Origin of the sequence: Desulfovibrio cuneatus DSM 11391 (assembly GCF_000430005.1) — a bacterium.
GTDB classification, from domain to species: Bacteria; Desulfobacterota; Desulfovibrionia; order Desulfovibrionales; family Desulfovibrionaceae; genus Frigididesulfovibrio; species Frigididesulfovibrio cuneatus.
In genome coordinates this window covers 1-57,671 of record NZ_AUCY01000011.1, presented here as the reverse complement: position 1 = coordinate 57,671, position 57,671 = coordinate 1, and the positions used below count along the sequence as shown (strand labels likewise).

Below are 57,671 nucleotides of genomic sequence, written 5' to 3'. Positions count from 1 at the left end.
AGCGCTGTTCGTAAATAAGCACCATTTCCCTGTAGCCAGGGGGCATCATTACCACTGCCCCTTTGTAGGGAATGTTTTGCACAAGCCCTGACTTATCCAAAAGCAACAAAGCATCACGTATGGGCCCCCGGCCCATGCCTAATTTTTGTTCAAGTTCAACGAGAATAAGCCGGGTTCCAGGAAGGGCTGCGCCACTTAAAATCATTTTGCATATCATTTCATAAGCAATAAGTGACTTAGGGGCATGGTATTCTGGGTTATTTTGAGTATGCATGAGTATGTTATAAGCAGCAAAGTCATGGGGGGTCAATGGGATTTTGCAACATACTCTATTCCATTTCATAGATTTCATGAAATATATTGTGAAATATTTCATGAAATCTTGACCGTGAAAAAACCATGTGCTAGCTTTTCACCAACAAGCCTTCGTTACCAGCAAGACGTTAACTACGCTGGTAAAGGAGTTACGCCGAGCTGGGTACATAAACCTGTAAAGTTTTTGGGGGGGGTACATGGCGTCTCAGAATGTTTATCAGCATAGTCAGCGTAAAAAACCCAAGATTCCTGCGCACTTTTGGCATGGGCTGTTGCTGCCATTATTGGTCTACCCGTTAGTATAGTACACTTTCCATTATAGCCATTTCGTCAAATTTTGGGGATTGACGTAAAGTCCTTGCCAAATAATTCCAACTTGATACAAGCTTCAATTCGCCCAATACTTCAATATATTAGCTCAATCAATGAATTACGTTTAATTTTCATATATTTCGGCACCTTAACCTATGGAGTGAAGGATGAGCGCAAAAAAAATTTTACATTTTCTTGATGGCGCTGAAAACTATATGGCGCAGATTTTACTTGTTTTTTTTGTATGTATCTTATTTTCACAAATATTCTTGCGGGTCGCGTTTAACTACGTCGTCACCTGGAGCGAGGAAATTTCTCGCTTCTCCTTTGTGTGGTTTGTGTTTTTTGGGGCATCCTATGCTGCCCGCCTGGGTGCCCACAACCGGGTCACTGTGCAGTTCAAACTACTGCCAAAAGCCTTTGAAAAGGTTCTTTTGTTGCTTTCTGATATGGTATGGATTGCCTTTAACATCATCATGATCAAAGAAAGCATCATTGTTATTCAAGACCTGGCAAAATACAAATACCATTCTCCTGCCCTTGGGCTCTCCATGGAATATGTCTACTACATTTTCCCCATTAGTTTTACCCTTATGACTATTCGTATTATACAGGTTAACTACATGAAATATGTATTAAAAATGGAACTGGAAGATGTAGATAAGGTAGCACCGGAAGAGTATGCCGAACTTATTGCTAAAGAGCAGGGGGAATAAATGAGCTACACACTTGTCCTTTTCTCTACATTTATTGTGCTGCTTCTTATGGGGTCCCCCATTGCTGTGGCCCTGGGTGTTTCTGCCATGGCTACCTTTTTGGTAGCTGACCAGGACTTAAGCAGCATTGTGCAAATTGCCTTTAACTCTGTAAACTCCTTCCCCATTATGGCTTTGCCTGCCTTTGTATTGGCAGGTGCCCTGATGGAAGGTGCCGGCATTTCCCGGCGGCTGGTGCACATTGCAGAAGCCATGACAGGAAAAATTTCTGGTGGGCTTGCCATTTCCACTACCCTTGCCTGCGTCTTTTTTGGGGCAATTTCCGGCTCTGGCCCCGCCACCACAGCAGCCATTGGCATGCTTATGATTCCTGCCATGATCCGCAACAACTACGACCCACGCTATGCAGGGGCCACCACTGCCACCGCGGGGGGCATTGGCATTATTATCCCTCCCAGCATTCCCATGGTTATTTACGGCGTTACCGCCCAGGTTTCCATTACCAAAATGTTTGTGGCCGGGGTTGTACCAGGGCTGCTTATTGCCAGCACCCTTGTGCTTACCCACTACCTGTATTGCAGAAACAAAGGGTTGCAGGCCAGCCCGGAAGTGCTGGCTACACACAACCTGAAAAAGGCTGTGCGTGATGGGGTGTGGGCCATTCTTGCTCCGCTCATCATTCTTGGGGGCATTTACTCCGGCTTCTTTACCCCCACGGAATCTGCCATTGTAGCCATTTTTTATACTCTGTTCATTGGCTTATTTGTTTACAAGGAACTCACCCTGAAAGGCATAATGCGCTCCCTTGAAACCTGTTCATGGCTTACAGGGCGTGTGCTTATTATCATGTTCACCGCTTATGCCTTTGGCCGCTTGCTGGTGCAGTATAAAATTCCGGAAGTCATTGCCTCCAGCATACTCAGCCTGACAACAGAGCCTGTTATTATTTGGGCCCTTGTCATTGCGTTCCTGCTGTTCATTGGCATGTTCATGGAAACCCTGGCCATTATCATGCTTGTTACCCCTGTGCTGCTGCCTGTTATGATAAGCTTGGGGGTAGACCCCATTCACTTTGGCATTATTCTGGTGTGCTGCTGCGCGGTGGGCTTTTCCACTCCGCCCCTGGGTGAAAACCTGTTCATTGCTTCGGGCATTTCAGACGTAAGCCTTGAAGAACTCTCGCTCAAAGCCATACCATTCTGCCTGGCCATGCTGGCGGCCATAATTGTGCTGGCAATATTCCCTCAACTTGTTTTGACGTTGCCCAACCTTTTTGGCTTTAAATAGCACACCCACCTTACTCATAGTGGAGGAGTTACCATGCGTCATGTGAAAAAAGCCCTGTTAACCACCCAGGAGAACAGCGATTCTGCCCGGCAGGTTGTTATTCAAACCATGAATGACATTGTGCTGCGCAGGGAAGAAGCCGTGAAGGAACTGGCCTTCAAGTTCGACAAGTGGCAACAGGACATTGTACTTTCAGCCAGTAAGCGAAAGCAGCTTATTGATTCCGTACCAGCCAGCGCCAAGCGGGACATAGAATTTGCCTTTGAGCAGGTTTCAACCTTTGCCACCATGCAAAGAAACAGCATTCAGGAATTTTCCATGACCTCCTCGGCAGGGGTAAAGCTTGGGCAGCGTATAATTCCCATGGAAGTGGCCGGGTGCTATGTGCCTGGGGGGCGTTATGCCCATGTATGTTCTGCCATTATGAGCATTGCCACAGCCAAGGCAGCCGGCGTGAAAACGGTTATTGCCGCAACCCCCCCACGGGGCACCAGCATTGACGCCGCTACCTGCTATGCCATGGATTTGGCCGGGGCAGACATTATTCTGGAACTCGGCGGCATTCAGGCCATTGGGGCCATGGCGTATGGCCTGTTCACAGGCAAGCCTGCCAACATTCTGGTGGGGCCAGGCAATGCCTTTGTGGCAGAAGCCAAAGCCTTTGTGGCAGGTTCCGGGCAGTGTACCATTGACGTTTTTGCAGGCCCTACAGAGTCTGGCATTATTGCAGACAAAACAGCCGACCCCATGACAGTGTGCATTGACCTTGTTTCCCAGGCTGAACACGGGGTAAACTCTCCTGTGTGGCTGTTTACCGACAGCGAAGCACTGGCCAACGCCGTGTTACAGCTTATGCCCAAGGTTATTGCCGACCTGCCCAATGCCGAAGTGGCGGAAGCTGCCTGGCGCGACTATGGGGAAATTATTCTGTGCGACTCCCGCGAGGAATTGTGCACAGTAAGCGACAGCTATGCCCCAGAGCATATTCAGGTGCTGGCCCAAGACCTGCCCTGGTGGCTTGAAAAGCTCAGCTCCTATGGTTCCATGTTCATTGGGGAAGGCAGCACCGTAGCCCAGGGCGACAAGTGTTCCGGCACAAACCATATTCTGCCCACAAAGCGCGCTGGCCATTTCAGCGGTGGCCTGAACGTCCATAAATTTTTGAAAATTTATACCTACCAGGAAGTCACAGAAGAGGCCACGACCCTCATTAGCGGCGCAGCCTCACGCCTTTCACGGCTGGAAGGCATGGAAGGCCATGCCAGGGCGTGCGACTGGCGGCTGACCAAGTTTTTCCCGGAAAAGCAATGGGACTTCCCCGTATACCAGCATCCTGTCTACAAAATTTAACGTGTTCCCATGGCTGCCAGCCATGAACCGCTTGCAGGCAGGCTTTGCCTGGCATGAAGCAAGCATTTCACCATGAAGACCACTGGCTGGCAGCAGGCAAAAGGAGAGGCTATGCCACACCTGATGTTTACCAAAAGTTTTACCCAGCAAGAACCCTTACCAGAAGAAGCCATTGAAAACGCCGTAGTGCTTATGCGCACAGGCAGGCTGTTTCGCTACAATACCGACGCAGAAGCAGGGGACGCGGCCCTGCTTGAACAGGAATTTGCCGCTTACATGGGCAAAAAGTTTTGCCTTGCATGCAGTTCGTGCGGCAGTTCTTTGTATATGGCCCTGAAAGTGGCAGGCGTGCAAAAAGGCGACACCGTGCTCTGCAACGCCTTTACTCTTGCCCCGGTGCCGGGAGCCCTGGAAAATTCCGGCGCCCAGCCCGTTTTTGTGGAAATTGAAGAAAACAATTACACCATAGACCTTGCCGACCTGGAGCGCAAAGCCGCGCAATATAAATCACGGTATTTGCTGCTTTCCCACATGCGCGGGCACATTGCAGACATGGACGCCGTTATGGACATATGCCAGCGGCACGGCATTGTGCTTATTGAAGACTGCGCCCACACCATGGGGGCACACTGGAACAATAAAAAAAGCGGTTCCTTTGGGGCCATTGCCTGCTTCAGCACCCAAACTTACAAGCACATGAACTCCGGCGAAGGTGGCCTGCTGGTAACAGACAACGAAGAGTACCTGGCAAAGGCCATTATCCTTTCCGGTTCCTACATGCTGTATGAAAAGCACCTTTCCCGGCCAGACAAAGCCGTGTTTGAAAAAATTGCCCTGGATGTCCCCAATTACAGCAGCCGCATGGACAACCTGCGGGCCAGCCTTTTACGGGTGCAATTGCGTAACCTGGAGGCACAATGCCAGCGCTGGAAAGACCTGTACCACGCACTGGCGGCAGAACTTGCCCACACCCCCAATATTGTGCTGCCCAGCAGAAGCCCCAAAGAAGACTTTGTGCCCAGTTCCTTGCAGTTTTCCATTGAAAACAGCACACCACAAAACATACGCCAGTTTCTTAAAACCTGTGAAGAGCGCGGCGTACACATTAAATGGTTTGGCGAGCCAAAGCCCATTGGCTTCACCTCTTCCTATAAAACATGGAAATACCTGGGCCTTACCCAAACCCTGCCCAAAACCGATGCCATTCTCGCCAAACTGTGCGACATAAGGCTCCCCTTAACCTTCACTACACAGGACTGTACCCTTATAGGACAGATTATTCACCAGGCCGCAAAAGAAATTTTGGCATAGCGTATGTGTTTTATCCGCTTTTTCACCATGTAAAGAAGGGGTTTGTACAATGCGTAAATTCACACTGTTCCTCGTTTCAGCACTTGTTATGGTTCTTATGTCCACTGCGGTGTACGCCAAAACACTGCGCGTGGGCATGGGCGACCCGCTAGATTCTGACCAGGGCGCTTTTGCCCTGCGCTTTAAGGAAATTGTTGAAGGCCTCAGCCATAGCAAAGTAACAGTAGAACTGTTCCCCAACGGTGCCCTGGGCACGGAAACAGAAATGCTGCAAAATGCCCGCATGGGCACACTGGACATCGCCATTATCGGTGTTGGCAATGCTGTTCCTTTTGTTAAAGAGCTGGGCACACTTTCCATGCCCTACCTGTTGCAAACGCCCTATGACGTAGTCAAGGTAACCACGGGCGAACTGAACCAGATGTGGAACGACTATGCCATGAAAAATGGCGGGTTCAAAATTATTGGCTGGACTTACTCCAACTTCCGCTACATTACCAACTCCAAACGCCCCATTAAAAGCCTGGCAGACGTGAAAGGCCTGAAAATTCGCGTGCCCCACAACCAGATTATTCTTGAAACATTCAAGGCCTGGGACGCAAACCCCGTGCCCATGGACTGGTCTGAAACCTTCACGGCCTTGCAACAGGGTGTGCTTGACGGGCAGGAAAACCCCTACATTGTAAACTACACCTCCAAGTTCCATGAAGTGCAGAAGTACCTCACCGAAGTACATTACCAGTATTCCCTGCAACCCATGATTATTGGCATGAAAACATTTGATAAAATGGACAAGGAACTGCAAGGAATCGTATTGCAGGCCGCTCTGGAAGCGCAAATGTATGGCTTGCTGTTCCAAACCCTGGAAGCAGACAAGGCCAAGGTTGGCCTGCAAAATGGCGGCATGGAAGTTTCCACCCTGACGGATGAAGCAGAGTGGAAAAAGATTGCCCTGGAAGTTGTATGGCCAAAAATGTATGACGCCGTTGGCGGCAAGGCCGTGGTAGACAAAGTACAGGCTATTCTCAATAAAAAGTAAGCCGTTGCCCATTGCCCCCCCACCGGAACTCACAGCCTAGCCACCGCTTGCCGTGAAAAAGGGGGGGAACCAGCCTCACAAAAACATACCCCTGCCAGCCCCAAACAGGCCAGCAGGGGTATGTTCATTGCGCGTTGTAAAGAACACCAACAATGGCACAAATGAAAGGGGAGGAAGAACCTGAACACAGTTAATTGATTGCCACAGTGGCGGTAAATTCCCCATAGAATGGGAGGTGACTTCTTCCGTTTTTTTGGATATGCCCCCCTCCGCACACACCCGCCTGGTTGCAGGACATGGCAGGAACAAGCCCTTATGTGCTTGCGGCCCAAAGCAAATGGCCTTTTCCATTTTTCCATAAAGAAGCGCTGGCAACTTCTTCTAAAAAAAGCTATAGTTTCACTGGGTGGTGATACGGTCCAACCTTCTTTTTGTTCTCAGGCTGGCATTTCCCACAGAAAAGAAACAAAAAAGAGGTGACTGTAAAGGCAAACGACACGCTTCGCGAGGCAATTTTGCAAGCAAAATTACCCCAATGCCACCCGGCTTTTTAGCCGGACAGCATTCACTCGGTGGCACAAAAAAATACCTTTTGCAGGCATTTTTTCCCAATGTTGCTGTGCCCCATCAACAAAATAATCTACACCTGCTATGTGTGGATTGCTTATCAAGAAACAAGGCGTATCCAAGCGGCCGCACCAATGGGTGCAGAAGCGGCTGCACAACAAAAACCAGCGCCCGGTTCCCCTTCTATACTGACTTCGGGAGGCAGCTTTGAACCAACGTAACCTGTTTATATGGGCCATTATCATAATGGTTCTCATGGTGTCGTTTAACCAGATGTACAAGCAACCTTCCCCGGTGAAGGAACTGCAATATACTGTATTTCTTGACAACGTCACCGCTGGGAAAATTAAGGATGTGTCCATTCAGGGCAACACCATTTCAGGCAAGGTAGACGGCACAACGCCGTTCGCCACCTATGCCCCAAGCGACCCAAATCTTATTGAACGGCTGTTGACCGCAGGCGTGACCATTACTGCCAACCCACCGGAAGAAACTCCTTGGTACATTCTGTTTCTTACCTCTGGCGCACCTATTCTGGTGCTCATTGGCCTGTACATTTTCCTGATGCGCCGCATGCAAGATGGCGGCAACAAAACCCTTTCCTTCGGGCGCTCCCGTGCCCGCATGATTTCGCAAGAATCAACCAAGGTCACGTTTGATGACGTGGCGGGTGTGGATGAAGCCAAGGAAGAACTTTCTGAAGTAGTGGATTTTCTTTCCAACCCCAAAAAGTTCACGCGCCTAGGTGGCCGCATTCCCAAGGGTGTGCTGCTTGTGGGCCCCCCCGGCACCGGCAAAACCCTGCTGGCCAAAGCCGTGGCAGGGGAAGCTGGCGTACCCTTCTATTCCATTTCCGGTTCCGACTTTGTGGAAATGTTTGTAGGTGTGGGTGCTTCCCGCGTGCGTGACCTGTTTGCGCAGGGCAAAAAAAGTGCCCCGTGCCTTATCTTTATTGACGAAATAGACGCGGTAGGCCGCCAGCGCGGCGCAGGCCTTGGGGGCGGTCACGATGAACGTGAACAAACTCTGAACCAGTTGCTGGTAGAAATGGACGGGTTTGAAGCCAACGAAGGCGTTATTCTTATTGCCGCCACCAACCGCCCGGACGTGCTGGACCCTGCCTTGCTGCGCCCAGGCCGCTTTGACCGCCAAGTGGTGGTGCCCCCGCCAGACCTGCGCGGCCGCCAGCATATTCTCAGCGTCCATGCAAAGCGTACCCCCCTTGCACCAGATGTAAACCTGGAGCTGCTTGCCAGGGGCACACCGGGCTTTTCCGGGGCAGACCTGGAAAACCTGGTGAACGAAGCCGCCCTGACAGCCGCCAAGGCCAACAAAGACTTTGTAAACATGGTGGACTTTGAAAATGCCAAAGACAAGCTGCTTATGGGTAAAGAGCGCCGCACCATGGTGCAGTCCCCTGAAGAGCTGAAAAACACGGCCTACCATGAAGCAGGGCACGCTGTTCTTACCATGTTGCTGCCTGAAACCGACCCACTGCACAAGGTTTCCATCATTCCCCGTGGCCGTGCCCTGGGGGTAACCATGTCGTTGCCGGAAGAAGACAAATACAGCAGCAGCCGCACGGAACTGGAAAACCGCCTAGTTATTTTCTATGGCGGGCGTGCAGCGGAGCTCATTATTTTCAACCGTTTCACCACGGGTGCCTCAGACGACATCAAACGTGCCACCAAGGTGGCCCGCTCCATGGTGTGCCAGCTTGGCATGAGCGAAAAAGTCGGCCCCATGGCCATTGGTGACCAACAGCAAGAAGTATTTATTGGTCGCGAATGGATTAGCAACAAAGACCACAGTGAAGAAATGTCACGCCTTGTGGATTCAGAAGTAAAACGCATTATTGACACTGCCGTGGAAAGGGCAGATATACTGCTACGGGAAAACCTCGACTTGCTGCATAAAGTGGCAGCAGCCCTGCTGGAGCGGGAAACCATTTCCGGCGAGGATATTCGTACCATTATGCGCGGTGAAGACCTGCCCCCCATGGAGCCAAAGGCCCCCAACGGCCAGCCTGCCCCGCAGCCCATAGCCCCAGAGGCGGCCCCTGCTGAACAAGGTGAAAATGCCCCTGTGGCAGAACCGGATACGGCACCTGAGCAGCCCAAAGAACAAGAAGAAGCAACCCCGGCTAAAGGGGATGTGCCCAGCACACAGGAACGGGTGGAAGCAAAAACCACCCCACCACAAAAAGAGGAAGGCTTTGGCTGGCCCAAAGACGACAGTAAATAATTCTTACCCCACCTCCTTTCATGCAAACTCTTGCTTTTGTTCCTTCTGCATTCTGGGCCGTGCCTAGCACGGCCCAAGTGCATGGCCCGCTGGTTGCGGGCATTGTTAATATTACGCCAGACTCCTTTTCAGACGGCGGCACGCACAGCGGGCAGGAAAACCTCCTGGCTCTTATGCAGCGTCACCTGGATGAAGGGGCAAACATGCTTGACCTTGGGGCGGAATCCACCCGGCCTGGGGCCAGCCCCGTACCACAAGAAGAAGAAATTCGCCGCCTTGCCCCGGTACTGGACATGGCCAAAACTCTGGTGCAGCACTCCCCTGGCGTTGGCCTGAGTGTAGACACCTACAAAGCAGGCACCGCTGCCTGGGCACTGGAAAACAGTGCTCACATTATTAATGATATCAGCGGCGGCGCATTTGATGCCAACATGCTGCCCTTAGTAGCAGAGCACAAGCCCGGCTATGTGCTGGGGCACTGCCCTGCCCCTCCATCTATTATGCAACAGGCCCCCACCTATACCAATGTGGTGGAAGAAGTGCTTGCCCATTTTACCCGCACCATGAACACCCTGGTGCAACGCGGTATGCCGGAAGAACGCATTGTGCTTGACCCGTGCATAGGCTTTGGCAAAACGTTGGAACACAACCTTGCCATTATCCGGGCGGTGCCCCGCCTGCTCAGCCTGGGCAGGCCGCTCTATTTTGGCCTTTCCCGCAAGCGCATGCTGGGGGAACTGACTGGCCTGCCTGTGGAAGAACGCGGCACAGCCACGGCTGTGGCCACGGCGCTTCTTGCCAGCAAGGGGGTGCTGCTACACCGTGTGCACCACGTGGCCCCGGCAAAACATGCCTTGCTTCTGGCCTGCCAGTTTGCCCCCTTTACCATGCCCAATACTGGGGAGCATGGGGACAATGGCCCAGGCTCCTGCCATGCCACCGGGGGCAATACCGTACCCGGTGCCCCTTGCAAGGCAGCTTCCGTATCGCTTTGCAACCAATGTCCCCCTGCCTCTTACACCGCAGCAGGGTCCTTCACCGTTTCACAGGGGCAGCCCCACATGCCGGAGTCCCCATGCTAGACACCGCCTGGTTTCAAAGCTTCAGCCTGGACTGGCGTGCAGGGATCGACATTTTCCTTGTCACCCTGCTGCTTTACAACACCATTGTCATGGTGAAACAAACACGGGCTGTGGCAGCCATTTATGGCCTTATCAGCATCATTGCCGTGTATTTTGTTTCCCGGCAGCTTGGGCTGAACACCCTGCTGTGGATTCTGGACAACATTCTCAGCTCGTTGTTCATTCTCATCATCATTGTGTTCCAACGCGATATTCGCAACGCCCTCACCACCATAGGCTCGCAACGCTGGTGGCCGCCTTCACGTTTTCGCAAGCAAAGTACTTCCCAAGGGGTGGGCATAATTGCTGAAGCGGCCATTGCCATGGCCCAGCAACGCATTGGGGCACTTATTGTTATTGAGCGCAACGTTCCCCTGGCAGATACTACGGAACGGGGTGTGCAGTTGCAGGCCAAGCTTTCACGCGAGCTGCTTATTGCCATTTTCTGGCCCAAAAGCCCCCTGCACGATGGCGCCGCTCTTATTCGGGGGGAAACCATTGTGGCTGGCGGGTGTATTCTGCCCCTTTCCACCAGCGTTACCAAACGCGACTTTGGTACCCGCCACCGCGCTGCCATTGGCATTACGGAAGAATCAGACGCTGTGGTGGTGGTTGTTTCAGAAGAACGCGGTGTTGTTTCCGTTGCTGTAGATGGCAGGGTAACTGCCCCGCTGGATGAACAAAAATTAAAACAGGTGCTTACAGCAACGCTGGAGGCAACACAATGAATATCCGCTGGAAAGATTTAGGCATTGCCTTTGTACTGGCGATTATTCTTTGGTACGGGGTAAGCGGTAGCGAAAAGCTGGAAACACAGGTGGAAGTGCGCCTGGAATACAAGGGCGCACCCCAGGGGCTTGTCATTCGGGAAGGGCTTATTAACAAGGTGGAAGTGCGTGTGCGTGCTTCTGCCGGGTTGCTGCGCTCACTGAACAAGCGGACATACAGCCATTCCCTGGACCTTTCTTCCATAACCAAAGGCCGCAACGTGCTGCCCATTCCTACCAATGAACTGCCCTTTTGGGGTGGCATTGAAGTGATTGATGTAAGCCCTGCAGTAATTGAACTGTATGCCGATACGCTGGAAAAAAAGACGTTGCCCATATCCGTTATTTTACGCGGCGCACCACCCAAAGATGTTACTGTTTCAGCCCAGCTTACCCCGGACTTTGTGGAAGTCAGCGGCCCCAGCGAACTCATACAACCGCTTAACCCCATAAACCTTACGGCGGCAACACCTTCGGAGTTTTCGGAAAAGCCCCTGGAACAAAAGTTCCCCTTGCCCATTGCAGATGGGGTTATTGCCAGCGCAAGGGAAACGGTGCTCACCCTCACCATGGAAGCCAACCGCACTCCCGTAACCGTCACCCGTCAGGTGGAGCTGCTTGACCCGCTCATTAACGCCACAGTGGTGGAGCCTAAAAGCATCACCCTTTCCTTGCTTGTGCCTGCCTCACAAGAAAAATTGGCACCCAAAAATACTGCCATCAAGGTTGTGGTCGAAATGGGAAAAACCACTCCAGGAAACCACCGCCTTCCTGTGCGTGTTCTTTTGCCTGAAGGATTTAAACTTGTCTCCGCTGAACCTGCTGAAGTGCTTGTGCATATAGTGGCTGTTACAGAAGAAAACACCAGCCAGCCCGACTCCCCTCAAAAGACCCAAGGGGTTACGGAGACAGCACCCTCCCCCAAAAGCAACGGCAAAGAAAAGTAACACCGCGGAACGGAATGAATCAGCCATTCCTTAGAGAATTCACATACAAGGCACTTGACGGCCCCCCTCCATAGCGCTAAATAGCAGCCATTACTCTGATAATTATTGTGGCGCATTGCGCCTTTCCCTTACTGTAAGGAACACTCGTTATGAACAAGCGCCTTTTCGGAACCGACGGTATGCGCGGCACAGTGAACACCTACCCCATGCTGCCAGACATGGCCCTGCGCCTTGGCCTTGCGGCAGGTTCCTATTTCCGCACCGGCAGCCGCCGCCACCGGGTGGTTATTGGTAAAGACACCCGTCTTTCCGGCTATATTTATGAAAGTGCCCTTACGGCCGGGCTATGCGCCGCAGGCATGGACGTATTCCAGGTGGGGCCCCTGCCCACCCCTGCCATTGCGTTTTTAACGCGCAGCATGCGAGCCGACTTTGGCATTGTTATTTCCGCCTCCCACAACCCGTTCCAAGACAATGGCATCAAGTTTTTTGATTCGCGCGGCTTCAAATTGCAAGACAGCGTGGAAGACGCCATTGCCAACATGGTGCTAGACGCCAACTGCGAATGGCAATACCCGGAACCAGCCGCCGTGGGCCGCGCCTATAAAATTAATGATGCCCCGGGCCGCTACATTGTTTCCATAAAAAACAGCTTCCCTCCCAACCTTACCCTTGATGGCCTGCGCGTGGTTATTGACTGTGCCAACGGTGCCAACTACAAAGTGGCCCCCATGGCCCTGGAAGAACTGGGCGCGGAAGTGGTTAAAATTGGTACAGAACCCAATGGCCTGAACATTAACTACCGTTGCGGCTCTTTGCACCCGGATGTGGTGGCAGCCAAAGTGCGCGAAACCCGCGCAGACATTGGCCTTGCCCTGGACGGTGATGCAGACAGGCTCATTGTGGTGGATGAAAAGGGCAATGTGCTGGATGGCGACCAGATTATGGCCATTTGCGCCCTGGACTTGCTGGAAAAAGGCAAGCTGGCAGCCAACACCCTGGTAAGCACCGTTATGAGCAACATGGCCCTTGAAGTATTCATGAAAGACCATGGGGGCAAACTGCTGCGCACGGCTGTGGGCGACAGGTATGTGGTGGAAGCCATGCGCGAACACGGCGCAATCCTTGGTGGGGAACAATCAGGCCACCTGGTATTTATGGAATATGGCACCACAGGCGACGGCCTGCTGGCAGCCTTGCAACTGCTGCGCATTATGCGTGAAAAAGGTAAGCCTATTTCTGAACTGGGCGATATTCTGCACCTGTTCCCGCAAAAGCTCATCAACGTTCCCATTCAGCGCAAAATTCCCTTTGAAGATGAACCCACCATTGCGGCAGCCGTGGCCAAAGCAGAAAAAACGCTGAAAGGCAGGGGCCGCGTGCTGTTGCGCTATTCTGGCACAGAACCCCTGGCCCGCATTATGGTGGAAGGTGAAGACGACACCCAAGTGGAACGCCTTGCCACGAGCCTGGCCCAAACGGTCCGCCAAGCACTTTCCTAGGGAAACGCTGATTTATTCCGCTTGGCTACGTTACTTCCCTTTTTTTGAAACAGTCGAGGACAAAAGAGTCCACTCCTGCTTCAAAAAAAGCTCGTGCCTTGCCAAACGAAATAACTGAGCGTTTCCAAAATGCCACTTAATGAGTGCTTTCCTAGGGAAACGGTCATTTATTCCAACTCCCCTTTTTCCCAAACAACCTATTCTTGCATTAATTACGGGCGTATACGGAATTTTCTCCATATGCGCCCTTGCCTATAGCCATTTTTACAGGCATATTATAGCGGTGTGCACATGGTCACACCAAAGCGGCACAACTCAAGGAGGCATCCCATGAATATCCATAAAGTTATTATCCCTGTTGCAGGCTGGGGAACCCGCTCATTACCTGCCACCAAAAATATCCCCAAAGAAATGCTCCCTGTTTATAACAAACCTGTGGTGCAATATGTGGTAGAAGAAGCCATTGCTTCTGGCCTGAATGACGTGTGCTTTATCACCAACCGCGATAAAAACGTCATTGAAGACCACTTTGACCACAACCTGCAACTGGAAGCCGTGCTGGAACGGGCCGGGAAAACACAGCAGTTGGAAGTGATTCGCCGTGTTGCCACCATGATTAACTGTATTTCCATTCGCCAGAAGCAGCAGCTTGGCCTGGGCCATGCCGTGCTGTGCGCCAAGGAAGTGATGAGCGGGGACGAAGCATTTGCCGTTATGGTAGGCGACGACCTCATGTTTGGTATGAATCCTGGCATCAAGCAGCTTATTGACGTGGCCCAGTCGGAACGCCTTTCTGTCATCGGGGTTATGGAAGTACCCCAGGAACACGTGAGCCGCTACGGCATTATATCCGGCACAGAAATATCCCCCGGTATTTACCAGGTGGAAAAACTGGTGGAAAAACCCAAAATAGATGAAGCCCCCTCACGCCTGGCCATTGTGGGGCGCTATGTGCTCAGTTCCAGCATTTTTAAGCACCTGGAAAGCATTGCCCCAGGGCATGGCGGTGAAATTCAGCTGACAGATGCATTGCAACTCCAGGCAAATACCCAAGGGCTGCTGGCGGTGAAAATTCACGGCATGCGGTTTGATACAGGCGATTGGGCAGAATACCTTACTGCCAACATTTACTTTGCACTGCAAGAAGAAGAACTGCGCGACGACCTCATTCGCCACCTACGCCCGCTGCTGCCTTTTGGGTAGGTATGGTTTTTTCAATGTGCATGCCAGGCACGCTGCCTACCAACCAACAACGTAATGCAGGGTAACTGTCCTTTATTATTACTAAAATGCACCTGCATTCTGCATTTTCCCCAAAACCCGCTGTTGCCTTGGCAAGACGCGGGTTTTTACGTAATGTAACCCCTGGTCAGGGGAGTGCATACAAAAACAACGAGTTCTCATCTCCCCCCTGCACACCTGAATGGGTATTTTTGGGACAATGCGCGCAAAATGTATAGGCAGAGCCAAAAAACATGCCTCCATTGCTGCTAAAATTATCTCTTCATTGCAGCACAGGCGCTTTCTGGCATACGTCAATGTACTTCTTGCTATTCACCACAAATCATCTTATATAATTTGCAGCAGTCCCTGCACGCTATTTTCCAATAAACACAATACAATCAAGCAGATATGTTCACTTTCGAACACCCCGGACATGCGTACCGGGCACACTGCCTGAAATACCCCCACGGAGTCCTTCTTATGAACAGAGTATTATGCCGCGTTTCTGGTGCGCTGGTGGCCTTGGCTGCCTGCTCAGGGCTTATGCTGGGCACACCAGGGCTGGCGCACGCCAAAACGTACACCATTTCCATCAACCAATTTGTGGAACACCCTTCCCTTGATGCTTCCTTGAAAGGGTTCCAGGACCAGATGAAAGACGACAGCATTGACGTGAAGTACCACCTGCACAATGCCCAGGGCAACATGGCCACAACGTTGCAAATTGCAGGAATTATTGTTGGGGAAAAGCCTGATGTTATTCTTGCCATTGCTACCCCCAGCGCCCAGGCCACTGCCCAAAAAACAAAAGATATTCCCATTTTGTTCACCGCCACAACAGACCCGGTAAGCGCAGGCCTGGTAAAAACCATGCAACTGCCTGGGGGCAACGTTTCTGGCACAACAGACATGAGCCCAACAGCAAAACAAATTGAACTGTTTACCAGTGTTCAACCGGAACTGAAGCGCATGGGAGTTATTTATAACGCCGGTGAAGCCAACTCCAAAGTACAAGTGGCCCTGTTGAAAGAAGTGTGCAAAGCGAATAACATTGATGTTGTGGAAGCCGTAACCCCCAACTCTGCCGGGGTATACCAGGCCGCCAAAAGCCTGGTGGGCAAGGTAGACGCCATTTTCCTGCCTACAGACAACACCGTTATTGCCAACATGGAACCAGTCATTAAAGTATGCCTGGAAAACAAAATCCCCCTGTACCCCGCTGAAACAGATTCTGTAAAACGCGGTGGGGCACTAACTGTGGGTATCGACTATTACCGCCTTGGGCGCCAAACCGCCAAAATGGCCCAGCAAATTATGATACATGGGGCAGATGTTTCCAAAATGCCTGTGGAAGAGTTGAAAGACCTCCAGCTCGTTATTAACCTGAAGAAATCACACGGCATGGGCCTGAAAATTTCTGAAGAGTTGATGAAAAAAGCTGACTTCCTTGTAAAATAACAACGGCCATAACGCTGCTTTTTCATATTTCCGTTGGGGCATCGTGAAGAGGTAGAGCCTACCCAAGTAAAATGCTGCAATTTCAATTGTGCAATACTCTCATCTGGCTACCCCAACGGTTTATGAAAACATTTATATTGAGAGGAACTGTGTGATAACCTGGTATGCTGTTTCTGGGGCCATTGAACAGGGGCTTGTGTATGGCATGATGTCCCTGGGCGTATTCATGACGTTTCGCTTGCTGGACTTTCCGGATCTAACGGTGGACGGCAGCCTGCCCCTTGGGGCGGCTGTGGGTTCGGTATGCCTTGCCCAGGGTATGCCGCCTTTTCTTGCGCTTATACCTGCTGCCTTTGCCGGTTTCCTGGCTGGCAGTGTGACGGGTATTTTGAACACCAAATTTAACATCCTGCATCTTCTTGCCTCCATCCTTACCATGACAGCCCTGTACAGCGTGAATATACGCATTATGGGGGGGCCAAACCTGCCGCTTTTGGGCTTGCCCTTTGTGTTCAGTCCACTCATTGAAATGGGGATTACCCCCTTTTTGGCATCTCCCATTGTTTTTGGCGGCTTCGCCATGGTCGCAGGGGCCCTGCTGTTCTGGTTTATGCAAACAGAAACTGGACAGGCCCTTATTGCCACAGGGGACAACCCAAAAATGATCAAAAGCATGGGGGTGAACACCCACTCCATGATTATTCTTGGGGTTGGCCTTTCCAACGCCATGGTGGCTGTTTCCGGGGCACTCATTGCCCAAAACCAGGGCGCTGCCGACGTGAACATGGGGGTGGGCACCATTGTGGCCGGGCTTGCTTCCATTGTGGTGGGGGAAACCCTTTTTGGTTCCCGCGCCGGGGGCAGCAGCGTGGGGCGCTGTGTTGTTGCCGTGGTTCTTGGCTCTGTGGTATACCGCCTTGCCATTGCTTTTGCCCTGGGCATAAAAGTGGGTGAATTTTCCTTCCAGCCAAGCGATTTGAACCTCATTACCTCCATATTGGTGGTATTTGCCCTTATCTTGCCCCAATTGCAAAAGAGGTTACGCAAATGATGCTCCGCCTGAACGGTGTACGGAAATATTTTGGGCGCGGCACCATAAATGAAGTGCTTGCTTTAGACGGAGTGACCCTGGACATTGAAAAAGGCGAATTTGTGTGTGTCATTGGTTCCAACGGGGCGGGCAAATCCACCCTCATGAACAGCATTGCAGGCACCTTTTTTCCTGACGAAGGCAGCGTAGTGCTGCAAGACAATGCCATAACCAACTGGCCAGAACACAAACGGGCCAAATTCATTGGCAGGGTATTCCAAGACCCCCTCAGTGGCACTTCCGCCAACATGACCATTGAAGAAAACATGGCCATTGCCATGTTGCGCGGCAAAAGGCGTGGCCTTAGCCGTGGTGTGAAGCCAGCCCACCGTGAACTGTTCCAAAACAGGCTTAAAAAGCTGGAACTTGGCCTGGAAAACCGCCTGCACGACAGGGTTGGCCTACTTTCCGGTGGCCAGCGCCAGGCCTTAACCATGCTTATGGCCACCCTGGTACGCCCTGATATTCTACTGCTGGATGAACACACAGCCGCACTGGACCCCAAAACAGCCGAACTGATTTTAAGCCTGACCCGAGAGCTTGTGGAAGAACTCTCCCTGACCACACTCATGATCACCCACAACATGCACCACGCCCTGGCCTTTGGTTCACGTGTTATCATGATGCACAGGGGTCGTGTTATTTTTGATGTACGCGGCGAAAAAGTGAAAAGCCTTACGGTAGATACCCTGCTGGAAAGCTTCCATTCCGTAGGTATTGCTGAATTTTCCGACCGCATGTTACTTGTGTAACGAGGCTTTCCATGTACACCTTCTGGCGCATTCCCTTACTGCTTTGCTGGCTTTGCGTAGCCTGCATGGTGTCTGGCTGTGAAAACAGCCCTGCCCCCCGGCAAGCACCGCCCCCCATTACCCATTACACCAACATTCCCGGCATTACCCAAGCGGAAATTGACGCTCTGGAAGCCCTGAAAAAAGAGCACCCAACGCTTTCTTTTGGCATGGCCCTTACCACTGAAGCCTTTTACGGATACAAAGGCAAGCCAGACGGGTTTGTGCGCCTTGTGACAGAACACCTTGAAGAGCTGCTTGGCATGCCCGTGCAAGCCAAGGTGCTGGAATGGGATGCGCTTGTTAATGCACTCCATAGCCACCGCCTTGACCTTACAGGGGAACTCAGCCCAACGCCTGAACGGCATGCAAAATATCTTATGACCACGCCGTTCTTTAACCGCATTTTCAAAATTTTCACCAACAAGAACAACCCGCCCCTTGCCGACATTGCCAAGGAACGCCCCTTGCAAGCAGGCTTTTTGAAGGGCACCACCAGTTATGGAATTGTAAAAAGTTCCTGGCAACTTCCCTTTGTGCCGCAGTTCATGGAATCGGAAGCAGACATTCTGGATGGCCTGGAACAAGGTACCCTGGATGTGTATATTGATGAAGGCTCTGTTGAAGCCGCCTTCCAGCATACTCCCGTTATTCACTCACAAGAATATTACCCCTTACGCTATTCCCCTTTGTCCATAACCACAGCCAACCCCCAGTTGAAGCCTGTTATTGATGTGCTGCAACGCTATTTTCTTGCAGGTGGCCTAGTGCACATTGCCGCGCTGCACAAGCAAGGGCAAGAATTGTACATGACAAACCGCCTGGAAAATTTGCTCACAAACACAGAAAAATTGTACATAAAACAGCACAGCACGCAAGAAACAGCGGTTTTAATTGGGGCGGAAAATGAAAATTACCCCATTTCTTTTTATAACCCCAAGGAACAACAGTTTCAGGGGATTGCCGTTGACGTCCTGGACCATATAGCCCGGCTCAGCGGCTTACAGGTACGCATTGCCAACAACCCGAATGTGCGCTGGCCAGAACTTTTGCAGCAATTGGGAAATGGCAAAATCTCCCTTGTTACTGAACTCGTTCCCACTGAAGAGCGCAACACTCGCTTTATATGGCCAAACTACCCCTACAACACAGACTACTTTGCTCTTATTTCCCGTGCCGATTTCCCAAACCAAAGTATTAACGACATTCGCCACGCCAAAGTCGGACTGTTGCAAGACACAGCCGCTTCGGAACTATTTTCCGACTGGTTCCCCGACCATAGCAATATTGTAGTATTTCATGGTGCAGATCAAGCCTATCCAGCCCTGGAAAAAGGGGAAATTGACCTGCTTATGCAAACGGAATCAGCCCTGCTCAGCTTTACAAACTACCTGGAAAAGCCCGGCTTTAAGGCCAACTTTGTGTTCCAGTACCCTTCCTATTCCAACTTCGGGTTGCATAAAGATGAAATTATTTTGCGCTCCATTCTTGATAAAGTCATGCCCCTGGTGGAAACAGACACCATTGCAGAGCACTGGAAGCGCAAGGTGTTCGATTATAACAGCAAAATGCTTAAAGACACCTTGCCCTACATTATTGCCGCCCTGGTACTTTTGGGGCTTGGTTTGGGGACAGTGGCAACATTGCTTGCCAAAAACAGAAGGCTGAACAGAAACCTGGAAGCCATTGTGGAAGAGCGCACCAGCCAGCTTGTGCAGGCCAACCGGGCCAAAAGCGACTTTCTTTCCATTATGAGCCATGAAATACGAACCCCCATGAACGCCATTATGGGTATGGCTCAAATAGCTGAAAAAACAAATGAAGTCTCAAAGCTCAAGTACTGCTTGAACAGCATTAAATCCTCTTCCATACACCTTTTGGGCCTGCTCAACGACATTCTGGACATGTCCAAAATTGAAGCTGGCAAGCTGGAATTGCACAATGCCCCGGTGTACCTGGAAAATGTATTTGTTGCCCTGTGTACCATGTTTGCGCCAAAGGCAGAAGAAAAGGGCCAAACCCTGTTGGTTGAACCCACAGAGGCAATGTGCCGCAATTACGTAACCGATGAACTGCGCCTTTCCCAGGTGCTCACCAACCTGGTGGGCAATGCCATTAAATTTACCCCGGAAGGAGGCACCATTACCCTTTCGGTGCAGCAGGTAGAAACATCTGGTGCCAATGCAGTCCTGGTATTTGCTGTAAAAGACACGGGCATTGGCTTGACGCAGGAACAAATTGACCGCCTGTTTTCCGCCTTTACCCAGGCAGACTCTTCCATTGCATCACGCTTTGGGGGCACAGGCCTTGGGCTTGCCATTTCCAAAAGTATTGTGAACAAAATGGGCGGGCACATTGGCGTGCAGTCGCAGCCGGAACAAGGGGCTACCTTCTTTTTTGAAGTGCCCCTGCAACCAGCAGCCCAGCCCAGCCTGCTTGAAGCGTGCCCCGGCACGCAAGCCGGGCTCCCATTATGCACGCAGGAAAACAAACACACATGCATGCAGGCGGGTGTCACCACCACATGCCCCGTCCTTACACGCACAAACACAATGCATCTTGTACTGGTAAGCCAGGACCCAACCCTGCAAGCCATGTTTAGCCGCATCGCCGCATTGGTCGGTTTTTCCCATTCCCTTGCCAGTTCTGCGCAGGAAGTAAGTGCCCTACTGAAGGAAAACATCGCACAAGCCAAGGCACCTGCCGTTACTGCCGTCTTATTGCATGCCTGCAAAGGGCCGCAAAGCCTGCTTGCAGTGCAGGAGGCCCATGCTGCGGCAGCGGGCCTGCCTTGCGCCCTGGTAAGCCCAAGTTCCCAATGGACCTACTGGGAAAACGAAGCCACTGCCATGGGCATTTCCCATTTTTTGGCCCTGCCGCTATTACCTTCCCCACTCCTTGCCTGCCTTTCGGCCTTGCTCCCCGCAGAACAAGCAGAACAGCAAGCCACCCTAATGTCTGCTTCCTCCCTGGCAGGCCTGCGCCTATTGCTGGTAGAAGACCTGGATATTAACCGGGAAATCTTTACCACCCTCATAGAACCTTCAGGAATACACATTACCACAGCCGAAAACGGCCAGGAAGCCCTGAATATTTTTAGCCAGAACCAGGACGCTTTTGATGTTATTGTGATGGACGTGCAAATGCCCGTTATGAATGGCTATGAAGCAACCCGCGCCATTCGCGCCCTAGGCACACCTGCGGCCAAAAACATTCCCATTATTGCCATGACAGCTAACGCCTTTACGGAAGATGTGCAGGCCTGCCTTGCAAGTGGCATGAATGACCATGCCATGAAACCCATTGATACCGAGTTGATTCTGGCAAAAATTCAGGCACTGGTGCACAAGTAAGGGTATCGCACCAGGGCCTTATATGGGGTGTGCTGAAATAACAGTTTTCAAGAGGCGATTCTTCACACAATTCCCCTTCCTTCCCCGCACGGTACAGGCGCTTGCCTGTGCCGTGCATTTTTTTTATCCTCCTGCTGGCAAACACTTCATTCTTGCACATACTCTGTCTCCACCCATCAATACTATATATAGTTATATACCTTTATCTTCCAGTGTTCTCTAAGGAAATAGCGTTTTCAGCGACCTTTGAAACGAACAATTCCCAGCAAAAGAATCTTATTTCACAATGTCCAAAATTGTCAAATTCAAGACAAATTTGTGACAGAAAAAGATATGACAACATACTGTTTTAAAAGAAACTTATTGCAAGAACATTTCTTATCTTTTATTGTCATATAGCAAATTTAAGGGCAGGCACCGCCACCCTTTCTGCGCCTAAGAAAGTAGAGCAATTCCCACACCTTTTACATTATAAAAGCTACGGCACTGGGGGTATAATACACAAGCAAGCGCGTACCCAAATTTTCCTAAAAATTCGCTTGCAATATTTTTCATTTGCAACCGCAAACGTGTTGTATTTGCATGGCTGCATTCCATAAACCAGCCACCATTCTTTATTAGACTACAGAAGCCAAGAGGGTCCCCCATGACACTGTTCACATCAGTTAGCCTTCGTGCAAAATTCCTCTTCCTTATGTCTATTGCATTTCTTCTTGTGCTTACAAGTGCCCTATACTTCATCTACTCCCTGCGAATAATTGATGCTTCTGCCCTGCAACAACGTGAAGCCACACAAATTGAAAAAGAGTTGCTCACGCGGGAAGTACAGCACTTACGGTGGATTAACGCTGTATCTGCCTACATTAACCAGAAAAGCACAGACAAATTACAGGCCACAACCAACCCCACCCAGTGCGACTTTGGCAAGTGGTATTATAGCGACGAACTGAATGAAGTTATCAATCTGTTCCCCCGCCTGGGCACAGTGCTGCGTGGGTTGGGTGGCCCGCATGAAACCCTGCACACCAGCGCAACACGTATTGAACAACTGAAACACGAAGGCAATGTGGCGGAAGCCCAAGCCGTTTTTGAGCAAGTAACCCTGCCTGCCTTCAACCAGGTAACCAACCAGCTTGCCACCATTCATACCTTGCTGGACCAAGACATTGCCGCACTCAGGGCAGTGGAAGACGCCACCACCGAACAGGCCATTCTGTTAGCAACGGTTCTGGGGGCGGCGGCCTGCATTTCCATGCTGTGGTTGGGGAGTGTGCTCTACAAATCCGTCCTACGGCCCATTCAAATTATCAGTATTTTTGCGGAAAATTGCCGTAAGGGAATTAAGGGAAAACTTCCTTTTAAGCGTAATGACGAAATTGGCACCCTGGCAAAAAGCCTTGCCGAACTGACAGAAAATTTACACAAGCAGTTGGCCTTTTCCCGCGGGGTGCTTAATGGCATTACCGTACCGTGTTCCGTCTTTTCCACAGACGATAAAACCGTGTTCACCAATAAACACATGGTAAATTTACTGGAACGTGCAGGCAACCCTGAAGATTATTACGGTATGCCTTCCGGTGAATACATTTGGGGAGATAAAACAAAACCCACAGCTTCCACCATTGCCCTGCGGGAAAAACGCCTGGTACAGGTGGAACGGGAATTTCGCACCCACAAGGGAAACAGCCGGTTTATACAAGTTTCTTCTGCCCCGTTTAACGACGGGCAAGGCAACCTGCTGGGCACCCTTTCTGTTTGGAACGATATTACAGATATTATGCACAAACAGTATGAAGTGGAAAACGCCAATCAGCGCATTGTTACCCTTGCCAACTCTGCTCAGGGCGTGGCCCACAATGTTTCTTCTGCCAGCACGGAAATTTCCGTACAGGTGGAACAGGCCAGCCAGGGGGCGCTTGTCCAAAGTGAACGCCTGACAGACACAGCCACCGCCATGACCCAAATGAACGCCACCGTTACTGAAGTAGCCACCAGCGCTTCCAACGCCGCCACCAATGCGGATGAAGCCCGCAACACCGCCCAGCAGGGGTTCAGTGCTGTGCAATCGGTTATTTCCAGTATTGCCGATGTGAACACTGTGGCCCACATGCTCAAAGAACAAATGGAAGGCCTTGGGGAGCAAACCCGCAACATTGGTTCTATTTTAAGCGTTATTACCGACATTGCCGACCAAACCAACCTGCTGGCCCTGAACGCTGCCATTGAAGCCGCCCGTGCAGGCGATTATGGCAAGGGTTTTGCCGTGGTGGCAGACGAGGTGCGCAACCTGGCGGAAAAAACCGTTATGGCCACCAAAGAAGTACGCAATGTTATTACAGGCATCCAAAGCGGCACCCAGGCCACCATGTCCAATGCAGACATGGCTTCTGAAAAAGTAAGCCTTGCCATTGATCAGGCAAAAACAGCAGGCACCACGCTAACGTCCATTGTGCATTTGGTTGAAGACGTGGCAGGTAAAATTCACTCCATTGCCACCGCTGCGGAACAACAGGCAAACACAAGCACCAGCATTACACAAAGCCTTGAAGGCGTGCGCCTTGTTTCTTCTGAAACAGCCCTGGCCATGCAGCAAGCTTCCCATGCTGTAGAAGACCTGGCTGAACAGGCGGTACAATTGAATGGATTGATCGGCGAACTGGCTTAAGAAACAGTCCCTACCGTTACCGCTCCCTATTACTGCCCTGTGCTTTTTCCCTTCATGGCAAAAGCACAGGGCAGTGTGCATGGTTTCCCCGGCCCCACCGTGAGTTTTCAAGCCTTCCACGCCCTGTTATTTACTTGCTGGCTGTTACAGGCTATGGTGGCCCAACGCTTACGCGCTGTCCCATTCCCGCGTACAGGAGGTTCCCCATGCCAAGCACCAGCTTTACCATTAACGACTACACCATAGATACCACCATTGAAACCTTGGGGCGCTGTACTGCGGCTTCCCCTTCACCCACAGTGCACTTTGTGGAAAACGAATTTATTCCTCTGTACATAGACAGTGAACATATTGAAGAATTGCAGGGGCACGAATCTGTCCCCCTGAATTTTGAACCCGCAGGCCCGCGCAAGCACCTCTATTTTGACAGTGCCAAGGCCAAATGCGCCGTGGTCACCTGCGGTGGCCTGTGCCCGGGGCTCAACGATGTTATCCGCGCCCTGGTCATGGAATCGTTCCACATTTACCGCATTCCCTGCATGCTGGGCATTCGCTACGGGCTGGAAGGGTTCATCCCCTCCTACGGCCATGAGGTGGTGGAACTTACCCCGGAAAACGTAACAGACATTCACCAGTTTGGCGGCACCATTCTCGGTTCTTCCCGTGGGCCGCAAGACCCGGCTGCCATTGTAGACGCCCTGGAGCGCCTGAACATCAGCATTCTGTATATGATTGGCGGCGACGGCACCATGCGGGCCATGAAAAGTATTACCGCAGAAATTGCCCACCGTGGCCTGCATATTTCCATCATTGGCATTCCCAAAACCATTGATAACGACATCAACTTTATCAGCCAGTCCTTTGGGTTTGAAACAGCCGTGTTCCAGGCTGCGGAAACCATCATGTGCGCCCACACGGAAGCCCTTGGCTACCGTAACGGCATTGGGCTGGTAAAGCTTATGGGGCGCGAATCCGGCTTTATTGCCGCCCACGCGGCTTTGGCCCAGAAGGAAGTAAACTTTCTGCTGGTGCCGGAAGTACCCTTTGCCCTGGAAGGGCCAGGGGGCTTTCTGGAATTATTGGAACAGCGCCTGCACCACCGCAAACATGCGGTGGTGGTGGTGGCAGAAGGGGCAGGCCAGCACCTTGTGGAACGCACAAAACGGCACGATGCTTCCGGCAACGTCATGCTGGCAGACGTGGCAGAACTGCTCATTAATGCCATTAAAAAATACATGAACCAGCGTAACGTGCACTATTCCATGAAGTATATTGACCCAAGCTATATTATCCGCTCTGTGCCTGCCAGCGCCAACGACAAAGTGTATTGCGGCTTCCTTGGGCAAAACGCCGTGCATGCCGCCATGGCAGGCCGCACCAACATGGTGGTGGCAAAAATTATGGACAGGTACGTGCACCTGCCCCTGGAACTGGTCATTCGCAAGCGCCGCAAGCTCAACGTGCATTCTGAATACTGGCGGGCCGTGCTGGAATCCACCGGGCACCCCAACCTTGCCCTGTTTACGGAACCAGCACACACCCCGAAAGTGGCCATAACCCCGGAACCTAAAACATGATTTTACAAATAAGCGCCTCTGCCGGGTCGGGGAAAACATACACCCTTACCCGGCAGTTTCTTTCCCGCCTTGCCGGGGCAAGCCCCCTGCCTGCCCCTTCCGGCTGCCTGCTGGGCCGCCCGCACACCGTGTATTCCCTGGAAGAACTGCTGGCTGCCACCTTTACCAACAAGGCAGCGGCTGAAATGAAGGAACGGGTGGTGGGCACCCTGAAAAGCCTTGCCCTGGAAGAAATTCGCGCACGGCAGCAGGGCCATTCCCCCCAAGGTACCCCCCTTGTGCCCAATGCGGAACGCTGGGTACGGGCCATTGTGGAAAACTACAATGCCCTGAATATTCGTACCATCGACAGCCTGCTCAGTTCCCTGGTGCGGCTTTCCGCCCTTTCCCTGAACCTGCCGCCGGACTTTCGCCCAAGCTTTGCCCCGGAAGAATACTTTACCCCCCTGTATGAAGGGCTTATGGCAGACATGGCTGCCTTCGCCCAAGCCAACCCGGACTGGCGCAATGCCGAGGACACAGGTAATCACTCCACAGAAGACGTTACAGCCCCCCCCCATGGTGAAGAACAGGTCCAGAAGCAACCCGGCGCGGAAGATACTCCCAGCCAGCCCGAATTTTTTACCACCAGCGGGGCAGAACTGCTGGAAGCGTTGCACGCGGCCTGCCGTAACCAGATTTTTTATGGAAAAAAACGAGGGTTCATGGCCCGCAACACCCTGCACTACACCCTGTTGCAGTTCATTGACCGCCGGTGCAAAGGGCAGGCCTTGCCCACCATGCAGCCGGAAGAATTGCTGCAGTTGTTGCACGCCCGGCACACGGCCCTGCAACAATGTGCTGCTACCATGAATGCAGGTGTTGCCTCCGAAGAATTAGCGGCTAAAGTGGATTTTTTGAAGTTCTTGGCAAAGGTGGCAGCAATACCTGCCCACCTGCCCCCGCCAACCTCGGCATTTGCCAACAAGGAATGCCTGGATGCCTGCCTGAAAAAAGCCTCACTCGGCAAGGCAAGCCCTGCACTGGAAGAAGAATACCACGCCCTGTGCGCAGCCCATGCCGCAGCCGTTACCGCCCAAGGGGTGCTTTCCAAAGCCATGCGCCTTGCCCCCCTCAGCCTGCTGGCCAATGAACTGTTTGCCCGGCTGGACACTGCCGTGCGCCTGCAAGGGGTACTGCCTGCGGTGGCCATTCCTGCCCTTGCCGGGCAGTTGCTGGAAGGCAGCATGGGTGTTTCCGACGCCCTGTGCCGCCTGGGTTCGCGCCTGCTGCACATTTTGCTGGATGAATTTCAAGACACCAGCCAGGAACAGTGGGCCGCCTTGTTGCCCCTGGCAGAAGAAAGCCTCGCCAAAGGCGGCAGCCTTACCTATGTGGGGGACATAAAACAGGCCATTTATAGCTGGCGCGGCGGCGACGCCACCCTGTTCGATGCCGTGCTGGAAGAACCCACCTTGGCTGCCATGGCAGAAAGCGTGGCAGAAAGCCTGCCCTACAACTGGCGTAGCCTGCCCGGCATCATTCACCACAACAACGCCTTTTTCACCCTGCTGGGCACGCCGGAAGCAGCCCAGGCCACCTTGCAGGCCATGCTGCCTGCCGCTACCCCCATCCACTTTGTGGTGGAAGCCGCCAAACGCACTGCCGCTGTTTTTTCCCGCGCAGCCCAGGCCTTACCGCCACCCAGCCCCTACAGCAATGCCGCCACAGCAGACCAAAACCCGGCAAACCAAGGCCAGACAGACCAGGGGCAAGTGGTGCTGTATGAGGTGCGGGCCAGCACAGGCCTTGGCACAGAAGCGTTGGTGGAAGAACGCCTGCACCGCCTGCTGCTGGAAGAACTGCTGCCAAACCGACCCTTTCGCGACATTGCCATTCTGGTGCGCTCCGGCAAGCATGCCACCCTGGTGGCCCAGTGGCTTACCACCTGGAACATTCCGGTGGTGACGGAAAACAGCTTTACCCTGGGGGAAAATCCCCTGGTGCGCCGCCTTGTTTCCCTGCTTACCTTTCTGGACTACCCGTTAAATGACCTAGCCTTCTGGGAATTTATCAGCGGGCCGGAATGCTTTGGCACGGTAAGCGGCCTTGGCTGGCAGGAACTGGCAGACTGGCTGGCCCGCACCAGCATGGGGGAAACGCGCCCCCCCCTGTTCCGGCGCTTTGCCGAAAGCTTTCCCCAGCAGTGGAACACATGGCTTGCACCGTTTTACCTGCAAGCCGGGCTTATGAGCGCCTACGACACCCTGTATGAAGCCATTTCCCGCTTCGACCTGTGGAACACTACCCCGGAAGCAGCGCCGTTTCTGCGCCGCCTGCTGGAATTGGCCCACGTGGCGGAAAAGGAAGGGGCCGCCTCCCTGGCCGGGTTCCTGCAATTTTGGCAAAAGCAGGAAGAAGGGGCAAAGCTCCCCCTGCCCGAAAGCATGAACGCCGTGCGCATTATGACCATGCACAAGGCAAAAGGCCTGGAATTTCCTGTGGTTATTCTGCCCTTCCACCACGGGGGCACGGCCTATGGCAGCCAGCTTGAAGCCGTTACCTTTGAAGGCACCCCCATACTGGTGCAGGCAGACAAGCACCTGCCAGACACCTACTACCCCGCCTGCGTAACAGAAGCTTTGGAAACGCTGAACCTGCTATACGTTGCCTGGACACGCCCGCGAGAAGAACTGCACGCCTTCATTACCCTGCCGGAAGGCAAAGCAGGCAGCACGCCCCTGCCCCGTGCCATGGAAACTTTGTTGCCCCTGTACCTGCATAGCGCCCAGGCCCACCTGTTTCGGCATGAACAAATTGAGGCCGAAGCGGATACACTGGACGCAGAGGATGCCGAGGAAGGCGAAGAATCCGCAATGGCAGGCGAAGCCATACCAGGAGGCAAAGAGCCAGAGAGCGCCATGCCTGCCGAGCCCTTCCCACCAGAAGAAGAATGCGAAGACCCCTGCCTTGCAAGCACTTCCCCGCAATGGCTCACAGGGTTACTGGCAGAAGCACCCCATGCCCCACTGCTGCCCATTATTCCTGAAGATTCTGCCCAAGGGCAGGAAGCATGGCGGCCCATGGGGTGGCTGCCCCGCCTGAAAATTTACCGTTCCGTGCTGCACGGCGCAGCCCTTACGCCGGAACGCCGGGGCACCCTTACCCACCTGTGCCTGGAACATCTGGTGCTGGAAAAAGCAACCAAAACCCAACCAGTGGAAGCTGCCATGCCCCTGCTTTCCCTGGCAAAGCCTGCCCCGGCACCCGCAACCTCTCCTTTTGGCAAAGCCGTCACCTTGGCGGTAGATATGGCCCTGCGCCTGTTCCCCTTGCCCCTGGCCTTGCCGCCGGAAGCACGGGCAGAGCTTGAAGAAACCCTGCACTGGTTTGCCGGGCAACCACAGGCCCAACACTGGCTGGCCCATGGGCGGCGCGAACAGCCCCTTATGGAGGCAGATGGCAGCGTGCTGCGAGTTGACCTGATGGTAGACGAAGGCCGCACCGGACTACTGGTGGTGGACTATAAAACAGGCGCACCAAGCCCCAAGTACCATGAACAGATGCAGCGCTATATGCGCTTGCTGGCCCAAGCACAAAACCGCCCTGTGCGTGGGCTGCTCGTTTACCTTGACGCCCGGCGGCTTGAAGAGGTGCCTTTGTGAGTGGCCTGCCCTTTACCCTTGTTTCCTGGCACCAAAATTTCCTGCCTGCCCTGCTGCACCTAGCCTGCCAACCGGGGGAACGCCCCCTTGCAGAAACGGTGTTTGTGTTCCCCCACCGCCGGGCTGCGCAATACATGACGCGCCTTTTGGCAACAGCCCCCTATGTAACGCGCCCGCTGGTCATGCCCACCATGCTTACGGTAAGCGAAGTGGTGGGGCAGGTGTGCCGCATGGCTGTGGCAACCCCGTTGTGGCAGGCTGGCCTGCTAGACAGAGTAGGGCTGCTGCTGGCTTCTGCCAGGGAAGAAGCCGCCAATGCCGGGGACGACGCCCCACCTTTGCTGGCGGGCATGGACGCAGACCGTTTTTTCCCCTGGGGGGTGCGGCTTGCCAACCTGTTTGAAGAATGCTTCACCCACCTGCGCAGGCCGGAAAATTTTCGCAACATGGAAGGGCAAACAACCCCCTTTGCAGCGGCCCTGCTGGCACGCCTTGCCCACCTGTTCACCCGCTATGAACAAGCCCTTGCCCAGCGCGGCTGGACAACCCCAGGGCACAGCGCCTTTCTTGCGGCGCGCCATGCCGCCGGGGGCGGTGCCCTGCCCGACGCCCTGTGCGGCGAGCGCAGCGTGTTTTTTGCCGGGTTCCACACCCTTACCGGTGCGGAAGACCTGCTGCTGCGCCGCCTGTGGGAAGACCACGGGGCAAGGGTGGTGCTGCATGCAGACCCGGCCCTTACCGCCCCCCACACCCCACAGGCTCGCCAAACAAATGCCCATGGCACCCCGCACAACGGCCACTGGAGCTGCCGCACCTTTTCCGCCTGGGCCAGCAGTTGGCGCACCCACATTACCCCGGTGGAAGAGGAAACCCCGCACACACCGCCGCGCATGACCTTTTATGAAGGGTTTGACCTGCATTCCCAGTTGAATGCCCTGACAGAGCACCTGACGCAACAGCGCAACGAAGAGCGGGCGGAACGGGGGCCAAGTATACCCGAAAGTAAGCCCGAAAATGACGCCCAGCCAACAGAAACGGCCTACGAAGAACGCTGGTCTGCTCCCCTTGCCGTGGTACTGCCGGAAAGTGGCCTGCTGTTGCCTGCCCTGCACCACCTGCCCAAGGAAGACTGCAACATTTCCATGGGCTATCCCCTTGGGCGCTCTCCCCTGGCCCAATTGCTGCACACCCTGCTTTCCCTGCAAGAAAAACGCCGGGGAAATACCTATTACTGGCGCGACCTTGTGGACCTTGCCCGCCACCCCTACCTGAAAATGCTCTCCCCAAGCGTGCAGGCACAGGAAAACTCCCAAACCTTAACTAATAATACCACCACCGGGCAGGCAGCGCAAAACACGGCTGGCACTGCCGATGCCACCCTTTCCTTGCGCGGCGAGCTGCACAGGCTGGAAAAATCCATCCGCGAATCCGGCGCGCTGTTTGTGGCCCCCTTCACCCTGCTGCGGGAAGAATACGCCAGCATGGCCCCCGGCCAGGTGCCCCCCCTAACCCTGCTGCACCTGCTGGACACCACCCTGAACACCAGCCTGACAGCGTTTGAAAGCCCCAACACCCCGGCAGCCCTTGGCGCTGCCCTGGAACAATTCTGTGCCCTGCTCTTGGAACACGGCGCAGCACTGTGGGAACGCTTCCCCATTGACGGCGAATGTTTGCACCGCCTGCTGCAATCCGTCATTCCGGAACTGTTACACAGCTCCCTGGCCGGGGAAGAGTTGCCCCGCCAAACGCTGTTCAACCTTGTGCGCCAGTTGCTGGATGCAGAGCGCGTGCCCTTCACCGCCAGCCCGCTGGTGGGCACCCAGGTGCTGGGTATGCTGGAAACACGCCTGCTTTCCTTCAAGCGCGTGTATGTGCTGGATGCCACCGATGAAAACCTGCCCGGCATCCCCATGGGCGACCCCCTGCTGCCAGACACATTGCGGGCAGAACTGGGCTTGCCTTCTGTTTCAGGCCGCAATGAAACAAGCGCCTACCACTTTTTCCGCCTGCTGGCCGGGGCGGAAGAAGTGGTGCTGCTGTGGCAACAAGGGGCCGATGCTGGCCTTGAACAAAAACAGCAAAAAAGCCGCTTTGTGGAAGAGTTGGTGTGGGAACAGGAAAAACGCCAGGGCTGCCTTGTGCATGAACCCGGCAGCACCGCCCCTTACGTAACCCTTGCCACCAGCCTGGCCCCCCAGGCCAGCCACACCCGCGCCATTGCCGCCACCCCGGACACGGCTGCCCTGGTGCACGCCACCTTGGGGCGCGGGGTTTCCGCTTCGCTTTTGGAAAGCTACCTGCGTTGCCCGGTACAGTTTTTTCATGAACGGGCGGCAAACCTTGCAGAACCAGATGAAGCGCAGGAACGCGACGACCCGCTGGAAGTGGGCAACTTGCTGCACAAAACGTTACAGGAATTTTTCACTCCCTGCCTTGGCAGGCCCTTTCCCCCGGAAGATGCTTCGCCAGAGGCCTTGCAAGACCTCATGCAGGAAACATTCACCGCCTGCCTCAAGGCTTCCCCCCTGCCCGGCACCCTTCCAGCAGATGCCGGGGCCATGCTGCAAAGCGCAGCCAACATTCGCCTGCACGCCTTTTTGGAAGCGCAAATGCAGCTTGCCCCCATGCCCCTGGCAGTGGAACACTTCCTTGAAGTGCCCTTTTGCCCTGTAGAAGGAATTGGGGCAGAACGGAAAGAGCTAGGGCCACGGCTTTACGGGGGCCAGGCACTGCGCCTTAAAGGAAAGCTTGACCGTATTGACATGCGGGAAAAAGGCCTTGTAATACTGGACTATAAAACAGGCTCCATTCCCCGCCCAGACCACGGGGTATGGCACAACTCCGCCCTGTGGGACCACATGGCCACCTGGCAACCCGGCACGCCGGAACGCGACGCCATGGCCCTGGAACGGGTAGCAGCCGCCCTGCCCCGTGTGCAGTTGCCCTTTTACCTGCATTTGTGCAGCATGGCCCGGCAAACAGGGCAGCTTTCCTTTGTGCCGGAACATGTTCCCCTGTGGGACGCCGCCTTTGTTGGCCTTGCCGATTTTGGGGAAGAACACCCCCTGTTTGCCCCGTATGCCGAGCCGGAAACTCGTTTACATGCCATACACGCCCAAATTCCCCTGCTGGTTTCCTTCCTCATTCGGCACATGGCAGAATCTTCTGTCTATTTTCCGCGGCAAGGGGAACATTGCCTCTGGTGTTCATGCAAAAAAACGTGTATGATATCCCTGTAGGGGTCATGCCCCTGCCTTATACTATAAGCTTAATGCTTTTGATAAACGCCGCGTGAATACACACGGCACTCTTCAAGGAGAAACGAATGCCTTTTCCCTCGTTATCAATCGGCGATCTCACCGCCAAACTTCCTATCGTACAAGGTGGCATGGGGGTAGGTATTTCCCTGCACCGCCTTGCTGCCGCAGTGGCTGCAGAGGGTGGCATTGGCGTTATTGCTGGCGCCATGATTGGCATGCGTGAGCACGATATTGCCAAAGATCCGCAAACAGCAAACGCACGTGCCCTTGCTGCTGAAATAGTAAAAGCCCGTGCCCTGACTGATGGCGTATTGGGTGTAAATATCATGGTTGTGTTGACCGATTTTTCCAATTTGGTACGCACCAGCATTGCCAACCGGGCAGACGTTATTTTTTCCGGCGCAGGCTTGCCCATGGAACTGCCCAAAATTTTTCGCACCATGTGTGAAGAAAAGAAAGAAGACTTTAAAACCAAGCTGGTTCCCATTATTTCTTCCGCCCGCGCAGCCAGCATTTTGTGCAAAAAATGGCTACTGAAGGCCGACTACCTGCCCGATGCCTTTGTGCTGGAAGGCCCAAAAGCTGGCGGGCACCTTGGCTTCAAACCCGAAGACCTCAATGATCCTGAATATTCCCTGGACACAGTGTTGCCCCAGGTGCTCGATAGCCTCAAGCCCTTTGAAGACAAATACGGCAGGGCTATTCCTGTTATTGCTGCCGGGGGCGTATACACTGGCGGCGACATTCACAAATACCTCACCATGGGCGCGGCTGGCGTGCAAATGGGCACCCGTTTTGTGGCCACGGAAGAGTGCGACGCGGATATTCGCTTCAAACAAGCCATTGTAAATGCCAAAGAAGAAGATCTTACTATTATTAAAAGCCCGGTGGGCATGCCTGGCCGGGCCATTCGCGGGCGCTTTCTTGAAGCGCTGGAAGAAGGCAAAAAGAACTTTAAATGCGTGTTCCACTGCGTTTCCACCTGCGACCCGGAAACGTCCCCTTACTGCATTGCCCAGGCCCTGCTTAATGCCATGAAGGGTAACCTGGACCGTGGTTTTGCCTTTATCGGGGCCAATGGCCCCCGTGTAGACTGCATTACCACCGTGAAAGAACTGATTCATAGCCTCCAAGTGGAATATGACGCTGCTGTTCAGGCGGCCCGCGCTTAGTAGCTACCGCTAGAGTTACACATATAAAGGGCGTTGCAGCGTGGCTGTAACGTCCTTTTTTAGTGGCATACACTGTAATTTTAGGAGAATGAAATGTCTGAACATATAATGAGAATGATGAAAAAAGCTGTGGTTCTGGCCTTGTGTAGTTCTGCTGTGCTGGTGGCTGGGTGCGCTGGAACAACACAAAAGCAGAAAACTGCGGAGTTCCGCGACCCCTATGAACAAGAAGCTCAAGTATGGGACGCCTGGGCGGATGACGGGAATTCTAATTGGTCTTTTATGAATAAGGTGAAGGGGAGGTATCCTTACAGGAGGTAGAAGGGGCTGACGCTCTCAGTTTTTAAGAAACGAGACTGCATAGTTTCTTGCGGCGCAAGCGCCACACCAGCTTTTTAAAAAGCGTGAGTATGTGAATTCTTGCGGCGCAAGCGCCACACCAGCTTGTGGTTTCTTTTTTTGTTTGCCGCTCCGCTTGGGTTAGGGAGCCCTTGTGCGGCCCCCTAACAACCCCACACCCACGGGGTTGCACCCCGTGACCCCGCTAGGTTACGCCCTGCGCTCAGTAGATTTGTTTCGCTCACTCGAAGACTCGTACGCTGCACAAATATATTCGCGCGGAATTACACCGTGCAGAGCATGGATGAGGTGGAGGGTGTGGGCTGGAGAATTTTAACGGGCGTGCCACAGAGGGTAATAGCCACGGCAATGGGAAGCGACAACAAAACTACCGCACTCCGCATGAGTAAGCGGGCGCAGCAAAGCGCGCAGAGGGGGGTGGGGCTATGGGTAAGCTCATTTTGTGTGGGCTGGTTTGGCTTAACAGCCTTGCCATAGACGGTAAATACTTCACCTCTATTCAGTGACAACAATAAGACCATACTGCGCATGAGTAAGCGGGCGCAGCAAAGCGCGCAGAGGGTGGTGGGGCTATGGGTAGGTTCGCCTGAGAAGGACTGAGGGTACGCACGGCCTGCGCTACTAAAGGTAACGGGCACGGCAAAGGATGGAGGGAAAACCACTGCGCTGCGCATGAGTAAGCGGGCGCAGCAAAGTGCGCAGAGGGTGGTGGGGCTATGGGTAGGTTCGCTTGAGGCGGGGAGAGGGTAGGTAACGATTGTGCCGTTGAAGGTAATGGGCACAGCGGGAAGAGATGGGGTAAGCGGAAAATCAATACTACTTGCATTTTGTAGCGCGCATGTATATCTTGAAGATATACAAAGGATCCCCGTATGCACAACCAGACAAAAGTTTCCCAATGGGGCAATTCCCTTGCCATACGTTTGCCGCAAGCGCTCATTAACGAGCTTGGCATTGAGCGTGGGGCAGAGGTGGAACTGCACATTGAAAAAGACGGTTTCAGGGTGACCGTTCCCTCCATACCCAAAAAATTCACACTAGAAGAACTGCTTGCCGGAGTAACGCCCGAAAACCTGCACCATGAAGCCGACTTTGGCAAAGCTCAGGGCAAAGAAGCATGGTAAAGGCGTATGTTCCCCATTGCGGCGATATCATCTGGCTGCATTTCGACCCACAAGCCGGGCATGAACAGGCAGGACACCGCCCTGCCCTTGTACTTTCCCCCAAGGCGTATAATGGCAAAACAGGGCTGTGCCTTGTGGTGCCCATAACCAACCAGAGCAAAGGGTATCCCTTTGAACTGGCGCTTCCGGCGGACTGCCAGACAACAGGCGTGGTGCTGTGCGATCAGATGCGTAGTTTGGATTGGCAGGTAAGGGGGGCTGCATTGAAGGAGGAGGTTGGTGAGGGGTTTGTAAGGGAAGTGCTGGCAAGGTTTATGCCGTTGGTGGAGGGGTGAATTTTTTTTCGTTTGGCAAGGCATAAGCCCCCAGCACCGTCATTCCCGCGAAGGCGGGAATCCAGTATTCTTTGGTAGTTAGGCTGTATGTTGCGTAAGACAAGAAAGGGCAGATACAGGGAGGCATAGTTTTTTGCGGCGTGCCGCCACACCAGCTTGTAGTTTATTTTTTAGTTTGCCGCTCCGTTTGGGTTCTTGCGGCGCAAGCGCCACACCAGCTTGTGGTTTATTTTTATTCATCCGCTCCGCTTGGGTCAGGGGGCCCTTGTGCGGCCCCCTAACAACCCCACACCCACGGGGTTGCACCCCGTGACCCCGCTAAGCCTGCTGTCCGCGCTCAGGTAGATTTGTTCCGCTCACTCGAAGACTCGTACGCTACACAAATATATTCGCGCGGGAATTACACCGTGCCGAGCATGGGTAAGGTGGGTGTTATGGGCTGGGGAATTTTAACGGGCGTGCCACAGAAGGTAATTTACCTCAACAAAAGTAAGCGGCGTACAAACATACAGCACTCCGCATTAGTAAGCGGGCGCAACAAAGCGCGCGTGGGATGGAGAAACTTCGGCAACACCTACAATTTACATACATTTGACTTTAATTTCACATATATTCTTACTCAATTTTGTTATTTGGCAATATTTGTCATTTGTAATATACTTATTGCCAAGATGTTTTTCGTGGCTTGAAAGTCAATCAGAGACCTCCCTCTCCTCTGAAGACCAAATGAAGTGCAGTGACTGAGTTGCAAACTTAAAGCTACTTCAAGTGAAAATGGAAATACAAGTGAACATTTTTTTGCCTTAAACAAATTGGATGAAATACTATGAAGTCACTAAAGCCTTTTGTGAAGTGGGCTGGAGGAAAAAGTCAGTTGCTTGGAGAGATTCGTAAACGCTACCCGCAGAATCTTGGCACATATTTTACAAAATTTTGTGAACCTTTTGTAGGAGGCGGTGCTGTTCTTTTTGATTTACTCCCGCTTGGCTTTGATAGTATTTATATTAGCGATACCAACCGTGAGCTCATAAACACATACAACATAATTAAAAGTAATATATCGGCACTTGTTAACCAGCTTGCACCGATTCAAGCCCATTTTTGGGCACTTAATGCAGAACAAAGAAAGCATTACTATTACTCAAAAAGAGAAGAATTTAATAACTTAAAAAGTAACTGGGATGAATCTAGCAGTCTTTTCAAGGCAGCTTTATTTATTTTTCTTAATCGTACATGCTTTAATGGCCTTTATCGAGTAAATTCTAGGGGATTATTTAATGTGCCAATGGGGGCATATAAAATGCCCTTGATTTGCGATGAAGACAACTTGCGACAATTACACCACTCGCTTCAAAATATAAATATCCATTGCGCAAGCTACGAACAATCATCTGACTTTATTGACGATAGGACATTCGTTTATATTGACCCACCTTATCGTCCACTAACTGCAACAGCAAATTTTACAGCTTATAATGAAACCCCTTTTGATGACGCACAGCAGATAGCACTCGCCCAGTTTATTGAACATATCTCTGACCGTGGGGCACGGGTCCTAGTAAGTAATTCTGATCCAAAGAATTCCAATGTTAGCGATGATTTTTTTGATAAATTATACAACGCATTCAAAATTGACCGAGTGTTGGCAAAGCGTATGATAAACTGCAACGGTGTGAGCCGCGGAAGTATCAGTGAATTGTTGATAACAAACAGTTAAGAACACAATAAGAGTAGGTCGCCAATATGCCATATGAGATAAGTGCAGAATGTCCATGCTGCGGTAAAACGGGTAAAGGACTAGATGAAATAGAGGCCAAGTTTGGGCTTAGGAAAATGGAAAAATAATCCCACAATCCTATTGCAGGGCTTGCAGGTCTGCTGGTTGCAAAGCAGGCAAGGCCTGCAAGGCGTACTCAGCGGTTCTTGACGAATAACACAGTTTAAAGCACCGTTGCAGGCTGAATAGCTGCTAGGAGGTTTTGTGAAATTTGTAGATACCTACAAGCATCTTGGAATATTGTCCGAAAGTGCTGCTTTTGAAAATTTAATAGTTACCCTCAAAGACACCATCCGTACGCATAGCTTTTTTGTAGCGTGGGAAAAAGTTTTGGGCAATGTGGCAAAAGTGGAAATCTCGTTAAATATTCTCAATAGTCTTCTTGGGAAAGATAGCCTTCCAAAACGGCTTGCGGAAATGATACGCTCATATCCAGAGGTTGTGCCGGTACTCCCTCTTCTTATAGCTGTTAGGGACACAAGCATTCGTATTGCCACCGTGGGTGGAGATATTGAATATCTTTTTTTTAAACGAAATTGTTACAGTGAAGATGAAATAGCTAAAATTGTGGAGTTTACCGAGAAATGTGGATTACTCAAGATTTTTTCCGATAAGGCTGTAAAAAACCTTGTAGATTACTGTATTGGTGTTGAAGTGGGGCTTGACACCAATGCCCGCAAAAATCGTAGTGGCGATGCTATGGAGACACTCAGTGAAGTGTACATCAAGGCTATCTGTCAAAGGCATGGTTATCGGTACTTACGTCAAGCCACTGTTGCTAAGATTAAAGCTGTTTTTGGTCGTGACGTGCCCACGGATAAAGCAAATCGTTATTTTGACTTTGCCGTCGATACTGGGAATAAAATCTATTTGCTCGAGGTCAATTATTATGGCGGTGGCGGTTCCAAATTAAAAAGTGTTGCTGGAGAATTTAAAAGTCTTTTTGAGCTTGTAACACAATCCCCAGGAGTCGGCTTCATTTGGATAACCGACGGTCAAGGTTGGCACACAGCAAAACGGCCATTGCTTGAAACATTTATAGCAACAGACTTTGTAATGAATATTAACATGCTCAGCCACGGGTTTCTGGAAGAGATTTTGATTAAAGGACTTTGATGCCTTCAAGTGTATATTTTATAGACATTATAATCCAACCAAGCATCACATATACCGCACTCACTATGCAGAGGGAGTAGTATTCATTGCTAAAAAACAAAGAACAAAAATGGGGGCCGGACAATTTTGAACTTGAAATGAATACCGTGTGGAGCTTTCCTCAACGTGGAAATTGGGCAACGCACGATGCCAAGTACCGAGGGAATTGGTCTCCATATATACCTAGAAATATATTACTTCGGTACTCATCTGAAGGCGACTATGTACTAGATCAGTTTGCTGGAGGTGGAACTACACTTGTTGAGGCGAAACTTCTTAAACGCAATGTACTGGGAGTTGATGTTAATGAATCTGCGCTTGAATGTTGCCGAGTAAAATGTGATTTTGAATCTGAAAATGCGGGGCGTGTCGTCATTCGGCATGGTGATGCCCGCAATTTAAACTTCATCAAGGACGAGTGCATTGACTTGGTCTGTACTCACCCGCCATATGCTAATATTATTCAATATAGCGAAAATAATTTGAATGATTTATCACACTTGGATGTAACATCTTTTTTAGAGCAAATGAAACTTGTCGCAGCAGAAAGTTACCGAGTTTTAAAAAAAGATAAATTTTGTGCAATCCTGATGGGAGATACACGTAAAAAAGGTCATATTATTCCCATGAGCTTTGAGGTAATGCGTATTTTTGAGCATGCCAAATTTAAAACAAAAGAAATTATTATTAAAGAACAGCATAATTGCAAGGCAACAGGTTATTGGAAGACAAACAGCATAAAATATAATTTTTTGCTCCTAGCCCATGAGTACCTATTTATATTTAAAAAGTGATGAAAAAAATACTACTAAATGTCATTGCGAGAACTACAAGACTCTTTTTTTAACCCAAGTCCTCCCCTGAAACCAGAATGCGAAAATATAATTTTTAGAGTATACATCCCCACCCCACCTTAGCCTCCGCTTGGTATTACCTTGCCGGAGGCAAGGCGATACCGAGCGGACGTGGAGTTCGGGCATGGCGTTGGTGAAAAGATACAATTTTTGCCGTAGGCAAGGCGCGGGGCGATTTTTCAAGGGGCTGTATATAAATACTGCCCCGCCGGAAAATTGCCCCGCAACGAAGCATACGGCAAAAAGGGTAGTTTTACCAACGTACCATGCCCGACTTCTTCACCACACGCTACAGCACCACCAACTCCAGCGCCGCCTCATCAATCGGCTCCGCCATAAACATACTCCCCACTCTGGCAAACCGCGCTGGCGCATCCGTTGTCAAAAACACATGCCGGCCTGCGCCGCCCTGCCGGGCAATGCCCGCCTGGCCCAGCACCGCTGCCGCCGCCTCCGCCGTGGTCGCCGCTGAATCCACAATAGCCACCCCCGGCCCCACAACCGCCCGAATAGCCTCCGCCAGCGGCGGAAAATGCGTACACCCCAGCACAATGCAATCCGGCTTCTGCCCTGCCCCGGCAAACAACGGCGCAAGGTAGCGCGCAGCCACCACTTCCGCCATGCCCCTGCCGGAATAGGCATCCACCACATGGCTGGCAGCCCATCCTTCTTCCACCAGTGCCACAAATAGCGAACAGGCAAGGCCCGTCACCTCGGCAGAAGGCCGCAAGGCCGCTATAGCCTTATGGTACGCCCGGTTCTGCACCGTGGCTTCCGTTGCCAGCACCAGTATATTCCCAGTGGTTGAAGCCGCCACCGCTGCCGCGGCCCCTGGTTCCACCACCCCCAGCACTGGAATGTGCGGGTAGGCCGCCCGCAGAGCTGGCAACGCCGCTGCCGTGGCCGTATTGCAGGCAACCACCAGCATTTTCACCTGTCGCTCCACCAGCTTGGCCGTGGCCTGCAAGGCATAGCGGGTTACGGTTTCCACACTTTTCGTGCCGTAAGGCAGGCGGGCGGTATCCCCAAGGTACAAAAGGTGCTCGTGGGGCAAGCGCTGCGCCAGGGCGGCAAGCACCGTAAGGCCGCCCACGCCGGAATCAAACACCCCAATGGGCAGTTCACAGCGGGCAGTGTCGGCCTGTGCGGCCTTGTTATCTAGGGTATTCATCATGGGCATGGGTTGCTGGTTCATGAAGCATCGGTCCACAGGGTATACGAACTGGCGGTGAGCGGAGCATTCAAGGAAGAAAGCACCCGTTCCAGAAAAATGCCTTCACGCTGGGGGGCATCGTGCCCAAATGCCGCTCGAATGCCAAGGGTAACAAAGCGCACGGCCCTGTCTATGGCAAGGGGCAGGCTGTCGCCCTGGAGCAGGCTCCCAGTAAGTACGCTGGTGAAGGTGTCGCCCGTGCCGGGGTAAAAGGCGGGCACATATTCACAATCCACCTTCCAGAAGGTGTTGCGGCTTTTATGGTAGGCCACCACTGCGGTGGCATGGCTTGCCCCTGTGCCTTGGGGCACACTGGTTACCACGGCAACGTCCGGCCCAAGGTCGGTAAGGCGGCACAGCCATTCTTTTATCATGCTATTGGGCAAGGCTTGGGTGTGTGCCTCATGGGGGTAGGGTTCCCCCAGCAGCAAGGCCGCTTCCGTAAAATTGGGGGTAATGCAACTGGCCTTGCCCACCAGCCAGCGCATGCGTTCCACCATTTCCATGCTCATGGTGGGGTCCAGCTTGCCGTTGTCGCCCAGCACCGGGTCTACCATGGCCAGCCCACCGGGGGCCAGGCAGGTGTCAATACATTCCGCCACTGTTTCCACCTGGCCGGGGGAGCCCAAAAAACCGCTATACACCGCTTCAAACTGCAAGCCAAGCTCTTGCCAGTGGTGCAAAAAGTCGCGCATGGGGCCGCTTAAATCCACAAACCGGAAGTTTTCAAACCCGCTGGTGTGGGTGGAAAGTACCGCCGTGGGCAGGGGGCACACCTGAATGCCCATGGCGGAAAAAATGGGAATAACCACCATGAGCGAGGTGCGGCCAAAGCCGGAAAGGTCATGAATGGCAGCCACGCGGGGAATGGATGGGGGCATGAAGAACCTCTGTTGGCAATAGAAAGAAAGGACAAACAAGAGCCAGAGAGTAATTTACAAAAGAACACCACTAAAAACAAGAGCGCAGCACGGTGCCTGGGCACTGCGCTGCGCAAAATATGGGGCGAATGATGGGGATCGAACCCACAACCACCTGGACCACAACCAGGTGCTCTGCCAACTGAGCTACATCCGCCGTTCGAGAAGTGGTATTTACTTGGTTTTGCACCCAAGGTCAAGCAATTTTCCTAATTTTTTTAAAGAAAGTATACACACCCCGGCAGGCTGGAGTTTTACATGAAGCTATGCTACTGTGCCCGCTGGTTATGCACCCACAATCATGCACAAATACCAGCCTAAATATACCCATACATACAACAGGTGCGCCCAACTGGCTGCACTGCCACACATACCCTTCCTGAAGGAACCCCCATGGAAAAACTTGTTATTGAAGGCGGCCTGCCCCTGAACGGCACCATTGCAGTAAGTGGTTCCAAAAACGCAGCCCTGCCCATTCTTTTTGCCTCCATATTGCTTGATGCCCCCCTTACTTTCCATAACGTACCGCGCCTGCGCGACATTCGCACCACCAACGCCCTGTTGCGTGTGCTGGGGTGCGATGCCGAATTCACCGGGGAAACGGGCAACAGCGTAAACGTTGTACCGGGTGCCTTGCAGCCGGAAGCACCTTACGACCTGGTAAAAACCATGCGGGCTTCCGTGCTGGTGCTTGGCCCTTTGCTGGCCCGCCTTGGGCAGGCCAAGGTAGCCTTGCCCGGTGGCTGTGCCATTGGTGCGCGCCCGGTGGAACAGCACACTAAGGCCCTGGAAAAAATGGGGGCCACCTTTGAGCTGGATTCCGGCTATATTGTAGGGCACTGCAAAAAGCTGCACGGTGCAGACATTACCTTTGATTTTCCTACCGTAGGCGGCACAGAACACCTTATTATGGCGGCAGCCCTGGCAGAAGGGGAAACCATTTTGCGCAACACCGCCAAAGAACCGGAAATTAAAGACCTTGCCAATTTCTTAAATGCCTGCGGGGCCAAGATTTCCGGGCACGGCACCGACACCATTCACATTCATGGTGTGGCTGCCCTGCGCGGCAAAGAGTACAGCATTATGCCCGACCGCATTGAGGCAGGCACTTTTCTGGCTGCTGCGGCCATTACAGGCGGGGAATGCCTTATTGAAGGCTGCCCGGTGGAAGAGCTTACCGCTGTTATGGCAAAAATGGGCGAAATGGGCATTACCCTGGAGCCATGCGACCAGGGCGTGCGCGTGCGACGCAATGGCACCCTGCGCGGGGTAGATATGACCACCAGCCCTTACCCTGGCTTCCCCACAGACATGCAGGCCCAGATCATGACCCTTATGACCCTGGCGGAAGGGTCCAGCACCGTAGAAGAAACCATTTTTGAGAACCGCTTCATGCACGTGCCGGAACTTTCCCGCATGGGGGCAGACATTCGCCTTGCCGGTTCACGCGCAGTAATACGCGGGGTAAAGCACCTTACAGGGGCACCTGTAATGGCTTCCGACCTGCGCGCAAGCGCCAGCCTTGTTATTGCAGGCCTTGCGGCCCAAGGCACAACCCATGTGCAGCGCATTTACCACCTGGACAGAGGTTATGAACACATTGAAGAAAAGCTGGAAAAGGTGGGGGCGCGTATTCGCCGTATGCAAGAAAACGCGTAGGGAAACGCTACGTTAATGGCACTTGGGCAACGCACACGCCAAACCACCGCCCCCCGGCTGCTGCCACCGGCTTTTTTACTGCGCCAGTGGGGAATTTTCGCCTTCCTGGCGGGCATTGTGGGGGCGCGTTTTCCTGCCCAGGGGTTTTTTGCCCTTGCCATTATTCTTTGTGGCGTACTGTGGCAGGCATGGCAGAGGGCACAGCGCAAGCTGGCTTTTGCCACCCTGCCCCTTTTAATGTTCATGCTGTTTGGTGCAGGCGCTGCCTATACCTTCGTTCGCACCCCGCAGGAGCCACCCCTGCCCCAGTGGGTGCAAGAGCACTTTGACCAGTGGGGCCGCAACCCCTTCAGTGCCCCCAAGCTGCACCTTACTGGCAGGGTGGAACAGGTTATTCCACGCCCTGAAGGCAAGGTGCAGCTTATTCTTACCCAGCTTGCGCCAGTAGAATCAATAGAACCAGCAGAGCCAGTACAATCGCTCCAGAAAGCCCGGAGCGCGGCTACCAGCCCCCCTGCCCCGCACGAGGAACCTTACACAGGCCTGGTGCAATGGACAGGGCAAGCGCCCACACCGCTCCCCCTGGAAGGGCAGTATGTGCAGGCCCCCATGACCCTTTCCCCCATACGCGGGTTTGCCAACCCCCACTCCTGGAACCCGGAAGGCTACTGGTTTGACCAAAATGTGTGGCTGCGGGCCACATCTTCTGCCAAGGCCATAGTGCAGGTAACAGGCCAGCCAAACACCACCAGTCGCCTGCGCCAGCAGTTGGTGCAGCAAACCCTGGGCCTGCTGCCACGCGCCCCACTTGCCGCGCCGGAAGGCACCGTGGGCACTCTCAACGGTAAATTTACTCCCACAGAAGACATCCCCCCCCTACTGCCCGGTGCCACACTGCTGCCTGCCTTGCTCTTTGGCGACCGCTCCTTTATTGCCCCGGAACATACCGAGCGCATCAATCAATCTACCCTGGCCCACAGCCTGGCCCTTTCCGGCCTGCACCTTGGCTATGCCCTGCTGCTTGGTTTTTGCGCAGTCAGGGCCATTGCCCACGTAGCCCCACGAATATACCTGTGGCTCCCGCGCCCGGTACTCAGCCTGCTTCTTGGCCTGCCGGTTGCCCTGCTTTACTTATGGCTTGGGGGGGCACCCCTTTCTCTGTTGCGGGCCTTTTGCATGTTTGTGGGGTTGGGTGCCCTGTTTTTGCTGCGCCGCCCGGCCTGCCTTTACGACGGCCTGCTCCTGGCCCTGGCAGGCATCGCATTATGGAACCCATTGGCCCTGTTTGCTTCCAGCTTACAGCTTTCCGCCCTGAGCATTGCTGCCATTGCCTTGTACCTGCCCCTTGGCCAAGCCGTGGCAAACCGCCTGTTCCCACAGCAGGGCTTACGTAAAAACCATGATTCTGGCCTACAAAGCGTAGGTAAATGGGCCTTTTACTTGCTGTTCACCACCTGCACCATTCAGTTAGTAATGGCCCCGGTGCTTATTGCCACCTTTGGCTCTGCCGGGGTGTGGTTGCCCCTGAATCTTATATGGCTGCCCCTGCTGGGCACCCTTATTATGCCCCTGGCCTTTGCCGGGCTGGCTGCCACCGCCTTGGGCCTGAGTGGGGTGGCTACCTTTTGCCTGCACCTTGCCAGCCTGCCCTGCACCTGGCTGCTGGCCTTACTGGAACGCATGGACAACGCCGGGGTGCTGTGGGCACCGCTCCTTCCCCGGCCACACTGGCTGTTTATTGCCGGATGGTGGGCGCTGTGTGCCAGCCTGCCTTTTCTCCTTTTCGCGTGGGTGTTACGCCCCCGCGCAACCATAGTGCATGCGCCTCAACCGGGCGCGCAGCAAGAACGTACCCGTGCGGGCAAGTATGCCCCCCCCCGCCTTGTCCTCCTTGCGGCTGCTGGCTTCACTCTGTGCCTTGCCGGAGTTTTACTGCCCCTAAGCCAACGTCCTACCGGGGTACAGTTTACCCTGCTTGATGTGGGTCACGCCCAAGCTGCACTGATAGAATGGCACCTGCCCCAAGCTTCAGGCCGTGCCCTTATTGATGGCGGTATCCGCTTTTCCACCGGTTTTGACCAGGGCAAGCAAATTGTGGCCCCTGTTTTAACCTATGCAGCGCTGCCCCGGCTGGACGCCGTTATTAACACCCATGCCGACGCCGACCACCTTGGTGGGTTGGTGTACCTGCTGCAACACTTTCAGGTAGGCCGCTTTTTGAAAACAGACGATGCCCCCAACTCGTACCTGCAAGTACACTACGATGCGGCACTCAGGTACAGCGGCCTTTCCCCGGTAGAGGTCAGCAAAGGGAACTTCATTCCCCTGGCCCCTGGCCTTGGGCTTGAAGTGCTGTGGCCGGAAGGCACCACCACAACCCCTTCTTCAAAAAATGGACGCAATGACCGTTCCCTTGCCTTGCGCCTTGTGTGGGAAGGCACCGGGCTGGTGCTGCTGTGCGGCGATTTAAGTACCCAGGAACTGGACACCATTGCCAGCACAAACCCCGTGCGCGCCCAGGCCCTGGTGCTACCCCACCACGGGGCAGGTTCAGCCCTGGCCCCGGCCCTGTATGCTGCGGCAAGCCCCCGTTTTGCCCTGGTCAGCGCGCGCCACGTGCCCAGCGGGCAATTTGCCCACCGAACCATCAGTGATGTGCTGCAAGAGATGCATATTCCCCTATACGCCACGGCCAAGACCGGAGCCATTGGCCTGCATTTTACAGCCCCCACCACAGCACCAGTGGTAACCACAACACGGCAGGAGCACACCACTCCCGCCAACACGTTCCGTAACGCCCTGTTCAACTGATAGTAAAAAAGCAGTCATTGCCAGTTTTCGGAAGAGCTATGCAATGGTCTCAAACCACACAAAACAACAACGCCCGGCTCATAAAGAACCGGGCGTTGTTGTTTGAAGCCAGCAGCGGTTTACTACCGCACAGCAGAATTAGGGACGCAGTGATTAATTAGCAGTTTGGAAACGCGCAGTTATTTCGTTTGGCAAGGCGCAAGCTTTTTTTGAAGCAGGAGTGACAATTCCGCAGGAAAGCGGAATTGGGAACTGCCCGTAGGGCAGGAGCCGAAGGCCGAGGCCCAGGAAGGGCCGAGTCAACTCTTCTGTCCTCGACTGTTTCCTTTATCCGCTCAGGCTTCGTGGAGATGTGCGGGCAGCAAAGCCACCCGCACCCTTCGCCCTCGCTTCATGGCTCGCTAACGCTCGCGACTGCCGTCGGCTTAAGGGATATAACGCCACCAAACGGAATAAATCAGCGTTTCCTTACGCTTCTTTCTTTTTTGCGCCGATAACCTGGTGGCGCTTTTGGGCACTCAGTATCACTTTACGTATGCGAATAGACTTGGGGGTCACTTCCACCAGTTCGTCGTCTTCCAAAAAGTGCAGGGCCCGTTCCAGGGTCATGGGGCGCACCGGGGTAAGGATAATGTGTTCATCCTTGCCGGAAGCGCGCATGTTGCTCAGCTTCTTTTCTTTGCTGGGGTTTACGTCAATGTCGTTGCTACGGTTGTGTTCACCAATAACAAGGCCTTCATACATGGGCTGGCCCGGCACCACAAACATTTCGCCGCGTGGCTCCAGGTTAAACAGGCCATACGCCACAGCCGTGCCAGCGCGGTCTGCCACCAAGGAACCTGTAAAACGCACAGGGAAATCACCACGGTATGGCTCATACCCATCAAGGTAGGAGTTCATAATGCCAGTGCCTTTGGTGTCGGTCAGGAATTCGTCGCGGTAGCCAATAAGCCCACGGGAAGGCACGGAAAATTCCATGCGTATACGGCCAGAACCGTTGTTGTGCAAGCTTGTCATGCGGCCCTTGCGCAGGGTCACTTTTTCCGTCACTACGCCCATGAAGGCTTCGTCGCAGTCAATAAGCACGTTTTCAATGGGTTCTTGCAATTGGCCATCCACCACGCGGGTAATAACCTTGGGGCGGCTCACGCTAAGTTCATAGCCTTCGCGGCGCATTTCTTCAATAAGAATAGCAAGTTGCAGTTCACCACGGCCTTTCACCACAAAGCTGTCGCCCGTGGCGGTATCTTCCACCTGCACGGCCACGTTACGTTGCATTTCGCGGAACAGACGGTCGCGAATGTTACGGGACTGTACAATTTTCCCTTCCTGCCCGGCAAGGGGGGAAGAGTTGATGGAAAAGGACATGGACACCGTAGGGGCGTCCACCCGAATGCGGGGCAAGGTGCGCAAGGCTTCTCTGGTACACAGGGTGTCGCCAATGGTCACATCTTCCAGTCCGGCGAGCACCACAATGTCGCCAGGGCCAACTTCCTGCACTTCCACCAGCTCAATACCCTGATACAACTGAATTTTGTTCACGCGAGCGGGTTTTGCTTCGCCGTCTTCGTCCATGCGAGTAAGGGTTTGCCCCATGCTCAGGTGGCCGTGGGCAACACGGCCCACCGCAAGGCGGCCCAGGTAGTCGGAATAGTCCAGGTCGGAAACAAGCATGTGGAAGGGTTCTTCATCGTTGTATTCCGGACCAGGAATGTTCTCAAGGATGGATTCAAACAAAATGGAAAGATCTGTGCTGCGTTCTTCCGCTGTTTTCATGGCAATGCCTTCACGGCCAATGGCAAACAGTACGGGAAAATCCAGTTGGTCTTCAGAAGCGCCCAGGTCAATAAACAGGTCGTATACTTCGTTCAGTACTTCTGCGGGGCGGGCGTCCTTGCGGTCTACCTTGTTCACCACCACAATAATGGGCAAGCCTGCTTCCAGGGTTTTGCCAAGAACAAAACGGGTTTGCGGCAGCGGGCCTTCGGAAGCGTCCACCAGCAAAATAGCGCCGGAAACCATGGAAAGGGCGCGTTCCACCTCGCCACCAAAGTCGGAGTGGCCAGGGGTGTCCAATATATTAATTTTAATGTCGTGCCAAGTAACAGCACAGTTTTTGGCAGAAATGGTAATGCCCCGCTCACGTTCAATGTCGCCGCGGTCCATAATGCGTTCCTGCACTGCCTGGCCTTCCCGGAAAACACCGCTTTGTCGGAACATGGCATCCACCAGAGTGGTTTTGCCGTGGTCTACGTGGGCTATAATGGCGATATTCCGAATCTTGTCATTGTGCTGCAATTGCGTCATACGTTTGTGTCCAGTACCGTTTATGAGGAATACAAAATTCCGCTGTTATAATACAGGAAGCTCGATGTAAGCGGTTTTTGTGTTCTGCCCCAAGCAAGGGCTGCGAGTGCACACAGACAAAATTCGTTTGCAAAAAGCGGTGGGGCAAGCGCAACAGACAGAGCCTGGGAACAAAAAAGCCGGGAACTCAAGTTTTCCCTTTCAAACTACCACACAGTAGGTAAGCCCACAGGCGGTAAAGCGCAAGAAAAAAATTCGGTATGCGTTGCTATTTTTTGGGGCTGTGGGGGTTCTTACTGTTTGCCTTCGTAAGTATACAAAAAAAGCGGGCTGCGTGAGAAATAAAAATTTCACACACAGCCCGTTAGCAACCGTTTTCCACATGGAGTGCGCTTTATAGCGAGGGGGGAGTCGCTCCACTATTGCTCACTAAGTCAAGCAATTGCTGCGGTGTGTGCGCAGGTCTTTTGTCTTCAAGAATGCGCAACGCAGCAGCATGCTGCTGGGTCATATGGCAGGCCGTTGCTAAAGCAATATCTGCCAAGCGGCGCAGCTCTTCCTCCGTCACCGTCAGGGTGCCCATACGCCGTAAATCATCCTGGCTTGTAAGGCTGGAAAGCACTGCGGCCTGCCCAGGCCACAGCCCGCCAGCGCCAGCAAGCTCAAATATGACATCCGACATAAATATACTGCCCCCCAAGTCCTGGCTGGCAATACACGCCAAACGGTAGGCAAGGGTCACCTTGTGGGAAGCCGTTTGTGCGCTGGCATACTCCTGGCCCAACTGGGCAATAACATCTCCAATGCGCTTCGTTTCATCCGTTAACGCCCCATTACGGGGGTAGGCATCGGCCTGCACTTTGAACGGCAGGCCACTTTCTTCAAGGGCCATGCGCAGGCACGCCCCCACCACGGCATTATCGTGCTCTTCGTTCCAGCGGGCATAATAGGTGGTTTCGGCAAGCGCATCGGACAATTTGGGGTTATACGCTTTTGATTCCAGAATAAGGGCAGGGCACGTATCCATGCCCAATGCCGCCATGAGCTCCCCTTTGTTGCCAATGGGGATAATGCCTTCGGCATCTTCCACTGGGCCAATTCCGCCTGGGCTGGCGTTCACCGACAAAAGCCACGCAACAGGTTCATTGTGCACACTCATGTTGCCACCTAAAAACTCCCCACACCCCCCTGCTACATCTTCAGGGGCATGAAGGGTGGCTTCAGGCCATGCCAACTGCACGGTATGCACATAGGCTTTGGCCAAAGCAAGGGAAAATGCCGCAGCAGGCTCACAAACACCCTGCCCATATATACGCCCGAAAATGCGCACGGCAGCAGTTTGCGGGGCAAGGCAAACTTGCCCCACAGCACGTTGCATCATGTCACGTTCAAAAGGGGTAAAGCCACGAAGTGCGGTGCCTTCACCAACGCCACCTTGCGCTGTATGCACACGCACCGTGTCGCCCTCGCCATCCACTTTGGTCACAGTAAAATTCATGGGGCAGGCACGTTGCAAAATGTGCAATAATGCGGCGAACCCCACGGAATCTTCCTGCACAAACCCGGAATGGCTATACGCATGCCCCACGCCAATGTGCCCGGCAAGGGCTGCTTTAGGAGCTGCTATGGCCGCTGGTAATATTGTTGTCATGCCTTGTTCCCGTTACTTCAAAATGAACAAAGAAATGGCAGGAACGTACGTGAGTACCAAGAGCCCAATGATCATAACCCCAAGGAAGGGCAACACGGCATAGCTTAAACGTTCAATGCTGATTTTGGCAATGCCGCACCCCACAAACAGGTTCACGCCCACCGGGGGGGTAAGGAAACCAAGGGAACAGGCCACAATCATGATAATGCCAAAGTGGGTCATATCCACACCCGCAGTGATGAGCAACGGCTGCAACAGGGGCGTAAGAATGAGGATGTTGGCAAGGGCGTCCATGAAGGTGCCTGTGACCAGCAGCAGGATAACTACAGCGAACAAAAGAAGATTTTTATTGCCAGCCATGCCGGAAAGCCATTCCACCAGCGTATCTGGCACGTTATAAATCATAAGAAGCTGGCCAAAGGCACTTGCCGTTGCTACCACAATAAAAATGGAAGCGGAGGTAAGGCTTGCCCCTTTAAAAATATCCATGACAGCGCGAAGGGAGAGTGTTTTCAGAACAAACCCTTCCACAGCAAAGGCATAAATAACGGCAATGGCACCGGCTTCCGTAGGGGTAGTAATGCCGCCATAAATACCGCCCAGCACAATAAGGGGAACCAGCAAGGCGTATTTGGCCTTGCCAAGTGCCTTCATGGTGTCTCCAACGCTGGCCCGGGTTGATGTGCCTACATAGCCATAGCGCTTAGACATAAAGTAGCTGAGCACCATAAGCAGTATGCCAATAAAAATGCCAGGGACAATGCCGCATAAAAACAGGTCACCCACGGAAACGTTGGCGGTTGTGCCATAAATAATCAGCGGTACTGAGGGGGGAATCATAACCCCAAGGCACCCGCTGGCCGTGTTCACCGCTGCGGAAAAGTCTTTGCTGTAGCCTTCTTTTTCCATGGCCGGAATCATGATGCCACCCACAGCCGCAACAGTAGCAGGGGAAGAACCGCTCAGCGCCCCGTAAAACATGCTGGTAAGAATGGAAACATGGGCCATGCCCCCTGTGATATGCCCTACAAGACAGCGGGAAATGTTGAGCAAGGCCTGGGCCATGCTCCCCTTTTGCATAATTTCCCCGGCCAAAATAAAGAAGGGCACTGCCAGCAGTGGGAAGGAGTCGATGGAGGTGAACATTTTTTGCAGCAAAAATTCTACTGGCAAGTCGCCAAACAGCACAGCCACAGCCACACAACTGCCGATAGAAATGCCAATGGGCACACTCAAGGCCAGCATGACAACAAGGGTGATTACACTTAAAATAATTGGTAGTTCCATGATGTATCCCTTATTATTCTGAACAAAGGCTCTGGTTTTTTGGCCAGTTGCGAGCAAGGTTGATGGCGGCGCGAATGCCCATGCCCGCCATGCCCAGGGGGATGGAGGCATACACAATGTACATGGGAAGTTCTATGGCCGGGGCAAGCTGGTTTGTTGCATACATAAAAACAACCATTTGTGTGCCCCACACGGCCATAAGGCCAGAAAAGGCAATGGTCACGCAGTGCACAAACACTGGCAGCCATTTACCCAAAAATTTCCCGCCGTTGGTGCGCAAAATGGTAATGGCCAGGTGCTTGTCGTGTTGTTCCACATAGCTTGAGCCTATGTACACGGAAGCAATAAAGAGGTAGCGCCCCAATTCTTCAGGCCATGCCAGGGAGTACGAAATAAAATACCGAAAGATGACCTGAATGATAATGACAACAGTCATGAGCCCCAAGAGGCTTGAAGAAACAACTTCTTCAATATTCTTTAAAACGCGTAGCATGAGAGTCTCCAGTATGCTGAACGATGAAGGTGGAGCCTGCGTTATGTAAAGGAGAGGTACGTATGGCCAAACCACACGTACCCTCCGCAAGAACAAAAAGTCTACTTTCCGGCATTCACGGTGTTGCGCACAGCTTCTACTGTGGCAGCGGGAATAGCATCATTAAATTTGGCAAACACGCCTTTGGTGGCTTCCACCCAGCGCTGGCGCTCTTCAGGTGTAAGTTCAATAACCTCGCCGCCAGAAGCTTTGATTTTTTCAATAATCATCGCTTCGTTCTTGCGGATTTCAGCACGCTCAAACTCTTGCATCACCTTGAAGGATTCAGTAACCCACTGCTGTTCCTGTGGGGTCAGCTTGTCCCAGAATTTTGTGGAAATCATCACAAGGTGGGGGGAATATACGGTGCGCGACATGGTCACGTATTTGGTCAATTCCGGAAACTTGTTGAAATAGGCAAGGTTCAGGTCAATATCAATGCCGTCTACGGTTTTTTGTTGCAGGGCTGTGTATACTTCACCCCATGCCACAGGGGTGGGGTTCATACCCAATGCCTGCAACACAGCAATGTGTGCCTTGGAGTGCGTGGAGCGAATTTTCAAGTCCTTGGCATCTTCCAGGGTACGTACCGGGCGGTTGCTAAAGATGTTTTTAAAGCCAATTTCAATATAGCCAAGGCCCTTGATGTTGTTACTTTCAAGACTTTTGGCCAGTTCCTGGCCAATGGGGCCGTCGGTAATCAGGTCGGAAGCTTCGTAACTGGGAATCATGAACGGCATATCAAAAAGCATCAGTTTAGGGTTGAATACAGAAAAGTTGCCAACACCGTCGGAACCCATTTGCAACACACCCATACGGATGCCCTGCACTACTGCGTCAAAGTTACCGTACTTTGAGCTGTCGTATATCTGTACTTTAAATGCGCCCTTGGAACGTTCTTCCAAGTCTTTCTTAAAAAGTTCATAGCCTTGCCCCATGGGGTGGGCAGGTACGTTAGGGTGAGCGAGCTTGATGATGCGGGCTGCATGGCCTTGAATAACACCACCCGCCGACAAAGCCAAAGCCAGGGCCAAGGTAAGTGCCACTTTGCGTGAAAAGAATTGTAACATCTTCATACTTACTCCATCACATTCCTATACTTGTTACTTTTTTCAGCCGCAGGGTTGCCCTGCAACCAGCCTTGCCACAAAGCACATAAGCTTGCGCTTTTTTTCTCAATACATATGAAAAGCTCGAAATGTCAACATTTTAACACTTATTTTAAAAAATATTTTTGAAAATAACTCACAACTAGCTGTTTATTTTAAATAAAAGAATACTGAGATATATTTACCACCAACTCTCTACACACATGCAGGGGAGCGCCTTGTGAAAAATATACTTACCAAAACAACAAGCAACACGTATTATTTTAACTAGATATGCATAATCTCAATAGAAGTTATGTTGACATATATTGGGAGTTCCCCTAGGGATGAGTGCGGGGGAGACGCTAATGTATTCCGTTTGGCAATGTTGCTTGCCTTTCATGAAATGGACACCTGATTCAAGGAAAAAACGCGAGTTTCCAAAATTCACGGAACTCGCATTACCTGAACATTCCATTTTAAAATCTTTGCAGGAGAAGGAACAGACCATTCATGAAAAAGAACATTGTCAAATCTGTCACGGCCTATCAGATGATACGGGATGGCATTTTATCAGGAGAGTATCTTCCCGGTTCACGCCTGGTGCTTGCGGATTTACAAAAAAAGCTGGGCTTGGGGCAAGGGCCAGTGCGCGATGCCCTCATGCGCCTGGACAGGTCTGGCCTTGTAGAGAATATTCCCTTTAAGGGTGCGGTGGTGAGCGCCCCCCCTTCATTGGAAGAAATGGCCACCATCTACCAAACGCGAAAGCTTGTGGAAACCCAAATGGCCCTTGCCGCTGCGAAAAAAATGACGGCACCAACGCTGAAACAGTTGACGAAACTTGTGGCCAATTCCCGCAAAGACATTGACGAAGCGCAAAAGTTCTTCTGGCACGACAGAACATTCCACCTGTCATGGTATGCGGTGGCAGACATGCCCCATGTATTAGATATTTTCGGCCACCTGAACGACCATGTAGATACCTTCCTGAATACACATACGTACGATTATGAGTACAGAAAACAATCCATAGAACACCACGAGGAAATTCTTGTGGCCCTTAAAAATCATGATATTGCAACCATTGAGAACATCCTGCACAGCAACATCCAGCTAGGGTTTAACTATGTGCAGGGGCAAATTCCGGTAACGCCTGATGATGAAAAAGAACTCTCTGATTCCAGAAGAAATTGACACAATGGCATAGTGCAGCCTGTGAAGCCTGCATAATCGCTATTAAACATAAAGCAGCCCCCGGAATCTCCAGGGGCCGCGTTATGCTTACGATACGAAGCTATTAGGCAAATACCCTTACAGCATGGTTTTCACGTGATTCAAAAAGCCACCAGCCCGAATAACGGCCCATTCATCAGGGCTGAGGTCGTTTTTTACGGCAATCTGGCCCGCCCCTTGAACTTCCACCAGCATTTCACCACCCGGTACCAGGGCTTGGGCATTCACCTTAACCATGGCACCTTCTGCTACCTTGGCGTAATCAGCCGCGTACACAAAGGTGAAGGGAATTATACCAAAGTTTACCAGGTTAGCCCGGTGAATGCGGGCCAAGGACTTGGCAAGCACCACCCGCACACCCAAATGGCGCGGGGCAAGGGCGGCATGTTCACGGCTGGAACCTTGCCCATAGTTTTCCCCGGCCACAATAACGCCTACCCCGGCGGCACGGGCACGGGCCACAAACCCGGCATCCACCCTGCCGAACACGTGTTCTGAAATGGCAGGCAGGTTAGAGCGCAAGGCAGTAATTTCTGCCCCGGCAGGCATGATATGGTCGGTGGTAATGTTGTCGCCAAGGGTAATAACCACTTTGGCTTCTACCGTTTGCCCAAGGGGAGCAAACATTTCCAGGGCCACAATATTGGGGCCGCGGGTAATTTCCACCCCACTGCCTTCTTGCGACGGAAAGTGGAACAGATGCCGGATGGAAGGGGGCGTGGCAGGCAGGCTGACCTTGGCCGGGGGGGTGCCCCACCCGGCAGGGTCGGTGAACTGCCCCTGGCGGGCCACCTGGGCGGCGGTTAGCGGGCTAACCAGATACACATTGGCATCTTTGGTGCCGCTGCGGCCTTCAAAGTTCCGGTTGAATGTACGCACGCTCACCCCTTGGGAAACAGGGGAAGCACCCATGCCAATGCAGGCACCGCAAGCACATTCCAGTACCCTCATGCCTGATTGCAATAACGTCACAAGCCCGCCGTCTTGTGCCAGCATGGCAAGCACCTGCTTGGAACCGGGGTTTACGGAAGCGTCCACCCGCGCAGCCACCTGCCCGCCCTGCATCACAGCAGCAGCCTGGGCAAGGTCGGCATAGGAAGAGTTGGTGCACGAACCAATAGCCACCTGGTCTACCCCAAGGCCTGCCAGGGAAGCCACGGTTACCACGTTGTCCGGCATGTGCGGGGCAGCGGCAAGGGGCTGCAAGGCATTCAGGTCTATGGTCACTTCTTCGTCATAGGCAGCGCCTTCGTCTGCCGCAAGAGCCTGCCAGTCGCCTGCACGGCCCTGGGCTGCCAGAAACTGGCGGGCCTGTTCGTCGCTGGGGAATAAGGAAGTGGTGGCCCCAAGTTCTGCGCCCATGTTGGTAATGGTGGCGCGTTCCGGCACCGTAAGGGTGGCAACCCCCGGCCCAGCATATTCAAACACCTTGCCCACCCCGCCTTTTACGGAAAGCAGGCCAAGTAGGTGCAAAATAATATCCTTGGCAGAAGCCCAGCCCTGCAAGCTGCCCGTGAGGGTAACGCGCACCACCTTGGGCATGGGAATTACATAGGGCTGCCCTGCCATGGCCAGGGCCACGGAAAGCCCCCCTGCCCCCATGGCAAAGGAACCTATGCCCCCGGCGGTGGGGGTGTGGCTGTCTGACCCAATAAGCGTGGCACCGGGTTTTGCAAAATTTTCCAGGTGCAACTGGTGGCAAATGCCTGTACCCGCGGGGGAAAACACCGCGCCAAACCGGGCAGCGGCAGTGCGCAAAAAGCGGTGGTCGTCCGGGTTACGAAAGCCCATTTGCAGCGTGTTGTGGTCTACATAGCTTACAGCAAGGTCTGTTTTTACCCTGGGCACGCCCAGGGCTTCAAACTGCAACCAGGCCATGGTGCCTGTGGCGTCTTGGGTAAGGGCCTGGTCCATACGCAAGGCAATGGGTTCGCCCGCTGCGGGCAATGGCCCGGTGCTGTGGGCTGCCAAAATTTTTTGGGTCAGGTTGTGTGCCATTAGGTTCCTCTGCATATATGTGTGCGGTTACAACAAAAACATCCGTTAGCGCATTTTCACTGTGGGAATGCACGGGTACATACATACGCAAGTACCCGTCACGCAGGCGCTAAACGCTGAAGCAGGCGTGCAATACTTTGAGAACGTCTATTCACAAAGGAAACTTGCTCTAAGAAGGCAAAAAGTATAGGGCAAACAAGAACAAACTGCAATGAGGCACACGTAACCTTTTCCAGGCTCGCAACACAGTGTTGGCGATAAAATAGTCCCCCAAGCTGAAATGAATCCCGTAAACAGCCCGAAATAATTTTGCACCATGCACTGTGAGGCTGTAATGCTTGCTTTTGCAAAGCCGATAAGTGTATAAGAATGACAATTGCAAATTAATTCAAGTCAATGTAATGAGTGCCTTTTGTGACTTAGGCCATATTTCGCTTGCGCAGGCAGAGGGAAATATGATGGAAAAAGCACGCAAAACGTAGTTTTGCCATGATCTCACTTCGAAAAGTTGTATTGCCTTTCCACCACACTGGGAAAATCAATATAACTCCATGTGATAATAGAATAAAACGACACACTTCGCGAGTGTCCGCTGCGTGTCCACAGAGCGTTTCACCATTGAAATGCCCTCACGCATCAGGAGTTCCCATGTTCATTCGGCACACGGTTCGCACGTTTTCAGGGGTTGATGTAAACCTGCTTGAGCCCAAACCAGAAACCATTTTGCTGGAAGACATTGCCCACCACTGCGCCAAACTGGACAGATATAATGGGGCCAGCCCCTACCACTATTCTGTGGGGCAACATGCAGAATATGTGGCGCATATCTTGCCCCCGGAACTTAAGCTGTGGGGGCTTTTGCACGACGCAGCGGAAGCCTATTTGGGGGATTTGGTTTCCCCGGCCAAAGGCCTTGTGGGGGAGCCCTATACCCAAGTGGAAGACAGGCTTATGCAGGTGGTGGCTGCGCGGTTTGGGCTGCCCTGGCCCAGGCCGGAAGCGGTAAAACTGGCAGACAGAGCCGTGATGGTGGCGGAAATGTACCAGGTGACGCACTGGCCCGACCTAGCCATTACCCAGGGCGTGCCACCTGCCCCTATTCGCATATATGAGCGCCCCTGGCAGGACGTGAAGCGTACGTTCCTGGAAGGGGTGCATGCCTTTACGGACGCCCGTGCTTAAGGCGTAGGGCAGGCTGCTTCCTTTGTTTTTGTTTTTGGTTTTGGGCGTGGCACGTTGGTAAAACTAGGCTTTTCCGCGCAGGCTTCGTTGGCGGCGAATTTTCCGTCAGGGCAGACCGTGAGGTCAGCCCCTTGAAAAATTCGCCGCCGCCTTGCCTGCACGAAAAATTCTATCTTTTCACCAACGCCCCGCCCAAGCACAGCCCCCTGCTCGCGCCATGGATGCACCTACGGTGCCTCCACTCGCTCGCAGGAGCTTGGAAGGTTCCTAGGCCGTAGTGTTGTCCAATACAGCCCTACGCCAAAGTCTTCCTTTCTCCGCTCGGGCTACGTGGATATGTGCGAGCAGCAAAGCTGCCCGCACCCTCCGCCCTCCCTCCACGGCTCGCTACGCTCGCGACTGCCGTCTTCCCTTCTCCGCTCGGGCTGCGTAGAAATGTACGGGCAGCAAAGCTACCCGTACCCTCCGCC

The 57,671-nt window shown here is 53.0% G+C and carries 39 protein-coding genes and 1 tRNA gene (1 of these 40 running past the window's edge); 30 read left to right on the top strand and 10 right to left on the bottom strand.

The features are described from left to right. Positions 1-217: the start of a GntR family transcriptional regulator gene (locus tag G497_RS0101810; protein ID WP_281171037.1), read on the bottom strand. It extends 395 nt beyond the left edge of the window; 217 of the gene's 612 nt are visible here — the first part of the coding sequence; it begins with the start codon at positions 215-217; the stop codon falls past the left edge of the window. 577 nt (positions 218-794) lie between these two features. Between G497_RS0101810 and G497_RS0101805 the strand changes: the two genes are divergently transcribed. The 26 genes from G497_RS0101805 to G497_RS0101670 all read left to right on the top strand — a co-directional run bounded on the left by G497_RS0101805 (position 795) and on the right by G497_RS0101670 (position 39,257). Next, positions 795-1,343, top strand: a complete 549-nt coding sequence (locus tag G497_RS0101805) for a TRAP transporter small permease (protein WP_027186866.1) — start codon at positions 795-797, stop codon at positions 1,341-1,343. Beyond that, positions 1,344-2,630 (top strand): TRAP transporter large permease, encoded by a 1,287-nt coding sequence (locus G497_RS0101800; RefSeq protein ID WP_027186865.1) that lies wholly within the window; start codon positions 1,344-1,346, stop codon positions 2,628-2,630. Between the two features lie 33 nt (positions 2,631-2,663). After that, positions 2,664-3,980, top strand: coding sequence for a histidinol dehydrogenase (hisD, locus tag G497_RS0101795; RefSeq protein ID WP_027186864.1), 1,317 nt, complete (start codon positions 2,664-2,666; stop codon positions 3,978-3,980). A gap of 111 nt (positions 3,981-4,091) precedes the next feature. Next, the gene (locus G497_RS0101790) at positions 4,092-5,291 is read left to right on the top strand and encodes a DegT/DnrJ/EryC1/StrS family aminotransferase (RefSeq protein ID WP_027186863.1); all 1,200 of its coding nucleotides are present in this window, start codon (positions 4,092-4,094) and stop codon (positions 5,289-5,291) included. 49 nt (positions 5,292-5,340) lie between these two features. Further along, positions 5,341-6,330: a TRAP transporter substrate-binding protein gene (locus G497_RS0101785; RefSeq protein ID WP_027186862.1), complete on the top strand. Its 990-nt coding sequence runs from the start codon at positions 5,341-5,343 to the stop codon at positions 6,328-6,330. 813 nt (positions 6,331-7,143) lie between these two features. Next, complete coding sequence (ftsH, locus tag G497_RS16210) at positions 7,144-9,141, top strand: ATP-dependent zinc metalloprotease FtsH (protein WP_245576334.1); 1,998 nt, start codon at positions 7,144-7,146, stop codon at positions 9,139-9,141. A gap of 20 nt (positions 9,142-9,161) precedes the next feature. After that, positions 9,162-10,223, top strand: coding sequence for a dihydropteroate synthase (gene folP / locus G497_RS16205; RefSeq protein WP_084515870.1), 1,062 nt, complete (start codon positions 9,162-9,164; stop codon positions 10,221-10,223). Next, entirely contained in the window at positions 10,217-10,990 is a 774-nt protein-coding gene (cdaA, locus tag G497_RS0101765; protein ID WP_027186860.1) for a diadenylate cyclase CdaA, read from the top strand. The genes folP and cdaA overlap by 7 nt, the downstream gene beginning before the upstream one ends. Further along, complete coding sequence (locus tag G497_RS18810; protein WP_051257730.1) at positions 10,987-11,976, top strand: CdaR family protein; 990 nt, start codon at positions 10,987-10,989, stop codon at positions 11,974-11,976. The genes cdaA and G497_RS18810 overlap by 4 nt, the downstream gene beginning before the upstream one ends. Before the next feature lie 149 nt (positions 11,977-12,125). After that, complete coding sequence (gene glmM / locus G497_RS0101755; RefSeq protein ID WP_027186859.1) at positions 12,126-13,478, top strand: phosphoglucosamine mutase; 1,353 nt, start codon at positions 12,126-12,128, stop codon at positions 13,476-13,478. A gap of 330 nt (positions 13,479-13,808) precedes the next feature. Continuing rightward, positions 13,809-14,681 (top strand): UTP--glucose-1-phosphate uridylyltransferase GalU, encoded by an 873-nt coding sequence (gene galU / locus G497_RS0101750; RefSeq protein WP_027186858.1) that lies wholly within the window; start codon positions 13,809-13,811, stop codon positions 14,679-14,681. Positions 14,682-15,182: 501 nt separating this feature from the next. After that, a complete protein-coding gene (locus G497_RS0101745) occupies positions 15,183-16,160 on the top strand; it encodes an ABC transporter substrate-binding protein (protein WP_027186857.1) in 978 nt (325 codons plus the stop codon). A 154-nt stretch (positions 16,161-16,314) separates the two neighbouring features. Next, positions 16,315-17,211, top strand: coding sequence for an ABC transporter permease (locus G497_RS0101740; RefSeq protein WP_027186856.1), 897 nt, complete (start codon positions 16,315-16,317; stop codon positions 17,209-17,211). Further along, on the top strand, positions 17,208-18,002 hold the full coding sequence (locus G497_RS0101735) for an ABC transporter ATP-binding protein (RefSeq protein ID WP_034636156.1): 795 nt from the start codon (positions 17,208-17,210) through the stop codon (positions 18,000-18,002). Before G497_RS0101740 ends, G497_RS0101735 begins: the two co-directional genes overlap by 4 nt. Before the next feature lie 11 nt (positions 18,003-18,013). Beyond that, positions 18,014-21,394 carry an ATP-binding protein gene (locus G497_RS0101730; protein WP_027186854.1) on the top strand — a complete coding sequence of 1,127 codons (3,381 nt, stop codon included), beginning with the start codon at positions 18,014-18,016 and terminating at the stop codon, positions 21,392-21,394. A 694-nt stretch (positions 21,395-22,088) separates the two neighbouring features. Then, the gene (locus G497_RS16195; protein WP_169726952.1) at positions 22,089-24,059 is read left to right on the top strand and encodes a methyl-accepting chemotaxis protein; all 1,971 of its coding nucleotides are present in this window, start codon (positions 22,089-22,091) and stop codon (positions 24,057-24,059) included. Positions 24,060-24,265: 206 nt separating this feature from the next. Further along, the gene (locus tag G497_RS16190; RefSeq protein ID WP_051257728.1) at positions 24,266-25,636 is read left to right on the top strand and encodes an ATP-dependent 6-phosphofructokinase; all 1,371 of its coding nucleotides are present in this window, start codon (positions 24,266-24,268) and stop codon (positions 25,634-25,636) included. After that, a complete protein-coding gene (locus G497_RS16185; RefSeq protein ID WP_051257727.1) occupies positions 25,633-29,280 on the top strand; it encodes a UvrD-helicase domain-containing protein in 3,648 nt (1,215 codons plus the stop codon). Before G497_RS16190 ends, G497_RS16185 begins: the two co-directional genes overlap by 4 nt. Further along, on the top strand, positions 29,277-32,519 hold the full coding sequence (locus G497_RS0101710) for a PD-(D/E)XK nuclease family protein (protein ID WP_027186853.1): 3,243 nt from the start codon (positions 29,277-29,279) through the stop codon (positions 32,517-32,519). Before G497_RS16185 ends, G497_RS0101710 begins: the two co-directional genes overlap by 4 nt. A gap of 86 nt (positions 32,520-32,605) precedes the next feature. Continuing rightward, positions 32,606-33,712 carry an NAD(P)H-dependent flavin oxidoreductase gene (locus tag G497_RS0101705; RefSeq protein WP_027186852.1) on the top strand — a complete coding sequence of 369 codons (1,107 nt, stop codon included), beginning with the start codon at positions 32,606-32,608 and terminating at the stop codon, positions 33,710-33,712. A gap of 93 nt (positions 33,713-33,805) precedes the next feature. After that, positions 33,806-34,033 carry a hypothetical protein gene (locus G497_RS0101700; RefSeq protein ID WP_027186851.1) on the top strand — a complete coding sequence of 76 codons (228 nt, stop codon included), beginning with the start codon at positions 33,806-33,808 and terminating at the stop codon, positions 34,031-34,033. 911 nt (positions 34,034-34,944) lie between these two features. Next, a complete protein-coding gene (locus G497_RS0101695) occupies positions 34,945-35,196 on the top strand; it encodes an AbrB/MazE/SpoVT family DNA-binding domain-containing protein (protein WP_027186850.1) in 252 nt (83 codons plus the stop codon). Continuing rightward, positions 35,190-35,531 (top strand): endoribonuclease MazF, encoded by a 342-nt coding sequence (gene mazF / locus G497_RS0101690; RefSeq protein WP_027186849.1) that lies wholly within the window; start codon positions 35,190-35,192, stop codon positions 35,529-35,531. The genes G497_RS0101695 and mazF overlap by 7 nt, the downstream gene beginning before the upstream one ends. Before the next feature lie 826 nt (positions 35,532-36,357). Next, a complete protein-coding gene (locus G497_RS0101680) occupies positions 36,358-37,248 on the top strand; it encodes a DNA adenine methylase (RefSeq protein ID WP_027186847.1) in 891 nt (296 codons plus the stop codon). Between the two features lie 264 nt (positions 37,249-37,512). Next, positions 37,513-38,424: a type II restriction endonuclease gene (locus G497_RS0101675; protein WP_027186846.1), complete on the top strand. Its 912-nt coding sequence runs from the start codon at positions 37,513-37,515 to the stop codon at positions 38,422-38,424. Between the two features lie 86 nt (positions 38,425-38,510). After that, on the top strand, positions 38,511-39,257 hold the full coding sequence (locus G497_RS0101670; protein WP_027186845.1) for a TRM11 family SAM-dependent methyltransferase: 747 nt from the start codon (positions 38,511-38,513) through the stop codon (positions 39,255-39,257). 349 nt (positions 39,258-39,606) lie between these two features. On the opposite strand, the gene murI is transcribed toward G497_RS0101670, so the two are convergent. From murI to G497_RS0101655, 3 genes are all read right to left on the bottom strand, one after another. Then, complete coding sequence (murI, locus tag G497_RS0101665) at positions 39,607-40,488, bottom strand: glutamate racemase (protein ID WP_051257744.1); 882 nt, start codon at positions 40,486-40,488, stop codon at positions 39,607-39,609. Positions 40,489-40,508: 20 nt separating this feature from the next. Continuing rightward, positions 40,509-41,411, bottom strand: a complete 903-nt coding sequence (locus G497_RS0101660; protein WP_027186843.1) for a pyridoxamine kinase — start codon at positions 41,409-41,411, stop codon at positions 40,509-40,511. Between the two features lie 120 nt (positions 41,412-41,531). Beyond that, positions 41,532-41,607: transfer RNA gene (locus tag G497_RS0101655), tRNA-His, on the bottom strand. Between the two features lie 236 nt (positions 41,608-41,843). Between G497_RS0101655 and murA the strand changes: the two genes are divergently transcribed. Together murA and G497_RS0101640 are read left to right on the top strand one after the other, a co-directional pair. Continuing rightward, complete coding sequence (gene murA / locus G497_RS0101645) at positions 41,844-43,109, top strand: UDP-N-acetylglucosamine 1-carboxyvinyltransferase (protein WP_027186842.1); 1,266 nt, start codon at positions 41,844-41,846, stop codon at positions 43,107-43,109. A 15-nt stretch (positions 43,110-43,124) separates the two neighbouring features. Further along, positions 43,125-45,920: a ComEC/Rec2 family competence protein gene (locus G497_RS0101640; protein WP_027186841.1), complete on the top strand. Its 2,796-nt coding sequence runs from the start codon at positions 43,125-43,127 to the stop codon at positions 45,918-45,920. 468 nt (positions 45,921-46,388) lie between these two features. Here G497_RS0101640 and typA read toward each other — a convergent pair whose 3' ends face one another. The 5 genes from typA to G497_RS0101615 form a co-directional block, all read right to left on the bottom strand. After that, a complete protein-coding gene (gene typA / locus G497_RS0101635) occupies positions 46,389-48,227 on the bottom strand; it encodes a translational GTPase TypA (RefSeq protein ID WP_027186840.1) in 1,839 nt (612 codons plus the stop codon). 394 nt (positions 48,228-48,621) lie between these two features. Beyond that, positions 48,622-49,878 carry a hypothetical protein gene (locus tag G497_RS0101630; RefSeq protein WP_027186839.1) on the bottom strand — a complete coding sequence of 419 codons (1,257 nt, stop codon included), beginning with the start codon at positions 49,876-49,878 and terminating at the stop codon, positions 48,622-48,624. A 12-nt stretch (positions 49,879-49,890) separates the two neighbouring features. Beyond that, positions 49,891-51,165: a TRAP transporter large permease gene (locus tag G497_RS0101625; RefSeq protein ID WP_027186838.1), complete on the bottom strand. Its 1,275-nt coding sequence runs from the start codon at positions 51,163-51,165 to the stop codon at positions 49,891-49,893. Between the two features lie 13 nt (positions 51,166-51,178). Continuing rightward, positions 51,179-51,658 (bottom strand): TRAP transporter small permease, encoded by a 480-nt coding sequence (locus tag G497_RS16180; RefSeq protein ID WP_051257726.1) that lies wholly within the window; start codon positions 51,656-51,658, stop codon positions 51,179-51,181. Between the two features lie 101 nt (positions 51,659-51,759). Next, the gene (locus G497_RS0101615; protein WP_034636155.1) at positions 51,760-52,773 is read right to left on the bottom strand and encodes a TRAP transporter substrate-binding protein; all 1,014 of its coding nucleotides are present in this window, start codon (positions 52,771-52,773) and stop codon (positions 51,760-51,762) included. 525 nt (positions 52,774-53,298) lie between these two features. On the opposite strand from G497_RS0101615, the gene G497_RS0101610 reads away from it, so the two are divergent. Continuing rightward, positions 53,299-53,982 (top strand): GntR family transcriptional regulator, encoded by a 684-nt coding sequence (locus tag G497_RS0101610; protein ID WP_027186836.1) that lies wholly within the window; start codon positions 53,299-53,301, stop codon positions 53,980-53,982. 117 nt (positions 53,983-54,099) lie between these two features. Here G497_RS0101610 and G497_RS0101605 read toward each other — a convergent pair whose 3' ends face one another. Further along, a complete protein-coding gene (locus tag G497_RS0101605; RefSeq protein WP_027186835.1) occupies positions 54,100-56,019 on the bottom strand; it encodes an aconitate hydratase in 1,920 nt (639 codons plus the stop codon). A 648-nt stretch (positions 56,020-56,667) separates the two neighbouring features. On the opposite strand from G497_RS0101605, the gene G497_RS16175 reads away from it, so the two are divergent. After that, positions 56,668-57,201 (top strand): hypothetical protein, encoded by a 534-nt coding sequence (locus G497_RS16175; protein WP_051257725.1) that lies wholly within the window; start codon positions 56,668-56,670, stop codon positions 57,199-57,201. The last annotated feature ends 470 nt before the right edge of the window (positions 57,202-57,671 follow it).

Excerpts from the sequence above, each read along its gene's own strand:
- G497_RS0101805 (WP_027186866.1), top strand. The coding sequence starts at position 795 with ATGAGCGCAAAAAAAATTTTACATTTTCTTGATGGCGCTGAAAACTAT.
- G497_RS0101800 (WP_027186865.1), top strand. The coding sequence starts at position 1,344 with ATGAGCTACACACTTGTCCTTTTCTCTACATTTATTGTGCTGCTTCTT.
- hisD (WP_027186864.1), top strand. The coding sequence starts at position 2,664 with ATGCGTCATGTGAAAAAAGCCCTGTTAACCACCCAGGAGAACAGCGAT.
- G497_RS0101790 (WP_027186863.1), top strand. The coding sequence starts at position 4,092 with ATGCCACACCTGATGTTTACCAAAAGTTTTACCCAGCAAGAACCCTTA.
- G497_RS0101785 (WP_027186862.1), top strand. The coding sequence starts at position 5,341 with ATGCGTAAATTCACACTGTTCCTCGTTTCAGCACTTGTTATGGTTCTT.
- ftsH (WP_245576334.1), top strand. The coding sequence starts at position 7,144 with ATGGTTCTCATGGTGTCGTTTAACCAGATGTACAAGCAACCTTCCCCG.
- folP (WP_084515870.1), top strand. The coding sequence starts at position 9,162 with ATGCAAACTCTTGCTTTTGTTCCTTCTGCATTCTGGGCCGTGCCTAGC.
- cdaA (WP_027186860.1), top strand. The coding sequence starts at position 10,217 with ATGCTAGACACCGCCTGGTTTCAAAGCTTCAGCCTGGACTGGCGTGCA.
- G497_RS18810 (WP_051257730.1), top strand. The coding sequence starts at position 10,987 with ATGAATATCCGCTGGAAAGATTTAGGCATTGCCTTTGTACTGGCGATT.
- glmM (WP_027186859.1), top strand. The coding sequence starts at position 12,126 with ATGAACAAGCGCCTTTTCGGAACCGACGGTATGCGCGGCACAGTGAAC.
- galU (WP_027186858.1), top strand. The coding sequence starts at position 13,809 with ATGAATATCCATAAAGTTATTATCCCTGTTGCAGGCTGGGGAACCCGC.
- G497_RS0101745 (WP_027186857.1), top strand. The coding sequence starts at position 15,183 with ATGAACAGAGTATTATGCCGCGTTTCTGGTGCGCTGGTGGCCTTGGCT.
- G497_RS0101735 (WP_034636156.1), top strand. The coding sequence starts at position 17,208 with ATGATGCTCCGCCTGAACGGTGTACGGAAATATTTTGGGCGCGGCACC.
- G497_RS0101730 (WP_027186854.1), top strand. The coding sequence starts at position 18,014 with ATGTACACCTTCTGGCGCATTCCCTTACTGCTTTGCTGGCTTTGCGTA.
- G497_RS16195 (WP_169726952.1), top strand. The coding sequence starts at position 22,089 with ATGTCTATTGCATTTCTTCTTGTGCTTACAAGTGCCCTATACTTCATC.
- G497_RS16190 (WP_051257728.1), top strand. The coding sequence starts at position 24,266 with ATGCCAAGCACCAGCTTTACCATTAACGACTACACCATAGATACCACC.
- G497_RS16185 (WP_051257727.1), top strand. The coding sequence starts at position 25,633 with ATGATTTTACAAATAAGCGCCTCTGCCGGGTCGGGGAAAACATACACC.
- G497_RS0101705 (WP_027186852.1), top strand. The coding sequence starts at position 32,606 with ATGCCTTTTCCCTCGTTATCAATCGGCGATCTCACCGCCAAACTTCCT.
- G497_RS0101700 (WP_027186851.1), top strand. The coding sequence starts at position 33,806 with ATGTCTGAACATATAATGAGAATGATGAAAAAAGCTGTGGTTCTGGCC.
- G497_RS0101695 (WP_027186850.1), top strand. The coding sequence starts at position 34,945 with ATGCACAACCAGACAAAAGTTTCCCAATGGGGCAATTCCCTTGCCATA.
- mazF (WP_027186849.1), top strand. The coding sequence starts at position 35,190 with ATGGTAAAGGCGTATGTTCCCCATTGCGGCGATATCATCTGGCTGCAT.
- G497_RS0101680 (WP_027186847.1), top strand. The coding sequence starts at position 36,358 with ATGAAGTCACTAAAGCCTTTTGTGAAGTGGGCTGGAGGAAAAAGTCAG.
- murI (WP_051257744.1), bottom strand. The coding sequence starts at position 40,488 with ATGAATACCCTAGATAACAAGGCCGCACAGGCCGACACTGCCCGCTGT.
- G497_RS0101660 (WP_027186843.1), bottom strand. The coding sequence starts at position 41,411 with ATGCCCCCATCCATTCCCCGCGTGGCTGCCATTCATGACCTTTCCGGC.
- murA (WP_027186842.1), top strand. The coding sequence starts at position 41,844 with ATGGAAAAACTTGTTATTGAAGGCGGCCTGCCCCTGAACGGCACCATT.
- G497_RS0101640 (WP_027186841.1), top strand. The coding sequence starts at position 43,125 with ATGGCACTTGGGCAACGCACACGCCAAACCACCGCCCCCCGGCTGCTG.
- typA (WP_027186840.1), bottom strand. The coding sequence starts at position 48,227 with ATGACGCAATTGCAGCACAATGACAAGATTCGGAATATCGCCATTATA.
- G497_RS0101630 (WP_027186839.1), bottom strand. The coding sequence starts at position 49,878 with ATGACAACAATATTACCAGCGGCCATAGCAGCTCCTAAAGCAGCCCTT.
- G497_RS0101625 (WP_027186838.1), bottom strand. The coding sequence starts at position 51,165 with ATGGAACTACCAATTATTTTAAGTGTAATCACCCTTGTTGTCATGCTG.
- G497_RS16180 (WP_051257726.1), bottom strand. The coding sequence starts at position 51,658 with ATGCTACGCGTTTTAAAGAATATTGAAGAAGTTGTTTCTTCAAGCCTC.
- G497_RS0101615 (WP_034636155.1), bottom strand. The coding sequence starts at position 52,773 with ATGAAGATGTTACAATTCTTTTCACGCAAAGTGGCACTTACCTTGGCC.
- G497_RS0101610 (WP_027186836.1), top strand. The coding sequence starts at position 53,299 with ATGAAAAAGAACATTGTCAAATCTGTCACGGCCTATCAGATGATACGG.
- G497_RS0101605 (WP_027186835.1), bottom strand. The coding sequence starts at position 56,019 with ATGGCACACAACCTGACCCAAAAAATTTTGGCAGCCCACAGCACCGGG.
- G497_RS16175 (WP_051257725.1), top strand. The coding sequence starts at position 56,668 with ATGTTCATTCGGCACACGGTTCGCACGTTTTCAGGGGTTGATGTAAAC.